We start from the raw sequence: 57118 nt of genomic DNA, 5'->3' as shown, positions 1-57118 counted from the left end.
GAGGCGGTCACTCCGCCCACCTGGATCCGCTCGACCCACTCGTCGAAGGGGTCGTTGAGGAGGGAGTCGACCTGCGCGCGCAGGCGGGCGAGCTCCTCGTCCGGGGACTCGGGCTCGGCGGGACGGGGCTCGACGGGGGCACCGGACGTGCGCGCGGGCGCCGTCGGGACGGTGCTGGGAGCGGCGTCGCCGACGGCCGACTCGAGGCTCGGGTCGGGAGCGGGAGGAGCGTCCTCGCCGGTGCCGCCGAGGACGGGGGCGGGGTCCCCAGCGCTCTGCGGAGCCGGGTCCAGGGGGACGTCGGATGGCTGCGTGGGCATGGCGAACACCTCGTTCGTGTCGTTCAGTCGGCGAGCGGGAGCAAGACTACCCGCCATGCGCCGCGCACCGGCACGCCAGCCAGGGGCTCCGGGGTGGGCCGCACGTATAATGATGCGGTCCGTCGCCCGGCGGAGGCCGAGAGCTTGGAGTTCCATGCCCAGCAAAGCTGTGGATCGCGCGCGCGCGATCGCCGACGAGCCGTTCCAGATCGCCGGCACCACGTCGGCCGTCGGCGGCGGCTCGGGCGGCTTCGTCGCCTCCCTCGCCGAGATCCTGCGGCACCGCGAGCTGCTCCGCCTGCTCGTCGGGCGTGAGCTGAAGTCGCGCTATAAGGACAGCAGCCTGGGATTCGTCTGGAGCCTCGTCCGGCCGCTGATCATGCTCCTCATCTACTACGTGGCGATCGGCCAGATCCTCGGGGCCTCGCGCGGCGTCCCGAACTTCGCGATCTTCGTCTTCTCGGGGCTCACCCTCTGGGGCCTGTTCAGCGAGATCGTGACCGCGGGCACCACGTCGATCCTCGGCAACGGCGGACTGATCAAGAAGGTGTACCTGCCGCGGGAGATCTTCCCGGTGGCCGCCATCGGCTCGGCCCTGTTCAACTTCGGGGTGCAGTTCGTCGTCCTGATCGCGGGAGCCGTCCTCACGGGCTCGCTGATCTTCGGCGTCCAGCTCCTCTACATCGTGCCCGCGCTGGCGATCGTGCTCGTGTACGGCCTCGCGCTGGCACTGGCTCTGTCGGCCCTCAACGTCTACCTGCGCGACGTCCAGTTCCTGGTCGAGGTGGGGCTGCAGATCTTCTTCTGGCTCTCCCCCATCGTCTACGCGTGGAACTTCGTCGTCGCCGCCTCCACGGGTGCCGGCCACGGCTGGGCCGAGCAGCTCTACCTGATCAACCCGATCTCGAACGCGATCCTGGCCTTCCAGCGTGCGATCTGGGGCGACGGCTCGCGCGTCAGCATCATCGACGGCACCGAGATCGCCCCCCAGGTGTGGCCGCCGGACATGGAGCTGCGCCTTCTCATCGTCCTCGTCGTCGGGCTGGTGTTCGTGTGGATCGGCCACCGGATCTTCCGCCGCCTCGAGGGCAACTTCGCCCAGGAGATCTGATCGTGACCCTCACCAGCAAGCAGGAGTCCGTGCCCGCCTCCTCCGGCACCCCGACCGTCGTCCGGGTGCGCAACGCCTCCAAGCGCTTCGTCATCCGTAAGGACAAGTCGTTCAAGGAGCGGATCGTGAACTTCGGCCGCGGGCGCAAGCACCGCGACGAGTTCTGGGCGCTCCGCGACGTCGACCTCGAGATCCCCCTGGGCTCGACCGTCGGCCTCATCGGCGCGAACGGCTCGGGCAAGAGCACGCTCCTCAAGCTCATCGGCGGCATCGTGCAGCCGACGACCGGCACCGTGGAGCGCCGCGGACGCCTCGCCGCGCTCCTCGAGCTCGGAGCGGGCTTCCACCCCGACCTCACCGGGCGCGAGAACGTCTACCTCAACGGCGCGATCCTCGGACTCTCGCGCAGCGAGCTGGACAGCAAGTTCGACTCGATCGTCGACTTCTCCGAGATCGCCGAGTTCATCGACACCCAGGTCAAGTTCTACTCGTCGGGCATGTACGTGCGGCTCGCCTTCGCGATCGCGATCCACACCGATCCCGACCTGCTGCTGGTCGACGAGGTCCTCGCCGTCGGCGACGAGCCGTTCCAGCGCAAGTGCATGGACCGCATCCGCGCCTTCCAGCGCGCGGGCAAGACCATCGTCCTGGTCACCCACTCGCTCGAGCAGGTCGGCGAGCTCTGCGACCGCACCATCGTCCTCGAGAAGGGCACCGTGGTCTTCGACGGCGAGACCTCCGAGGGGCTCCAGGTCCTCCGCGAGAGCTTCGAGGACCGTCGGGCCGCCCGCCAGGAGCGCGAGGCCGAGGCCGCCGAGGCCGCGGACGAGCCCGCCCCCCAGCTGATCGAGATCCTGGGCTGCCGCCTGCGCGGCGGGTCCATCGAGCACGGCGGCACGGTCGTCCGCAGCGGTGAGACCCTCGAGTTCGACGTCACGGTGCGCACCAGCCGCCCGGTCGACGACTGGAACATCGGGATGGGCATCGACACTCCCCTCGGCCAGCGGGTCTTCGGGACCAACACCGAGCGCATCGGCACGCCGCTGAGCGCGGTCGACGGAGAGATGACGGTCACGTTCACCCTCCCCGACCTGCACCTCGGCGCCGGCAACTACGCCGTGCACGCCTCCTCGGCCACCTTCTCGCAGGGCGAGACCATGCGGATCCCGGTCGCCGCGACCTTCACGGTCGAGCGGGCCTCCGTGCACGACGGCGTCGTCGACATCGACTCCACCGTCCGCCTCAGCAGGCCGTGACCGCGCGGCGCCGCCGCCTCCTGGTCGACGCGACCGCCCTCGCGGCGCCGCGCCTGACCGGAGTCGGCCGCGTCCTGCTCGGCCTGCTGCACGCCCTGGACACCGACGCGACCGCCGCGGAGGTCGAGGTGCTCCTCGTCGTGCCGGCGAGCGAAGCGGGCTCGCTCGAGCGCTTCGGCTTCCGGACCCTGCGCGTCCGGCCGGTGCCGCTGCCCCGGCCGCTGTGGAGCGCTCTGACCCGGCTGCCCGCGCCGGGGATCGACCTCCTGCTCGGCCGCGGCGCCTACTTCTTCCCGAACTTCCGGAGCTGGCCGCTCGCCCGCTCCCGCTCGCTCACCTTCGTGCACGACGTCTGCTTCGCCGTGATGCCCGAGCTCGTTCCGCGCGAGCGCCGGGAGCTGCTGTCGCGGTCGGTGCCCCGGTGGATCCGGCGCAGCGATCTGGTCCTGACCGGCACCCCGTCCTCCGCGGCGGAGGTCGAGAGCGCTCTGGGCGTCGCTCCCGCGCGCGTCCGCGTGCTGCCGACCACGATCGACGCCGACCTCTTCCACGCCCGCGGCGAGGAGGAGGTGGCGCGGGTCCGGGCGGAGCACGGCCTCGGGTCCTATCTGCTCTTCGTCGGATCGATCGAGCGCCGCAAGAACCTCGTCACCCTGGTGGACGCCTACCGGCAGGCCGAGCGGCCGGAGGGTCACACCCTGCTCCTGGTCGGCGGGGACGGCTGGGACAACGGGGACGTCCACTCCGCTGTCGCGCGCGCGGTCGCGGCCGGAGCCGACGTGCGCTTCGCCTCCTCCTACGTCGCCGACGAGGATCTGCCGGCCCTGCTCACGGGCGCCGACGCCGTCGCGATGCCCTCCTGGCACGAGGGCTTCGGCCTCCCCGCCCTCGAGGCCGTCGCCTGCGGCACCCCGGTGCTGGCGGCCGACATCCCCGGCCTCCGCGACGCGCTCGCCGGACGGGAGTCCACCGCCGTCTTCATCGACCCGGCGGACCGCACCGGGTGGACGACCGCGATCGGAGCGGCGCTGCGCAGCCCTCGGCGACTCGCACCGGAGCCGATCCCGGGGTGGGACCGCACCGCGCGGCGCCTGCTCGAGCTGGCCTTCGACGACCGCTGATCAGCGCTGGGTCGTGAACAGCAGCCAGCGCCCCGAGCCGGACGCGACCTCGGGCTCGACGTCCCCGGTCGCCGCCTCGACGTAGGCCCGCCAGCCGTCGGGGTCGTCGGTGTAGCCGGCGGTGTCCACGTAGACGGCGCAGGCGCCGCTGCCCGCCACAGCGCTGGCGAATGCGGCCGGGTCGTCGACGTCGCCCCAGACGTCCCAGCCGTAGGTGCCCTCCACCGCCCCGTAGCTCCAGCGCAGGCGTCCCTCCTCCGTCGCGAGGTACGGCAGCGCCTCGTCGTAGTCGGAGAGCGCTCCGATCCGCCCGCTGTCGGGGAAGCTCTTCAGGGGGAGCTCCACCACTCCGCAGCCGTCGTCCAGCTGCGCGTCGGCCTCCGACACGAACGAGCGCATCTCGGAGTCCTCGGTCGGCGCGATCGGGACCGCGGCCGATACCCCGGCCAGCTGATCGACCACCGCGATCGCAGCGAGCAGCGCCGCCACGAGGATCCGGATGCCGCCACGGGCCGTGATCCGGTCGAGCAGGAGCGCGAGCACGCCGAGGACGAGGACCGCGATGACGATCGACATCCGCGCCCATGCCCGGATCGTCGGCCCCGCCACCAGCGAGACCACGACGCCCAGGCCCGTCACCGTGTAGAAGAGGAGCGCGGCCAGCGTCGCCACGGCGAGGACGCGCACGCGGGCGTCCGAGAAGAAGCGGCCGACCGCGGTCGCACGCAGCGCCCGCCCGCCGCCGAGCGCGGTGATCGGAAGCGCCACGAGCGTGATCAGGAGCGCGACGCTGGCGAGGATCGAGAACCCGGGCGGCTCCGTCGTCGGCGCCACGCCGGACTGGCCCGCGTAGGTGTTCAGCAGGCCGTACCCCTGCGGCAGCCCGGTCCCCGACCAGGGCAGGCCCAGCAGCACGAGCTTGCCGGCGTAGGCCTCCGACTCCCCCACGGTCCGCGACGTGAAGTACGGGCTGTAGCGCTCCCCGAAGTCGAGCGAGAGCAGCAGCAGCGAGAGCCCGACGAACACGCCGAGCGCGACGAACGGCACCGACGAGACCGCGAGCACGCGCAGCCGCTCGCGGGAGAGCAGCCCGGCGGCCGTGCTCACCGCCCAGGTCGCTCCGAGGACCAGGACCGCGAAGACGTAGTAGTAGCCGCCCGTGCTCGCCACCAGGAGCCCGAGCACGACTCCCGGGACGACGGAGCGCAGCACCCGGCTCCTCCGCGTCGCGCCCCGCTCGGCGAAGGCGCGGAGAGGATCGGTGCGCGGTCCGGCGACCATCAGCACCATCACGCCCACGAGCGGGATCGCCCAGTAGTTGGCGAGGAACGCGTGGCCGAAGCCGATCCGGAGGAAGTGGTAGGGCAGCAGCGACAGCAGGACCGCGGAGAACGCCGCGACCCAGGGCCGCGTGCGCAGGGCGCGGAAGAACACGTAGCCGGTCAGGGCGACCGTCGCGAACGTGCCCAGGTAGAAGACGTTCAGGAGCGTCGTCCCGTCGCGCACCAGGAGGGCCAGGACCGAGACGGCGAGGGCGGAGGCGACGTCGAACTGCGCGCTGAAGAACGCGTTGAAGCCGTCGGGGAAGCCGAGCGCCGCGTTGCCGTCGAACGGGAACGCCTGCGTGGCGCTGGTGAAGAGCGTGTAGTGCAGGATCTGGTCGTCCCCGCCCACGGTCCAGCGGGCCGTCAGGTCCTGCGGCCCGATCCCGAGCGCGAGCACGGCGGCGACGACCGAGACGAGGGCGGCGCCGAGGGCCCACCCGAGCTCGACGAGCGTCCGGCGCCGCCGGCTCGCCGTCCGCGGGCCGCGCGTGTCAGTAGCCGCGCTCACGGCGCTGCTCCTCCACGCTGCTCTGGACGATCCTGTTCAGCTCGGTCTCGCCGTCGGTGCCCGCGTAGTCGTAGATGTCGAACCCCCCGCAGGCGACGATATCGGAGGGATCGCCGAGCGTCCCGCGCGCGAGCCCCGCCCAGTCGGGCGAGCGGTCGGCCAGGACGAAGCTGTACTGCCGGTCGCGGTAGTCGCTCAGGTTGTTCATCCAGAGCTGCACCGTGAAGTCGAAGTTGACCTGCTGGACGTGCAGCGAGGCCGGCCCGTAGAGGTCCAGGGGCCGCGTCGACCAGAACGAGCCGACGCCCGCGAGCTCGCGGCCGTCGATCCAGCGCTCCAGGCAGCCGGCGTCCGGGTCCGATCGCGCGCCGGCCGCCGCCGAGGCGACCGCCGCCGTGGCCGGCACGGCGGCGACGACGAGGCCTGCGGCGGCCAGCGGGGCCACGACGCGGACGACCGGCGTCAGTCGTGTGCCCGCGTTCCGCCGGTGCGCCGCCGCGGCGCCGATCAGCGCGATCACGACCACGGTCGCGGTCACCGGGATCGGCATCAGGTAGCGGCTGACCGAGCTGCCGGTGAAGACCTGCACCACCAGGAGCACCGCCGTCTGCGCCGGCAGGAACGCGCACACCGCGAAGCGCGCACGGGCCGCCTCGTCGAGGGCGGCCCCCCGCGCAACGCGGGCGGCACCGGCCACGACGACGGCCAGGGCGGCCAGCAGCAGCAGACCCAGCAGCGCCACCTCGAGCTTGCCGATCAGCGGCGCCTTCAGCACGAGGAACTGCACGATGAGGTCGTCCAGGGCCGTCCCGGCGAGCGGCAGCCGGAGGTACCCGCCGGCGTCGGTCCCGATCAGGAAGCCGAGCGGGATCCGCAGTGCGGCTCCGAGCGCCGCGGCCCCGAGGACCGTGCCCGCGACGACCAGCACCGCTCGGGGAGCAGCCAGAGCGAGCATCAGCAGCACGACGAGGACCACCAGCAGGGGGCCGACGAACTGCACCAGGAGGAGCGGATCGGAGAGGGTCGTCGCGCTGACGGCCGCTCCGACCAGGAGCAGCGGCCGCGCGGCCGGACGGCGCTCGCGCAGCGCGCCCAGGGCGACGGCGAGCCCGGCGAGGCCCGTGAGCACCGCGCCGTAGTAGTAGGTCGTCAGGAGGAAGGTCGTCGCCAGGGCCCCCTCGTTGTTCAGCGCGCGGCCCTCCGTCAGGCAGAGCGCCAGCAGCACGGCGATGCCGGCGAGCGCGGCGGCGGGCCGCAGCCGGCGGTGCCGGGCCGCGACGAGTCGGCGCGCGAGCATCCGGAGCACTCCGTAGAGGAGGACGACGTTGAGCACGGCGTTGACCGCGAGCGCCGCCGCGGGATCGCCGCCGGTCAGCAGCCACGCGGCCCCGAAGACGGGGAGCTCGGGGAAGAGGAAGAGCTGGCTCGTCATCACCCAGGCCGCGGGGCGGCCCTCGGCGAAGGACTGCAGGATCAGCGGCAGCGCCAGCGAGTCGCCGTCGCGGAAGAGCAGCGGCCGCCACGGCGTGCCGACCAGGAAGCCGAGCACGAGCAGGGTCCCGCTGATGACGACGGCGAGGGCGGCGAGCTCGAGGAGGGCCCTCCGGGTCCGAGGGGATCCCGTCGGACCCGCTGTCACCGGTGCTTCCCGCCGAACCGGATGGCCAGGACGAGCAGGAGGTTCTTCAGGAGGGTGTCGCTCGGGATCTTGGAGTTGCCGACCGTGCGGTCGAGGAAGACGATCGGGATCTCCTTCACTCCGCGGGCCCGGCGCAGCGCCCGGTACTTGAGCACGATCTGGAAGCCGTAGCCGGCTGCGCGGATCGTCTCGAGGTGGAGGGTGCGCAGGAGGTCCGCGCTGAAGAGGTTGAAGCCGCCGGTCCAGTCGGTGATCTTCGAGCCGAGGAAGAGGCGCGTGTAGAGGTTGCCGCCGCCGCTCAGCAGCTTGCGGTCGAGCGTCCAGTCGGGAGTGCCCCCGCCGGCGATGTAGCGGGAGGCGACCACGAAGTCGGCGCCGCCGCGCACCTCCCGCAGGAAGGCGTCGATGTAGTCCGGGTCGTGGGAGAGGTCGGCGTCCATCTGCAGCAGGTAGTCGTAGCGGCGCTCGGCCGCGAGGAGGTGCTGGAAGGCCCAGATGTACGCCGCGCCGAGCCCCTCCTTCTTCTCGCGCGAGAGCACGAGGACCTCGAAGGTGTCGGATCCGAGCTCGGCCGCGAGCTCGCGCGCGCGGTCGGCGGTGCCGTCGGGGGAGCTGTCGTCGATGACGGCGACGGTCACGTGGAAGTCGGGGTTGCGGGACGCCGCGAGCGCGACCCGCGGCAGCGCCGTCGCGATGTTCGCGACTTCGTTGTAGGTGGGGACGACGACGGCGAGGGTGCGCATGAGGCGGGGGGATCCGTTCTTCCGGTGCACCGGCTGACCGGTGAGAGCCCTGCGAGTATAACGAGGCGGTGCTCGCGAGCCTCCGAGCGCGCCCCGCGGCCCGCCGCCGCACCGTCCGCGCACTCTCTCAGGAACATGGCACCGGCCGTTCGACCGCCCGGCGGGGGTCCGCGGTTACGATGGTCGACAGTGCACGGCGGTTCACCCCTTGTTCGCCTGCCCCGATGGACGCCCGTCGGAGCCCGACGGTCGGGCATCGACGCCAGAGGGGGACGGGAAAGAGCACCGCAGATGAAGAGACTCCTCGAATCGCAGAAGGTCCGATTCCTCATCGCGGGATGCACCAACACGGCGATCGACTTCCTCATCCTCAACACGCTCGTGCTCCTGCTCGGTCTGCCGACCCTCCTCGCCAACGTCTTCTCCGTCCTGGTCGGCATCACGATCTCGTACGCGCTGAACCACTTCTTCGTCTTCCGCCACCCGGGCAGGGTCTCGGTCGCCACGTTCGCGAAGTTCTTCCTCGTCACCGGGTTCAGCTCGCTGGTCCTGCAGTCGGCGATCATCTACGGCTTCGAGGTCTTCTTCGACACCCGCTTCGGCAACTCGATGCTCTTCCTCCCCAGCTCCGGGGAGAACGCCTTCCTCGCGATCAACATCGCGAAGGCCGTCGCCGTCCTCGTGGGACTGGTGTGGAACTTCTGCATGTACAAGTTCGTCGTCTTCCGCCGTCCGGCGCACGACGCGCTGCCCGCGATCGAGACGGTCTCCCCCGCCGCCGTGGCCGTCAGCACCGAGCCCGTCGACATCGTCCGCTGAGGGCCCCCGGCTCCCGGGCACCGCTCGAGCCGCGTGCTAGCCTCGTCGAGTTCTTCCGACGGGGCACTCCTCCCGTCGACGCCGCACCACCCGGAGGCTCTCATCGCCCGCTCGACGTTGCCCATCGCGGTCGTCGTCGTCACCCACTTCTCGGGTGAGGTCCTCCGCGCGTGCCTCGAGTCGGTGCCGGAGGCGACGGAGCACGACGTGCGCATCGTGGTGGTCGACAACCTGACCACGGACGACTCCGTCCGCAGCGTCGTCGAGCGACTGCCGCAGGTCGAGTTCCACGAGACCGGGCAGAACCTCGGCTACGGCCGGGCCGTCAACTACGCGGTCGACCGCCTCGGGCCCGAGGTCGAGTGGATCCTGGTGACCAACCCGGACACGGTCTTCCTCCCCGGCTCGATCGACGCCCTCTACGCCGCCGCGACGGCGGACGACCGGATCGGCTCGATCGGTCCCCGCATCCTCGACTCCGACGGCACGATCTACCCCTCCGCCCGCGCTCTGCCCTCGCTCGGCACGGGCGTCGGGCACGCCGTCTTCGCCCACGTCTGGCCCGGCAACCCGTGGTCGGCGACCTACCGGCGCTCGCGCGCGGTCGAGACCCTGCGCCACGGCCGGATGGAGGCGGGCTGGCTCTCCGGCGCCTGCGTGATGGTGCGCCGCACGGCCTTCGAGGAGATCGGCGGCTTCGACGACCGCTACTTCATGTACTTCGAGGACGTCCAGCTGGGCGACTCGCTCGGGCAGCGCGGGTGGACCAACGTCTACCTCGCCGACGCGGTCGTCTCGCACCTCGGCGGGCACTCCACCCGCCTGGCCTCGGCGCGGATGCTCGCGGTCCACCACCGCAGCGCCTACCTCTACCTCGCGCAGAAGTACGGGGCCTGGTACCAGGCGCCGATCCGCGCGGCGGTGCGCGCCGGGCTGGGCGCCCGGGTCGCGCTGATGCGCCTGCGCTCGAAGAGCTGATCCGCCCCCGCCGGGCGGGAGCCGGGCCGCCCGTCCACCGGATCGGCGGTCAGGACGCGGAGTCGAGCTCCGCGTAGAAGGCCCGCGCTTCGTCCCAGGTCGGCAGCAGGCCCTGCGCCTCGGCCTCGGCCAGTGTCGGTGCATCGGTGTCCTTCGGCGAGAGGAGCAGCTCGCCGGCCTCCTCCGGGAAGCGCAGGCCGATCTGCTCGTCGAGCGGGTCGATCCCCTTCTCCCGCACCGGATCGAAGGTGGCGTTCACGAGGTACGAGACCACGGCGCCCTCGGTCAGCGCCACGAAGGCGTGCGCGATGCCCTCGGCGATGTAGACGGAGCGGCGGTCGACGTCGTCCAGCAGGATCGACTCCCAGCGCCCGAAGGTCGGCGACCCGACGCGCACGTCGATCACGTAGTCGAGGACCGCGCCCGAGAAGCACGAGACGTACTTGGCCTGCGACGGCGGGATCTGCGCGAAGTGGATGCCGCGGACGGTGCCGCGGCGCGAGACGGACGTGTTGCCCTGCCGGAGCGAGAGCGGGTGCCCGACCTTCTCGGCCAGGCGGTCGAAGCGGTAGAACTCGTAGAAGACCCCGCGATCGTCGGGGAACTGGCGCGGAGTCACTTCGTAGACGTCGGGGATGTCGAGCTCTCGGATCTGCACGGTGGCCAGTGTAACGACGGCGTCTCACGGGCCCGCGACGCCTCCGCGCCACGCGGTGCCGGGCCGGTGCGCCGACCGTCGACCGGCGGAGGGCTCGGGCATGATGAGGAGGTGACCTTCCTCATCACGGGCGCCTCCGGCATGCTCGGCACCGACCTGCGCGCGGCTCTCGGCTCCCGCCCCAGCACCGCCCTCGGCCGCTCCGACCTCGACGTGACCGACCTCGACGCCGTGCGCGCCGCCGTCGCGGGCCACGACGCCGTGGTGAACTGCGCCGCGTACACCCGCGTCGACGACGCCGAGACCGACGAGGAGGAGGCGCACCGCGTCAACGCCGTCGGAGCGCACAACCTCGCCCTCGCCACCGCCGAGACGGGAGCCGCACTCGTCCAGGTCTCCACCGACTACGTCTTCGACGGCTCCGCGACGACCCCCTACTCCGAGGACCACCCCCGGAACCCGATCTCGGCCTACGGCCGCACGAAGGCCGAGGGCGAGCGCCTGGTGCTCGAGGCCAACCCGGAGCGCGGCTACGTCGTCCGCACGGCCTGGCTCTACGGCGAGCACGGCGGCAACTTCGCGAAGACGATGGTGCGACTGGCGGGCGCGCACGAGACGCTGACCGTGGTCGACGATCAGCACGGCCAGCCCACCTGGACCGCCGACCTCGCCGCGCGCCTGATCGAGCTGGTCGACGCGGGCGCCCCGGCCGGCGTCTACCACGGCACCGGATCGGGCGAGACGACCTGGCTCGGCTTCGCCCGTGCCGTCTTCGCCAAGGCGGGACTGGATCCCGAGCGCCTGCGCCCGACAGACAGCGGCTCGTTCGTCCGCCCCGCTCCGCGTCCCGCCTACTCGGTCCTCGGCCACGACGGCTGGAGCCGCGCGGGCCTGCCGCCACTGCGCTCCTGGCAGGACGCCCTCGCCGCCGCGCCCCTCGAGGCGGTGACCCCGTGACCACCACCCTCCGCGTCGTCGTCGACCAGATGCTCGCCCGCGTCCCCGGCGGCATCGGCCGCTACACCGAGGAGCTCACCCGCGAGCTGATCGCGACGGCTCCGCGCGACTGCGAGGTGGAGGCGGTCGTCTCCGCCCACCCGCCCGAGAAGGAGGAGGAGCTGCGCCTGCGCCTGCCCGGCCTCGCGCGCATCCACCGGCTGCCGCTCGGGCGCCGCGAGCTCTCCCGCGCCTGGCAGTACGGGATCGCCATCCCGGCCGGCGGCGGCATGATGCACGCCCCGAGCCTCTTCGCCCCGCTGCGCAGCCACGACGGGAGCGAGGGCGAGCAGATCGCCGTCACGATCCACGACACGGTGCCCTGGACGCACCCCGAGACCCTCACCCCGCACGGCGCGAAGTGGCACCGGGCGATGGCCAAGCGGGCCCGGAAGCACGCGGACGCCGTCGTCGTCCCCACCCACGCCGTCGCGCACCAGCTCTCCCAGCTGATGGACTTCGGCGACCGGCTGCGGGTGATCGGCGGAGCCGTCGGCTCCGGCCTGGTCGTCCCGGAGGACGCCGACGAGCGCGCCGCAGCGGTGGGGCTCCCCCCGGAGTACGTGCTGAGCGTCGGCACGCTGGAGCCGCGGAAGGGCCTGGTCTCGCTGATCGCGGCCTTCGGAGGAGTGTCCGCGCCGGCGATCCCGCTGCTCCTGGTCGGCCCGACCGGGTGGGGCGACCTCGACGTGGCCTCCGTCGCCGACGAGCAGGGCCTCGACGAGACGCGCGTGCGCGCGCTGGGTGTCCTCAGCGACGCCGATCTCGCCGTCGTCCTCTCCCGAGCCACGCTCTTCGTCTACCCGAGCATCGCCGAGGGCTTCGGCCTGCCGGTGCTCGAGGCGATGCACTTCGGGGTGCCGGTGGTGCACTCCGACGACCCCGCGCTGATGGAGGTCGCCGCGGACGCCGGCGTCGCCGTCGAGCGCGGCGACGCGAAGGACTACCCCGACCGCCTCGCCCTGGCCATGAGCAGCGTGCTCGCCGACACCGGGCTGCGCGAGCGGATGTCCGTGGCCGGCCGCGACCGCTCCCGCGCCTTCAGCTGGCGCGACTCCGCCGAGCGCGTCTGGGCGCTGCACGCCGACCTCTGAGGCGTGCGGCACCCGGCCGGCTACTGCGCGGAGTCGCCCGACAGTCCGGCGCTCACCAGCGAGTGCACGACGTCGTAGTCCGGGTCCTCCGGGTCGACCGCCGGCGGGACCAGCTCGATCGGATCCACCGGCTGCGACTTCGTCTTGAGCCCCAGCTGCACGAAGTAGCCGAGCATCCCCTGCGGGACGTCCGTCTTGATGACCTGGGAACCGGCGGACGCGACGTCCTGGAACTTGGCGAGCACGTTGCCCGGCTCGAACTGGGCGAGCAGCGCCTCCTGCACCTGCCGCTGGCGCGCCATCCGGTCGTAGTCGCTCGTGGTGTAGCGCGAGCGGGCGTAGGCGAGGGCCTGCTCGCCGTTGAAGTGCCAGTGCCCGGGATCGATCCACTGGTTGACGCCCTGCATCACGCCGTCGGAGTCGGGCAGCCCGCCCAGCGGCAGCGGCTCGTCGGCCACGTAGTCGATGTCGATGCCGCCGAGCGCGTCGATCAGCTGGGCGAAGCCCTCCATGTCGATCAGCGCGTAGTACTGGATCCTCAGATCGAGGATGCCCTCGACCGCGTCGCGCATCGCCTCGATGCCCGGCTCGCTGCCGTGGTCGACGGCGTCGGGGTAGAGCTCCGGGTGCTTCAGCTCGACCTCGGTGTAGACCGAGTTGAGCTTGCAGACGTCGACGGCGCAGTTGTCGGTGTCGTAGCCGTCGGGGTAGAGCTCGTGCATCGGGCTGGTCTCGGGGAACGGGAAGTCGACGAACTCGCGCGAGACCCCGATGATCGAGGCCTTGCCGCTCGACGCGTCGATGCTGACCACCGAGATGCTGTCGGGGCGCAGACCGTCTCGGTCCTCCCCCGCGTCGCCGCCGAGGAGCATCACGTTGTAGCGGCCGTCGATCGGCTGCTCGATCGCTCCGCCGCCGAAGATCGACGACAGCGTCCCACGGGTGACGCCGAGCAGGTAGGTGCCGTAGGCGGTGGTGCCGACCGAGACCGCCATCAGCGCGATCGTCGCGAAGGCGAGCACGCCGCGCATCCGCGGGCGCACGCGGACGACGCGGATCAGGCGGAGGGTGTCGAGCGTCAGCACGGCCCAGACCACTCCGTAGACGACGAGCGCCGCCTGGAGCGCGAGCATCGAGAGGTCGAAGGTCGCGAGCGTGTAGAGGCCGGTCGGGAAGACGAAGTAGAGGAGCACCGCGACCAGGAGGGCGACCCAGAGCCCGAGGGTGAAGCCGAGCCCGAGGCGCCCGAGCCGCCGGTTCCCCGCCAGGACCTGAGCGGACCCGGGCACCAGGAGGTTGACGATCAGCAGCCACCACGCCCGCCGCGTCATGAAGGCGCGGGAGGCGACGTCCGGGTGCCGCAGCGGCAGAGCGACGGCCGTCACAGGCCCGCCACCAGGGCGTCGTTCTTCGCGGCGACCTGCACCTCGAGGTCGGCGGCGAAGGCGTCGAGCGCTGCGGAGAGGGCGTCGTCCGCCGTCGCGAGGATCTTCACCGCGAGCAGTCCGGCGTTCCGCGCTCCGCCGATGGAGACGGTGGCGACGGGGACGCCCGCCGGCATCTGCACGATCGAGAGGAGGGAGTCGAGCCCGTCCAGGCGGGCGAGCGGGACCGGCACTCCGACGACGGGGAGCGAGGTCACCGCGGCGAGCATGCCGGGGAGGTGGGCGGCTCCGCCCGCTCCGGCGATGACGACCTTCAGGCCGCGGTCGCGGGCCTCGCGGCCGTACGCGATCATCGCCTCCGGGGTGCGGTGCGCGGAGACGACGCGGACCTCGTGCGCCACGCCGAACTCGGCGAGGACGGTGGACGCCGCCTGCATGACGGACCAGTCCGAATCCGAGCCCATCACGACGCCGACGAGCGGCGCGGGCCCGTTCACGAGCGTGTCCGCGCTCACGAGAGGGCTCCGGCAGGGGTCGGGGAGGTCGGCTGGCTCGTCACGGCGACCATCGTACGGGTCAGTCCGTGAGAACGGCCGCCGCCGCGCGAGCCTCGTAGACCACGAGGTCGAGGTCGTCGCCGGTGGCGTTCACGTGCCCGACCTTGCGGCCCGGTCGCGGCTCCTTGCCGTAGTTGTGCACCTTCACGCCCGGGTGATCGGCGAGCACCCGCGGGTAGCGGTCCGTCAGCGACTCCCCCACCGGGCCGCCGAGCACGTTGACCATCACCGTCCACGGGTCGCGGCACCCCGTCGCGCCGAGCGGCAGGTCGAGGACCGCGCGCAGGTGCTGCTCGAACTGCGAGGTGGTCGATCCGTCCATCGTCCAGTGGCCGCTGTTGTGCGGGCGCATGGCCAGCTCGTTGACCAGGATGCGGTCGTCCGTCGTCTCGAACAGCTCGACGGCCAGGACGCCGGTGACCCCGAGGCTGTCGGCGATCGTCTGCGCGATCTCGGCCGCGGCGGCTGCGAGCCGACCGGCTGACGCGGGGGCCGGAGCGATCACCTCGGCGCAGACGCCGTCGCGCTGCACCGACTCCACCACGGGCCAGAGGATGCTCTCGCCGGAGGGGCGCCGGGCGACGAGCTGCGCGAGCTCGCGGCGGAAGCCGACCAGCTCCTCGACCAGGAGCGAGCCGCCCCGGCCGTCCTCGGCGAGGGCGGTGAACCAGTCGTCCGCCTCGTGGGCGCCGCGCACCACGCGCACGCCCTTGCCGTCGTATCCGCCGCGCGCGGTCTTCACCACGGCGCTGCCGCCGTGCTCGGCCAGGAACTCCCCGAGCTCCTCGGCGGAGGAGACCTCGGCCCACTCGGGCACGGGCACGCCGAGCTCGGTCAGGCGGCGCCGCATCATCAGCTTGTCCTGCGCGAACAGCAGGGCGTCGGGGCCGGGGTGCACGGCGACGCCGCGGGCGACGAGCTCGCGGAGGATCGGCTGGGGAACGTGCTCGTGGTCGAACGTGACCACGTCCACGGTCTCGGCGAAGGCGAGCACGGTCGCCTCGTCTCGGTAGTCGCCGACCCGTGTCGCGGCGAGCGCCGCCGGGGCGCCCTCGCTCTCGGCGAGCACGGCGATCTCGATGCCGAGCTCCACCGCCGCGGGGATCATCATCCGAGCGAGCTGGCCGCCCCCGATCACGCCGACGCGCATGGCGCTCCTCCGTCTCCGCCCGCTGGCGCGGGGCGGCTCCATGCTACCGAGGCCCCGGCGGGCTCACGCGGGCGGCGGCCACTCCGGCTCGAGGACCGGAGCAGCGCCGATCGCCTCCCGCAGCAGGTCGGCCGTGAGCTCGGGATCCGGCAGATCGCGCAGCACGAACACCTCCGCGCCCGCCTGCAGGATCCGGACGTCGCCGCAGCGGGCGAGACGCTGGCCGAGGGAGCGCTCGACCGCGACGTCCATCCTCCGGTCGAAGACCACCTCGGCCCGCCGGACCGACGCCACGCCCCGGCGCGCGCTGAGGCCGGAGGCGGTGACGCGGTAGCGCACGCTCGCCCAGCCGGCGATCCCGGGAGCGCAGAGGAGCAGCACCAGCAGGGCGGTGCCGAGCCCGATGATCCAGCGCTGCAGGGCGAGCTCGAACTGCGCGGCGAAGTAGAAGCCCGTCCAGGTGAGCAGGAGGAGGCCGACGACCGGTGCGACCGCCCGGCGGGCGCGCGGGGTCAGCCGCGCCAGCTCGCGGTCGGCGGGGTCGGTCCGGGCCATCAGGAGCGCAGATGCGTGACGTCGCCGGCCGGGAACGAGCGCAGCGCGCCGCCCTGCTCGAGCAGGAGCGAGCCGTCCGGAGCGAGGTCGGAGGCGGTCCCCTCCTCCTGCGTGCCGTCGGGCAGCTCGAGCCGGACGCGCGTGCCGAGGGTGCCGCAGGAGGCGCGGACGGCGGCCGCCGCTCCGGAGGCCTCGGCGTCGCCCTGGGCGAGCAGCGGAGCGAGCAGGGCCTGGAACCCGGTGAGGAACGCGGCGAGCACCTCGTCGGCGCTCGTCGTCCGCGCCCCGGCGAGGGCGAGCGAGGTCGCGGTCGGGACCGGCAGCTCCGCCTCCGTCAGCAGCAGGTTCACGCCGGTGCCGACGACGACCCGCCCGTCCGGCAGGCGCTCGGCGAGGATCCCGGCGACCTTCCGGCCGTCGATCAGGACGTCGTTGGGCCACTTGACGGCGACGTCCCCGTCGACGAGGGGTGCGAGGGCGCGGGCGAGAGCCGCCCCGGCCACGAGCGGCAGCCAGCCGGAGGCCTCGGCGCCGAGGGCGGAGGCGTCGACCAGGGTGGAGGCCGCGAGCGTCCGGCCCGCGGGCGCCTGCCAGACGCGCCCCAGCCGACCGCGCCCGGCGCGCTGGTCGCCGGTGGCGACGACGGAGAGGTGCGGCCACGCGGCGGGGTCCGCGACCGCCCGCTCGCGGAGCTCGTCGTTCGTCGACCCCGCCGATTCGAGCGCGAGGACGCGGGGGGAGACGGCGGAGGAGAGCGGGAGCTGCATCCCGCCACGGTAGCGGCGGCTCCCGCGAGGCCGCTCCGAGCGCTGCTCGCGACGGCCCGCCCTTGTCCGGATCCTCCCGTCCGGAGCGGCCCTCCCTGTGCGAGTGCGACAAGAGGAGGCGTTCGCCCCGCCGGTAGGGTGAGCGGGTGACCGCGAACACCGAACGTCCCGCGCCCGATCTGTACACGACCGCGGGGAAGATCGCGGACCTCAGGAACCGCTACCACGAGGCCGTCACGGCCAGTGGCGAGGCGGCGATCGAGAAGCAGCACGCCAAGGGCAAGATGACCGCGCGCGAGCGGATCGACACCCTCCTCGACCCGGGCTCGTTCGTCGAGCTGGACGAGTTCGTCCGCCACCGCACCCACGCCTTCGGCATGGAGAAGAAGCGCCCTTACGGCGACGCCGTCGTCACCGGGACCGGCACCATCCACGGCCGCCAGGTCGCCGTGTACTCGCAGGACTTCACGATCTTCGGCGGCTCGCTCGGCGAGGTGGCCGGCGAGAAGATCATCAAGGTGATGGACCTCGCCCTGAAGACCGGCGTTCCGATCATCGGCATCCTCGACTCGGGCGGAGCGCGCATCCAGGAGGGCGTGGTCGCTCTCGGCAAGTACGGCGAGATCTTCCGCCGCAACACCGCGGCGAGCGGCGTGATCCCCCAGATCTCGATCATCTGCGGCCCGGCCGCAGGAGGCGCGGTCTACTCCCCCGCGCTGACCGACTTCGTGATCATGGTCGACAAGACCAGCCAGATGTTCGTCACCGGGCCCGACGTCATCAAGACCGTCACCGGCGAGGACGTCGGCATGGAGGAGCTCGGCGGCGCGCTGACCCACAACAAGATCTCGGGCGTCTCGCACTACCTCGCGAGCGACGAGAACGACGCGCTGGACTACGCGCGGACGCTCCTCTCCTTCCTCCCCGACAACAACCTGTCGCCGGTCCCCGTCTTCGAGACCGAGGTCGACCTCGAGACGACCGACGCGGACCGCTTCCTCGACACGGTCATCCCCGACAGCCCGAACCAGCCGTACGACATGCGCGCCGTCATCGAGCACATCGTCGACGAGGGCGACTTCCTCGAGGTGCAGCCGCTGTTCGCGCCGAACATCGTGATCGGCTTCGGCCGTGTCGAGGGCCGCTCCGTCGGCATCATCGCGAACCAGCCGAGCGCCATGGCGGGCACGCTGAACATCGAGGCGGGCGAGAAGGCGTCCCGCTTCGTCCGCTTCTGCGACGCGTTCTCGCTGCCGATCCTGACCCTGGTCGACGTCCCGGGCTACCTGCCCGGCACCGACCAGGAGTGGACCGGCGTCATCCGCCGTGGCGCGAAGCTGCTCTACGCCTACGCCGAGGCGACCGTGCCGCTGGTCACGGTCATCCTGCGCAAGGCCTACGGCGGCGCCTACATCGTGATGGGGTCCAAGCAGCTGGGCGCCGACATCAACCTCGCGTGGCCGACCGCCGAGATCGCCGTCATGGGCGGCCAGGGCGCGGTCAACATCCTCTACCGCAACGAGATCCGCAAGGCGGAGGAGGCCGGCGAGGACGTCGCGGCCGTCCGGACGCGCCTGGCGAACGAGTACACCTACAACGTCGCGAGCCCGTTCCTCGCGGCCGAGCGCGGCGAGCTCGACGGCGTGATCGAGCCCTCGGCGACCCGCGTCTCCGTCATCAAGGCGCTGCGGGCGCTGCGCACCAAGCGGGCCAACCTGCCCGCGAAGAAGCACGGCAACATCCCGCTCTGACCCGGCTCGCTCGGACGCCGCGGCAGGAGACGGGAGACCGTCCGGCCGCGGCGTTCCGCTGTGTCCGCCTCCTCATGGGGTTGAGGGGCGGAACGATCAGTCGGAGGAGCCGGGGCCGGTCCGTCGGGCAGCGGACTCCGCGGGAGTGTCGGCCTGCACGGCAGGAGCGTCCGGCTCCGCTGCCGGAGCATCCGGCTTCCCCGCCGCGGAACCGGGCCTCGCCGCCCGGGCATCCGCCTTCGCCGCAGGAGCACCCGCCTTCGCAGCCGGAGCACCCGCCTCGGCTGTCGGAGCAGTCGGCTTCGCCGCGGGCGTCTCGGACGGCTTCTCCTCCGGCTTCGCTCCGACCACCCGGGCGAAGGCCAGCGCCTGCGAAGCGGAGAGGTCGGGCAGGTAGGCGCGGCCGAGTGCGGCTCCGATCCGGGGCAGCTGCAGGGCGTCGGGGTAGGTCATCCAGAGGCCCGCGTAGCGCGGGTGGAACTTCGCCTTGAAGCGGAACAGCGACGTGAATCCGTAGGCGGGCTCGAGCGTCCGCGAGAGGAACTCCAGCAGGCGCGAGAGGACCGTCGGCTCCGGAGGCTCCTCCCCCTCCTCGACCGGTGCGGTGGCGAGCGGGGCGCCCGAGAGCGAGAGGAACTCGGCGCCCTCCTCCTTGACGCGCAGCGCCGCGGAGGCGATGAGGAACTCCATGATGCCGGGCATCGCGTCGTCGGAGCGGCGCATGAAGTCGAGGGTCCAGCCGACCACGCGGCCCTCCCTGTGCACGGGCAGCCAGCTCGTCACACCCTGCAGCACGCCGTCCGGCCCGACCGCGAGCAGGAGCGCGACGTCGGGATCGCGGACCTCGTCGATCCCGCCGAGGGTGAAGCCCATCTCGGGCAGCGCCTTCTCGGCGACCCAGCGCTCCGACAGGTCGACGATCTGGTTGGCCATGCCGAGGGAGAGCTCGGGCCAGCTGGTCCACCGCGCCTCGATGCCCAGCTTGATGCCGCGGGTGAGCGGGTAGCGCACCTTCTGCCACCGCTTGCCCGTGAGCTCGAAGGAGGAGAGCTCGATGATCGTCTCCTCGCCGACGGAGAGGCGCGACCAGCCGAGCCGGTCGAAGACGGGGAGCAGCTCGTCGTGGATGCTGTAGAACACGGGCGTCCAACTGCGCTCGTCGCAGAACCGCACGAACTCGGCCACGACGTCCTCGCGTCGCTCGGGAGCGCAGGCCGGGTCGGAGAGGGTGACCGCCACGCCGCCGATCACCCGGTAGGCGACTCCGCCGGTCCCGTCGGCCGAGATCCAGTGCGCATTGCCCTCCCAGGTCCCCTGGTGGCCGAGGCTGCCGGCGCCGTGCAGGGAGAGGAGCGCGCGGTACCGCGCCTCGTCGCCGCGGTTCCGCTGCACGTCGGCGGCTCGGAGCAGGGCGACCACGGCCACGACGACCACGAGCCAGAACACCGGGCCGACCCACTCGAAGACGATCCGCGCGACGGGCTCCCGCGGCACGGCGAGCAGTCCGGCGCCGCCGAGGAAGCTCACCGGGACGAAGCGCAGCAGCCCGTCCAGGAGGAGCCTCCCGACGCCCAGGAGCGGCTCGAAGCTCGTGCGCACACCGGCCGAGAGCGCGAGGTAGCCGCCGAGGGACACGACGAAGGCGATCGCGACGACCCGCGTCCAGAGCCTCGCGGCGGCACGGGGAGCCCGGATGCGGAAGTGCCTCCTCCCGATCACGAGCATCGCCACGACGGCCAGCGGCACCAGCACCGTCGTCGCCACCCAGAGCAGGTACTCCGCGTAGTACAGGAACTCGGGGTGCCGGGCCGCGCGCTGGAGGGAGAACACCTCCAGGATCGCGATCGCGATGTTCACCCCGACCGCCAGCAGCAGGCCCAGGCGGCGCCCGGAGCGCAGGCCGTAGGCGGCGACGAGCAGGAGGAGGAGCGGGACGAACGTGAGCAGGATCGGCCCGGGGGCGACCAGGCTCAGCTTCACGTGGTGGGCGCAGTGCCGGAGGGCGCGGCTGCACGGGTCCTCGAGGTCCGTCGTCCCCGTGAAGGCGCTCTGCAGCAGTCGGCCGAGGAACGAGAACGGACCGTAGCCCGAGTCCGAGAGGACGGCGACGAGCGGACCGATCGCGGTGACGACGACGACCGCCGCCAGAAGCCCCCGGGACTCGCGGTGCGAGCTCGGCGCCGGACGCTGCGGACGCAGCCCCGACACTCCTCGCGCGAGCACCGCGCCGAGCACGAGACCCGCACCGCCGGCGAGGAGCCGGTACGCGTCGGCGGAGTCGCCCGCGTAGAGCACGAACATCAGCACGACGGCGAAGACGGTCACCCGGAGCCGGCGGCGCCACAGAGCCCCCATGAAGGCGGTCGACGCGATGAGGGCGCCGACCGCGCCGATGAGCGGGTCGAAGGTGTGGTCGCCGACGGTGTCGCCCGCCCACCACTCGCCGGCGAGAGCGCCGATCGACTGCACGGCCGACCCGACGACGATCCCGACGGCCCCGGTCACGAGGAAGGCGAGGAGGGTGCGGGCCGAGCCGAGGCGGCGCTCCGCGGCGAGGAGCATCGGGAGCACCAGCACGACGTCCAGGAGCAGCTGCAGCGGGTCCGCCGCGATCAGGAGGGCGGTCACCGCCGTCCAGGGACGGCCGTCGAGGGTCGTCGTCGCACCCGCCGCCCACCAGGCCGTCGTCTCGGCTCCTGCGGGGGCGACGAGCGTCCCTGTGACCGCACTCGCAGCCAGGAGGACCAGGACGACCGAGACGGCCGCGGGCGACCTCCGGACCAGCAGACGCAGGGGGCGCAGCGCCGCGGCACCGCTCCTCGGGAACCACGTCGGCATGCGGGGACGCTCCTGTTCGCAACGGACGGACGACGCTCCGGCGGCATCCGGCGTCAGCATAGCCATGCCCCGCCGACCGGCGCCGTGAACGGCATGCGATAGCGTCACGGGATGACCGCCTCCGAGTCCTCACCCGCCGTCGTCATCTCCACCCCCGGCCTCGACGCCGCCGAGATCGCCGCCGTCACGGCCGTCGTCACCGCACTGACCTCGCGCACCGAGCCCGAGCCGGAGACCCCGCAGGAGCTCAGCGGAGGCTGGAACGACCGCACCGCCGCGGTCCGCAGGCCGCTCCGGCCGGCACCCGGAGCATGGCGCTCCTTCTCCGGCTGAGCGCACTCGCAGACGCAGGCCGTCGGCGGACGGGCGATCCGCGGCGTGGAACGTGAAATTTGTCCCCCGATTAGTCCCCTAAAGTGCTGACTATGCGCCTCCTGGCGGAGCGAGCACACTAGTGGACGTACGGTACTCCTCCTTCGGAAGGGGCACCGCCAATCACTCGCCGACCAGGGTAAGCAGGCGGGTGTGTTGGGGGCGAGTGAGGGTAATATTCGGGTTGTTACCCTCACTCGGGGTTTGACGGCGGGCCGGGCCCCCTCTTCGGAGGAGTGGACGGCCCGCCGCACTCCGTAAACGGGGTCTGCTGACGATGGGCTCCGGTCATGACGGGCTCCGCTCATGACCGGCTCTGGGCCTGACCGGCTCCGCTCACGATCGTGCCGCGCCGACGACCGGTCCGCGCCGAGACCCGAGCCGTGCCGAGACCTGAGCCGTGCTGAGAGTCGACTGCGTCCCGACCGCGGCGCCGTTCCGACATCCGCACGCCCTCCGCACCGGGTCGCCGTCGGTGGCCGCGCATGCCGACGGCCGCGCCGCGCTCTCTCCGCCGCTCAGACGTCCCGTCCGCCGACGCCGTCGCGCCGGATCTCGACCCAGGCGTCGACCTCGTCCCCCGTGTCATCGGAGCCGAGAGCGCCCGCGCTGCCGTCGCCCGCCGTCCGCAGGCCCACGACCGTGACCGCCGAGGCCGAGTCGGCCGACGCGGTGCGCACCACCACGCGGTCGACCTCCTCGCGGATCCCGCTCAGAGCCCGGGCGAGCTCCCCCAGCACTCGACGGCTCTCTTCCTCGGAGGTGCGGTCGAGGCCGCCGTCGTCGAGCACCGACACGGTCACGCCTCGCCGGCGCGCGTCGAGCACGAGACGCCGCACCTCGTCGTCCAGCAGCCGCCGGCCGCGGATCTCGTCGCGCACGGCCGCCTCGAGCAGGCGGCATTCTCGACGCTCCTCGTCGGTGAGGCCCGGTCCCGGCTCCGCGATGCGCAGCAGCATGTCGGAGGCGAGGGCGCGGGTCTGCTCCAGCCGGACCTCGCGCTCCGTGAGGTGCGCCTCCTCCGCCGCCCGCCACGACGCGGCCGCGCGCTCGGCCGCCTCGAGCACGCGCGCCTCCGATCCCGCGCGCCCGAGCTCGACGATGAGCAGCTGCGCGATCGCGACCCAGGCGATCCCCCCGACGACGCCGAGAGTGGCCAGAGCGGCCGGGCCGGCCCAGAACACGGTGTGCACGATCAGGAAGCCGACGCCGACCCAGGCGCAGGCCGCGCGCCGGCGGGCGCACACGATCGTCATCAGAGTGCCGACCGCGGCGATGTACCAGGTGGAGTAGCCGTTGGAGGCTCCGGGATCGAGCGAGGGCGCGACGAGCAGCGGCAGCGCGACGGCGACAGCGGTCATCCCGACCGCGACGGGCGGGGCGAGCCGGGTCGTCGCTCCGGGCCAGAGGGCGACGACGGTCGCCGCGACGTACAGCGCGACCGCGACGAGGTCGGCCGGCGTGGCCGGGGAGATGCGGAAGGAGAAGAAGGCGAGCACCACGTGGTAGAGCGAGAAGCCGGCGCCGAGCACCTGGAGCAGGGGGCGTGGATAGGCGATCATCGCGCTGCTCCCCCGTCCGCCCGCCAGGAGAGGACGACACGGGTGCCCTCGCCCGGAGTCGAGTCGACCCGCGCCGATCCCCGAGCGTTGTGCACCCGCTCGAGGATGGAGAGCCGGATGCCCAGCCGCTCGCGGGGGACGTCGGCGAGCCGGAAGCCGCGGCCGTCGTCCTCCACCACGACCTCCACCGCGCCGTCGCCCATCAGCCCGTGCACGGCGCGGTGGACGCTGCCGCTCGGACCCGCGTGCTGGACGCTGTTGGCGAGCGCCTGCCAGACCGCGCCGAGCAGCGCCTCGGCCACTGGACGCGGCAGCGTCGTCGCGCGGGGGTCCACTCCGTCGGCCGTCGCGACCGCGATCTCGGTCCCGAAGGTCGACGCCGCGTGACCGAGCTGACGCTGCAGGAGCTCGAGCGGGACCAGCCCCTCGGGCGGCTCCGGCTCGTGGTCGGGCAGCAGCACGGCGAGGGTGCGCTGCGCCATCGAGGAGACCAGCGCGCGCTCGGCCGGCGTCTCGGCGGAGGCGGCGGAGAGCAGCGTCGCGAGCACGTTGTCGTGCACCAGGGCGTCGACCTCGACCCGCTCCATCTCGCCGGCGTGCTGGCGCATCGCCGCCTCGTACTGCTCCATGGCCGTGGTCTGCGCGCGGTCGATCTGGTCGGCCGACTGCCGGAGCACGGTGATCAGCACCAGCATCACGAAGCCGACGATGCCCACGTAGGCGGCGTCGAGGATCGCGCGGGTCGGCTCCGCCCCGCCGCCGGAGGGGAGGACGCGCAGCAGGCCGAACAGCACGGTCGTCACCGACACGTACGCGATCGCGATCCGGAGCGGAGCCGCGATCGTGCAGAAGGCGGTCCCGATGGTCAGCAGATACCAGATCCACGGGGTCTCGCGGTCCGCGCCTCCACTGGCGACGGCGGCCGGCCAGGTCAGGAGCGCGACGAGGACGCCGACCGCGACCAGGACCGCCGTGATCCGCGTGCCCCGCCGCAGCACGGCGGTGACCACGGCGGCGGTGAGCGATCCGAAGACCAGCACCAGCACCGGCCAGGCCACCTCGGGGCGCAGCAGGGGCAGCTGGGCGAGGATCGGCGGAACGGTCTGCACGCCGAAGCCGAAGCCGAAGAACGACACGACCGTGCTGATGATCCTGTCGATCCGCTCGCGCCCGGCGTTGCGGCGGGCGATCGGCGCCTCAGCGCCCGCCATCGCCGTCGTCCGGGTCGATGCCCGGGAGGATGCCGTCCTCCACCGCGCGCCGCAGCAGATCGACCTTCGTCGGGGCGGGACGGCCGATCTCGACGTACTTGTCGCGGATCCGGTCGAGGTACTCCTTCGCCGTCGACACGGAGATCTGCAGCCGCTCGGCCACCAGCTTCAGCGGCAGCCCCGAGGCGTACAGATGCAGGACGTCGCGCTCGCGACGGCCGAGCACGGCCCGGGCGAAGTCGTCGTCGGCGTCGATCGCCGAGGCCCACTCCAGATTGTTGAGGACCTCGCCGCGGGCGACGGTGCGGATGGCGGCGACGACCGTCGACATGGGCGAGGACTTCGGGATGACGCCGGCGGCCCCCGCGGCGAGCGCCTCCCGCACGGCCACGACGCGGTCGGCGATGCTGTGGACGAGGACTGCGGAGCCGCGCACCTGCCCCCACTTGACGTTGCTGGTGATGCTCGAGCCGTCGTTCAGGGACAGGTCGAGGACGAGCACCTCGATCTCGGCGCCGCCGATCGTGCTCTCGAGGGCCTGGACGGTCTCGGCGGCGGCGACCACCTGCATCCCCGCGCTCTCGACGGCGGCGGCCACGCCCAGGCGCACCGACTCGTGGTCGTCCACGATCGCCACGCGCACGCGCGGGGCCTCGGCTGCGGCGACGTCGGCGTGGGGCTCCATCCCGCCCATGGTACGCAGGCGCGAGCCCGCGGTCAGTCCTCTCGCCGGACCAGTCGCGCAACGGCCTCCACGTGGGAGGTGTGCGGGAAGAGGTCGAAGCCCTCGAGGCGCTCCAGCTCGTAGCCGGCCCCGGTCAGAGCGCCCACGTCGCGGGCGAGTGCGACCGGGTCGCAGGCGACGTAGACGAGCTGCGCCGGCCGCAGGTCCGCCAGAGCGTCGGTGACCGCTCGGCCGGCACCCGAGCGGGGCGGGTCGAGGACCACGGTCGCGGCGCGCCACCGCGCCCGCTCGCGCGCATCGGCCTGGGCGACGACGTCGCGGAGGTAGCGGTCGACGCGGGCGGTCACCGCGCGGGCGCCGACCTGGTCGGCCAGGTTCTCGAGCGCGTGCTCGGTGGCGCGGGAGTCGCTCTCGACGCTGGTCACGCGCACTCCGGCGCCGAGGCGGTCGGCCAGCGCAGCGGCGAGCAGGCCCACCCCGCCGTAGAGGTCGTGGTTGGCGGCCGACGGGTCCGCCGCATCCGCGTCGACGGCGGCCTGCACGGCCTCGAAGAGCGCGGCGGCAGCGCCGCGGTGCACCTGCCAGAAGCCGGTGCGGTCGACGCGGAAGGTGCGGTCGGCGACGAACTCGCTCACGACCGTGCGGTCGCGGCGGGCGCGCTTGTCGGAGGGCTCGTGCACGAGCACCGCGGCCCCCTCGGACCCGGCCGCGTCGACGAGGTCGACCACCGAGCCGGGAGCGAGGCGCTCGCCCAGCGGTGCGGCCAGGGAGGAGTCGGCCGTCGCGAGGGGCAGCGACTCCACGGTGACGACGTGGTGGCTGCGCGCCGCGTAGGGGCCGACCCGTCCGTCGTCGTCGACGTGGAGGCGGTTGCGCGTGCGCCAGCCGAGGCCGCCGGACGCGTCGTCCCCGCCGATCGGCGAGACCTCCACCTCGACCTCGCGACGGGCGAAGCGGGAGAAGGAGTCGACGAGCACGAGGCGCTTCAGCTCGCGCTGGTAGGCGAGGTCGGCGTGGCCGAGCTCGGCGCCGCCGACGCGCTCCTCCGGGCGGCGGTCGAGAGCGGCCTCGGGCCAGACGTGCTTCACCCGGTGCTCGGACGCGTCGAGCACCTCGAGCGCCTCGGCGCGCCAGAAGCTGTCGTGCCGGACCTCGCTGATCCGCGCCCGCACGCGCTCGCCGGGGAGGACGTCCGGGACGAAGACGACGCGGCCCTCGTGCCGGGCGACGAACACGCCGCCGTGGGCGACATTGCTAATGTCGAGCTCGATCTCGGTCCCGAGTGCGTCGTCGGCCCCGTCGGGGCGGGCGGATGCTCGGGGCGGGGTCTGTGCCATCCGTCGAGCATCCCACAGCGTGGGCCCGGCCGCAGGGAGCCCTCGTGCGCCTCTACCTCGCCTCCACCTCCCCTGCGCGCCTCGCGCTGCTGCGGGCCTCCGGGATCGAGCCCGTCGTCGTCCCCTCCGACGTGGACGAGCCCGCGGCCGTCGCCCGGGCCGAGCAGGAGCAGGGCGCGGCGCTCGACGCGGACGCCACCGTCTCGCTGCTGTCCCGCGCCAAGGCGCACGCCGTCCTGCGCCCGGAGATCGACGGTCTGGTGCTCGGCGGCGACTCCGCGTTCGTCCTCGACGGCGTCGTCCACGGCAAGCCGCACGAGCCGGAGCGGGCCCGGGAGCGCTGGCGCGCCCAGCGCGGACGCACCGGCCGCCTCCACTCCGGCCACTGGCTCGTCGACCACCGCGGCGGGAGGATCGTCGCCGAGGCCGGAGCGGTCACCTCCGCCGCCGTCACCTTCGCCGACGACATCGACGACGCCGAGATCGACGCCTACGTCGCCACCGGCGAGCCCCTCGAGGTGGCCGGGGCCTTCACCATCGACGGCCGCGGCGCCGGCTTCATCACCGCGATCGAGGGCGACCCCTCGACGGTGATCGGCATGTCGGTGCCGACCCTCCGCGCTCTGGTGCGGAGCCTCGGCGTCGACTGGACCGCGCTCTGGAACCGCTGAGGCCCGTCCCGCCCTTGTGAGGAACCGACGAAGGCCCTCCGCTTCTTTGTGGTGAGCCGCGCCGGACCGGGTGGAGCCGCCCCCTAGGGTTGGGGACCATGCCGAAGATTACGAAGGTGCTCGTCGCCAACCGGGGCGAGATCGCCGTCCGAGTCATCCGCGCCGCCCGCGACAGCGGGATCGCCTCCGTGGCCGTCTACGCCGACCAGGACCGCGACGCCGTGCACAGCCGCCTCGCCGACGAGGCCTACGCCCTCGGCGGGACGACCAGCGCCGAGACCTACCTCGTCATCGACAAGCTGCTCTCGGTGGCGCGCCGCTCCGGTGCCGACGCCGTGCACCCCGGCTACGGGTTCCTCGCCGAGAACGCCGACTTCGCCCGCGCCGTCATCGACGCCGGCCTGATCTGGATCGGCCCCGGCCCCGAGGCCATCGAGCGCCTCGGCGACAAGGTCTCGGCCCGCCACGTCGCCGAGAAGGTCGGCGCCCCGCTCGCCCCGGGAACCCTGAACCCCGTCTCCGGCGCCGCCGAGGTGCTCGAGTTCGTGGACCAGTACGGCCTCCCCGTCGCGATCAAGGCGGCCTTCGGCGGCGGCGGTCGCGGCCTCAAGGTCGCCCGCGAGCGCGACGAGGTCGAGGAGCTGTTCGCCTCCGCCACGCGCGAGGCCGTCGCCGCCTTCGGCCGCGGCGAGTGCTTCGTCGAGAAGTACCTCGATCAGCCGCGCCACGTCGAGACCCAGTGCCTGGCCGACGCGCACGGCACCGTCGTCGTCGTCTCCACCCGCGACTGCTCCCTCCAGCGCCGCCACCAGAAGCTCGTCGAGGAGGCGCCCGCGCCGTTCCTGACCGAGGCGCAGAACACCGAGCTCTACCGCGCCTCGAAGGCGATCCTGCAGGAGGTCGGCTACCTCGGCGCCGGGACCTGCGAGTTCCTGATCGGCAAGGACGGCACGGTGTCCTTCCTCGAGGTGAACACCCGCCTCCAGGTCGAGCACCCCGTGTCGGAGGAGATCACCGGCATCGACCTCGTCCGCGAGCAGTTCCGCCTCGCCGAGGGCGGCGTGCTCGACTACGACGACCCGGCGCCCCGCGGCCACTCCTTCGAGTTCCGCATCAACGGCGAGGACGCGGGCCGCGGCTTCCTCCCCGCCCCGGGCCCGGTGCACGTCTTCAAGGCCCCCGGCGGACCGGGCGTCCGCGTCGACTCCGGCGTCGTCGCCGGCGACGTGATCTCCGGCTCCTTCGACTCGCTCCTCGCGAAGCTGATCGTCACCGGCGACAGCCGCGAGCAGGCGCTGGAGCGCTCGCGGCGCGCCCTCGCCGAGTTCGAGGTCACCGGCCTGCCGACCGTCCTCCCCTTCCACCGCGCGATCGTCGAGGACCCGGCCTTCGCCCCCGAGGGCGGAGCGCCCTTCACGATCTACACCCGCTGGATCGAGACCGAGTTCGAGAACACGATCCCGGCCTGGAGCGGCGAGCCCGGAGCGACCGACGAGCCGGCGGACCGCCGGAACGTGGTCGTCGAGGTCGACGGGCGCCGCGTCGAGGTCACGCTCCCCGCCGACCTGGCCGGCTCGGGACCCGCCCGCGGGGCCGCTGCGGCCTCCCCGAAGCGCCGCGGCTCCTCCTCCGTCAGCACCGTCACGGGCGACTCCGTCGCCTCGCCCATGCAGGCGACCATCGTCAAGGTCGCCGTCGCCGAGGGCGACACGGTCGTCACCGGCGACCTGGTCGTCGTCCTCGAGGCGATGAAGATGGAGCAGCCGCTCACCGCCCACAAGGACGGCGTCGTGAAGGGCCTCGACGCGGCGGCCGGCGCGACCGTCCCCGCCGGTCACGTCCTCCTCCAGATCGTCTGAGCGCGCGGCGGCACCGAGGGAACCGCGGGCCGTCGAGGGAACCCGCTGGCCGCGGTTCCCTCGACGGTCCGGGGTTCCCTCGGTCGGGGGGCGGGCGTCAGGTGACGATGTGCATGGCGCGCGCGGCGTCCGAGATCGAGCCGGTGAGGCTCGGGTAGACGGTGAAGGCCCGCGCGACCTGGTCGACGGTCAGGCGGTGCTCCACAGCGAGGGCGAGCGGGAAGATCAGCTCGCTCGCCTTCGGAGCGACGATGACGCCTCCGATGACGGTGCCGGAGCCCGTGCGCGCGAACAGCTTCACGAAGCCGTCGCGGATGCCCATCATCTTCGCCCGCGGGTTCGCGGCGAGCGGGAGCTTGTAGATCTCGCCCTGCGCGATCCCCTCCTCGATCTCGCGCTGGCTCCAGCCGACGGTCGCGATCTCGGGCTGGGTGAAGATGTTGGCCGCGACATTGCGCACCTCGGTCGGGTTCACGGCGTCCCCCATGGCGTGGAACACGCCGGTGCGGCCCTGCATGGCGGCGACGGAGGCGAGCGGGAGGAACGTGGTGCAGTCCCCGGCCGCGTAGATCGAGGGGACGCTGGTGCGGGCGACGCGGTTGACGCGGATGTGCCCCGACTCCGTCAGCTGCACTCCCGCGTCCTCGAGGCCGATGCCCGCCGTGTTCGGCACGGAGCCGACGGCCATGAGGCAGTGCGAGCCCTCGACGACGCGTCCGTCCGAGAGCACGGCCTGCACGCCCTTCTCGGTCCGCTCGACGCGGTCGGCGCGCGACTTCGAGAGCACGACCATGCCGTTGCGCTTGAAGACGTTCTCGATCACGGCGGCCGCGTCGGCGTCCTCGCCGGGCAGCACCTGGTCGCGGGAGGAGATGAGGGTCACGCGGGCGCCGAGCGCGCGGTAGGCGGAGGCGAACTCCGCGCCGGTCACGCCGGAGCCGACCACGATCAGGTGCTCGGGGACGGACTTGAGGTTGTAGAGCTGGGTCCAGCTGAGGATGCGCTCGCCGTCGGGCGCAGCGGTCGGCAGCACGCGCGGGCTGGCGCCCACCGAGACCACGATCGTGTCCGCCTCGATGCGGTCGAAGTCCATGCCCTCGCCGCCGGCGGCCGTCGAGACGATCAGGGCGTTCGACCCGTCCAGGCGCCCGTCCCCCTGGACGATCCGCACGCCGTGGTGCACCAGGTTCGCGCGCATGTCCTCGGACTGCTGGCGCGCGAGGCCGAGCAGGCGCTTGTTCACCGTCGCCAGGTTGACCGCCACGTCCGGGCGTACCGGCTTGTTCTGCTCCGAGCGGGTGAAGAACTGCACGCCCAGGTCGGCGGCCTCGCCGATGGCGTTGGTGGCCTCCGCCGTCGCGATGAGCGACTTCGACGGGACGACGTCGGTGATGACGGCCGAGCCGCCCACTCCGACCCGCTCGACCAGGGTGACCTCGGCGCCGAGCTGCGCTCCCGCGATGGCGGCTTCGTAGCCGCCCGGCCCCCCTCCGAGTACAGCGATCCTCTGCGCGCGCTCGAACTCGTAAGCCATGCTTCCCATTGTCCTCTCTCACTGAGTGTTCGCCCAATCGCGGGGTGTCGGATCGGCTGCGGGAGCCGTCCTCCGCGGCCGCGCAGCCCGTCGGTAGGGTGGGAGGATGTCCGACCAGACCCTGCACCCGCTCGACGCCCCCGACGCCGATCCCTTCGAGATCGCGGCCCGCGCGGCCGCTCAGATCGCGGAGGCGACCGGGGTCGAGAAGCACGACATCGCCCTCACTCTCGGCAGCGGCTGGGGCAGGGCCGCCGACGCGATCGGCGAGACGACCGCGACCGTGGAGGCCACCGAGATCCTCGGCTTCTCCAAGCCGGCCGTGCACGGGCACGGCGGCACCCTGCGCTCCGTGCTGCTCCCCACCGGCAAGCGCGCGCTGATCATCGGAGCCCGCACCCACTACTACGAGGGCTACGGCGTGCGCCGCGTCGCGCACAGCGTCCGGACCGCCGCCGCGACGGGCGCGACGGTGATGATCCTCACCAACGGAGCGGGCGGCATCAAGGAGCACTGGACCCCCGGCACCCCCGTGCTGATCAGCGACCACATCAACCTCACGGCCGACTCGCCGCTGGAGGGCGCGACCTTCGTCGACCTCACCGACCTCTACTCCTCGCGCCTGCGCGACCTCGCGCGGCAGACCCGTCCTGAGCTGGACGAGGGAGTGTACGTGCAGTTCCGCGGCCCGCACTACGAGAGCCCGGCCGAGGTGCAGATGGCGAGGATCATCGGCGGCCACATCGTCGGCATGTCGACCGCGCTCGAGGCCATCGCCGCGCGCGAGGCGGGCATGGAGGTGCTGGGCATGTCGCTCATCACCAACCTCGCCGCCGGCATCCAGAAGACCCCCCTCAGCCATGAGGAGGTGCTCCAGGCCGGCCGCGACGCCGAGGACGACCTCGCCCGCCTGCTCGCCGGCATCACGGGGACTCTGTGAGCGCCGACGTCCGGGAGCTCGCCGAGGACTGGCTCGCCCAGGACCCCGACCCGGAGACGCGCGAGGAGCTGGTCGGCCTGCTGACCGCCTCCGACTCGGGCGACGCCTCCGCCCGCGCCGAGCTCGAGGACCGCTTCGGCGCCCGCCTGGCCTTCGGCACCGCGGGTCTGCGCGGCGCCATCGCGGCGGGATCCAATCGGATGAACCGCGTGCTGGTCTCGCAGGCCGCCGTCGGCCTCGCCGACTTCCTGCTGGAGCAGGGCGTCCAGCGGCCCGTGGTCGTGATCGGCTACGACGGCCGGAAGAACTCGCGCGTCTTCGCCGAGGACTCCGCCGCGCTGATGGCGGGCGCCGGCGTGGACGCCGTGCTGCTCCCCCGACTCCTGCCCACCCCCGTGCTGGCCTTCGCCGTGCGCCACCTCGGCGCCGACGCCGGCGTGATGGTCACGGCGAGCCACAACCCGCCGCAGGACAACGGCTACAAGGTCTACCTCGGCGGCGCCGACGAGGGCTCGCAGATCGTGCCGCCGGTCGACTCCGAGATCGCCGAGCGGATCCTCGCGGTCGCGCGGGACCGGCGCGTCCCGGAGCTGCCGCGCGGCGAGTACCGGCTCGCGGACGAGTCCGTGGTGGCCGCCTACATCGAGGCGACGGCCGCCGTCGGCCGCCAGTCCGCTCCGCTGCGCGTCGTCTACACGGCGATGCACGGGGTCGGCTGGGAGACGGCGCACCGGGTGCTCTCCGCGGCAGGGTTCGACGAGCCGGCCGTGGTGGTCGAGCAGATCGAGCCCGACTCGGCGTTCCCCACGGTCGCGTTCCCGAACCCGGAGGAGGCGGGCGCCCTCGACCTCGCATTCGCGACCGCGCGCTCCGGTCGCGCGCAGCTGATCGTGGCGAACGACCCGGACGCCGACCGCTTCGCCGCCGCCGTGCCCGACGCCTCCGCCCCGGAGGGCTTCCGGCGCCTCACCGGCAACGAGGTCGGCGCGCTGCTCGGCTGGCGCGCCGCTGAGCAGGCCCGCCGCGAGGGCCGCGTCGGAGGAGCGCTCGCCTGCTCGATCGTGTCCTCCCCCGCCCTCGGCGCCGTGGCCGCCGAGTACGGCCTCGACTTCGCCGAGACCCTCACGGGCTTCAAGTGGATCTCGCGGGTCCCCGACCTCGTCTTCGGCTACGAGGAGGCGCTCGGCTACCTGGTGAACCCCGGGACGGTCCGCGACAAGGACGGCGTCTCCGCCGCGGTCGCCTTCCTCTCCCTCGCGAGCGCGCTCGCCGCCGAGGAGCGCACGATCGACGACGAGCTGGAGTCGTTCGCGGAACGGTTCGGGCTCTTCGGATCGGAGCAGATCTCGCTCCGCGTCACCGACCTCTCCGAGATCGGCCGGATCATGGCCGGACTCCGCGCGACGCCTCCCACCGCGATCGGCGGGCTCGCCGTCGAGCGGAGCGAGGACCTGCTCGCCGAGGGCGGCGCGCTGCCCCCGACCGACGCGCTCCGCTTCTCCCTCGACGGAGCCCGCCTCATCGCCCGCCCGAGCGGCACGGAGCCGAAGGTCAAGCTCTACCTCGACGCCTGGTCGCACGACGCCGTCGCCGACGCCCGCCGGTCGGCCGTCTCGTCCCGCCTCGCCGCCCTGCGCACCGGCGCCGCGGAGCTCCTCGCGTAGGTCCCCCTCCGGTCAGCGGGGCGCGCGGACACCGATCCGCTCGCCCCGCTTCCAGAGCCACTCCACCGGGCCGAGCTCGAACCGGCGCAGCCACTGGTGCGCCGCGAGCACGACGGCCGCCGCGATGAGCAGGAACGCTCCCACGGTCACCGGGACGCGCCACTGCGCGGCCGTCACCGCCAGCCCGAGTCCCCAGCCGTAGAAGAGAGAGCCGCCGAGCAGGTTCTGCAGGAGGTAGGCGCTCAGGGCGACCCGGCCGACCTCCCGTGCCCGACGTGCCGCCCAGCCCTCGGCGCCCCGGCGGAGGCAGACCTCGGCGAGAGCCGCGAGCAGGCCGAGACCGACCAGGGGCGCGACGAGGTAGCGCTCGGCGAGCAGACCGGCGGCGCTCCCCCAAACGCCCAGCGCGAGGTCGACGGGGACGGCGAGGGCGCCGAGGACCAGCAGACGGCGGCGGAGCGGCGCGCCCTCGGTGGCGAGGACCCCCGCCCGGTGGAGGCGCGCGCCGAGGAGGAACATCGCGAGGCTGAGGAGCCCGATGAGCACCGGCTCCGCACGGAAGACGCCCGCGTTCTGCAGCCGGAAGAGGGCGAGGCCGAGGAACGACGCGTCCGCGTAGGGGCTCCGGCCGGTCGGCCCCTGTCCGGCACCGTCCGCGCTCGCCGCCACGAGCGCCACGAGCGCCGAGATCAGGACGACGTGCAGAGCGCCGCAGACGAGGATCACGCGGCGCTGCGTCGTCGGCCGGGTGAGCAGCAGCCAGGCGACGACCGCTCCGGTGACGGCGTACCCCATGAGGACGTCGAACTCCGCGATCAGCACGTAGTTGACCGCGCCGTCCAGGAGGAGGAGCGTCGCGCGCCAGAGGTAGCGGCCCGGCCAGCGCGTCCTTCGCCGGACCGCGGAGGCGTGCTGGATCGCGAGGCCCATCCCGAAGGCGAGGGAGAGGAGGGCGAGGAACTTGCCCTGCGCCAGCGCCATCAGCAGGAGCTGCGCGGTCCCGGCGGAGTCGGAGGTCTCCGGCGTCACCGGGGCGGAGAGCAGTCCGAGCATCCCCCAGGGGTGGGAGAAGATCCAGATGTTCGTGCCGAGGGTCCCGATGATCGCGACACCGCGGACGACGTCCAGGGTCGCGGTGCGGCGGCCGGCTCCGGCAGGGGTTGGCAATACGGTCGTATTGGTCATGTCCGAGAGCGTAGCCTGCTCGAGCAGTCGAACGAGAGGGACACCATGCCGGATCGGCGCGAGAGCAGGAGCGACATCCTCTCGGCGGTCGTCGCCGTCCTCTCGACCCGAGGGGCGGAGCACCTCAGCATCCGCACCGTCGCGGCCGAGGCCGGGGTCTCGGTGGGGGCCGTCCAGCACCACTTCCCGACGAAGCAGGCACTGCTGTCCGGGGCGATGGCCCGGGTCGAGGAGCGCTTCCGCGAGCGGATGCGGAGCCGCCTGGACGCCGAGCCGTCGGCCGAGGTGCGGCTGCGCGTCTTCTGCGACGAGATCGCCTGCGTCGCGGACGAGGACGTCCCCGACGCGATCGTGTGGACCGCCTTCGCGTCCCGCGCCGGTACCGATCCCGAGATCCGCGCGATCCACACCGCCGGCTGGTCGCGCACGCCGCCTCGTCGTCGCCGCCCTCGAGCAGCTCGCCGCCCGCTGACCTCCCGCGAGGTCCGAGCAGCCGTCCGCCCTGGAGCCGGGTCTCGCTGCCCCGCTCCGCGGCCACTCGACCAGCAGGAGGAGGGAGCGCCCTCTCACCGCAAGGTGGAGGGCGCGTCCGAGGATCGCGTGCCAGCGATTCGAGGCAGCCCGACGGAACCCGCTCTGCGGAACGCACCCCGTCGGGAGGCCGACCGCGCTGAGCCGCGCAGGGAGCGGCTCAGAGACGAGCTCAGCCGAGCGCCCGCTCGATCTTCTCCGTGATCTCGTTCTGATCGAGGTAGTTGTCGATGACGACGACCTCGGCGAAGGTGCGGCCGATGCGGTCGACGAGCTCGCCGGAGGTGAGGATGACCTGCGCGTCGGCGGCGAGCGCGTCGACGGAGGCCAGGTCGGAGGCGATCACGTCGGCCTCGAGGTCGAGGGTCTCGAGGGCGCGCTCGGCGCCGAGCTTGAGGATGGCGGAGGTGCCGATTCCGGCGCCGCAGAGGGTGATGATCTTCATGCGCTTCTTCCGTGGTGCGGGTGGTGCGGGGTGCTGTCGGTGAGGACGGCGTTGATGCTGCGGACGGTGCGGGCGGCGGCGAGGGCGCCCACCGCGTCCGGGCGGCTGAGCACGTCGGCGAGCCCGGAGACGAAGCCGACGTGTCCGTGCGCCTGGGTGGCGGCGATCCCGATGACGACCGAGACCGGGTCGTTGGTGCTGTGCCCGAAGGCGACGGGCTCGGCCAGCGTGACGACGGAGAGGCCGTCGGCCAGGACGTCGTTGCCGGGCCGGGCGTGCGCGAGGGCGAGCCCGGGTGCGATGACGATGTACGGCCCGAGCACGTCGACCTGCTCGACCATGCGCCGGGAGTAGGCGGCGTCGACCGCGCCCGTCCGCTCGAGCGCGCGGCCCGCCTCGAGGACGGCCTCCCGCCACGATCCGGCGGAGTGGCGGAGGGCCACCGCCTCCTCGGGGAGTGCGTCGAGCGGCACCGTCAGGCCGCCTCGAAGCCGGCGCTGATCGTCTCGACGAGCTCGCGGCGCTCGTCGAGCGGCAGGAAGGCGGCGTGGGCCGCGTTCAGCTGGAAGGCCTCGAAGTCGTCGAGGTCGTACCCGAACGCGTCGGACAGGAGGGCGAGCTCACGGCTGAGGGTCGTCGCGCTCATCAGGCGGTTGTCGGTGTTCACCGTGACGCGGAAGCCCAGCTGGTAGAGCAGGTCGAAGGGGTGGTCGGCGAGCTCGGCGCCCCACGCCGCGACGGCGCCGGTCTGCAGGTTGGAGGAGGGGCTGAGCTCGAGGGCGATCTCGCGGTCCTTCACCCACTCCGAGAGCTCGCCGAGGGTCACGTAGCTCGCGTCGTCGTCCTGACGCTCGATGCGGATGTCCTCCGCGATCCGGACGCCGTGGCCCAGGCGCAGGGCGCGTCCGTCGAGCAGGGCCGAGCGGATGCTGTCGAGGCCGTCCGCCTCCCCCGCGTGGACCGTGGTCGGGAAGTGCGCCGCCGCCAGCAGCTCGAAGGCGGCACGGTGCCGCGAGGCGGGGAAGCCCGCCTCGGCTCCGGCGATGTCGAAGCCGATCGCACCGCGCTCGCGGTGGCGCAGCGCCAGCTCGGCGACCTCGAGCGAGCGGTCGGCGTGCCGCATCGCGATGATCAGCTGGCCGACGCGGAGGCGGTGGCCCTGCGCCGCCGCCTCCTGCACGCCCTGCTGGAGCCCCTCCTGGACCGCCTCGACGGCCGCGTCGAGGGAGAGCCCGGCGCGCTGGTGCTGCTCCGGCGCCCAGCGCACCTCGCCGTGCACCACTCCGTCGGCGGCGAGGTCGAGCACGAACTCGCGGGCCACGCGCTCGAGCGCCGGCGCGGTCTGCATCACGGCGACCGTCGTCTCGAAGGTGGCGATGTAGTCGGTGAGGGAGCCGGAGTCGGCCGTGGCGCGGAACCACTCGGCGAGCGCGTCCGGCTCCTCGGCCGGAAGCGGCACGCCCGTCTCGCGGGCGATCTCGAGGACCGTCCCGGGCCGCAGTCCTCCGTCGAGGTGGTCGTGCAGCGACACCTTGGGGAGCTCGTCGATGAGGACGCCCTCGCCCGGCAGGAGGTACTCCTCGGTCTGATCGGTCACGGTGCTCCTCGCAGGTCGGCGGTGGTTCGCCGACCACCCTAGAGGGTCGGCGGGAGCGGCTCGCCGGGCGGCGCGGAGCTAGGAGACGCGCTCCGCCACGAGGGGGCCGCCGTCGAGCACCTCGTCGCCGTCGTCGCCGATCCGGTACGCGTCGTCGAGCGCCTCCAGCGCCCGGGCGAAGCGCTCGGGCTCGTCGGCCGAGAGGGTGAGCAGGGGCCGGCCCGCACGGACGCGGTCGCCCGGCTTCGCGTGCAGGTCGATCCCCGCCGCGTGCTGCACCGCGTCGGACTGGCGGGCGCGTCCGGCGCCCAGGCGCCAGGCGGCGATGCCGAAGGGCAGCGCCTGCTGCTCCACCAGCACGCCGTCGCGCTCGGCGAGCACGACGTGGGTCTCGCGGGCCTCGGGGAGGGCGGCGTCCGGGTCCCCTCCCTGCGCGCGGATGACCGCGCGCCAGGTGTCCATGGCGGCGCCGCCGTCGAGGGCGCGCTCGACGTCCGCGTCCGGCCGCCCGGCGAGGGCCAGCATCTCGCGGGCCAGAGCCAGCGTCAGCTCCCGGACGTCGGAGGGGCCGCCGCCGGCGAGCACCTCGACCGACTCCCGCACCTCGTTCGCGTTGCCGACGGTCAGCCCGAGCGGCACGTTCATGTTGGTCAGCAGCGCGGTGGTCCGCACCCCCGCGTCGTTGCCGAGGTCGACCATGGCCCGGGCGAGCTCCCGCGAGCGCTCGATGTCGACCATGAACGCCCCGGAGCCGAACTTCACGTCGAGCACCAGGGCGTCTGTGCCCTCGGCGATCTTCTTCGACATGATCGAGGACGCGATCAGCGGGATCGCCTCGACGGTCCCGGTGATGTCGCGGAGCGCGTAGAGCTTCTTGTCGGCGGGGGCCAGGCCCGAGCCCGCGGCGCAGATCACGCCGCCGACCGTCCGCAGCTGCTCCAGCATCTCCTCGTTGCCGAGGTCGGCCCGCCAGCCCGGGATCGACTCCAGCTTGTCGAGCGTTCCGCCCGTGTGGCCGAGCCCGCGTCCGGAGAGCTGGGGCACCGCCACGCCGAAGGAGGCGACCAGCGGCATCAGCGGCAGCGTGATCTTGTCGCCGACCCCGCCGGTGGAGTGCTTGTCGACCGTGCGCTTGCCGAGTCCGTCGAACCGCATGCGCTCGCCGCTGGCGATCATCGCCAGGGTGAGGTCGCGGATCTCGTCGCGCTCCATCCCGTTCAGCAGGACCGCCATCGCGAAGGCCGCCATCTGCTCGTCGGCGACGTAGCCGCGGGTGTAGGCGTCGATCAGCCAGTCGATCTGCGCGGTCGAGAGCGTGCCGCGGTCGCGCTTGGTGCGGATGATGTCGACGGCGTCGAAGTCCTCGACGGGGGTGGTGCGGGTCATGCGGAGTCCTCGGTTCGGGGATGGGAGCGGGTGACGGCGGCGCTAGGAGGCGGCGTAGGCCTCGAGGGTGCGCGGGCCGAACGCATCGGGGATGACCTCGTCGATCGTCTTCACGCCCGACAGGGTCTGGAGGAGCATGCCCTCGGCCGAGTGCTCGAAGAGCAGCTGGCGGCAGCGCCCGCAGGGCATCAGGACGCCGCCCTTCCCGTCGACGCAGGTGAAGGCCACGAGCCGGCCGCCGCCCGTCATGTGCAGGGAGGACACCAGCGCGCACTCGGCGCAGAGCGTGAGCCCGTAGGAGGCGTTCTCGACGTTGCAGCCCGCGATCGTCCGGCCGTCGTCCACGAGCGCGGCGACCCCGACGGGGAACTTCGAGTACGGGACGTAAGCGTGGCTCATGGCCTCCAGCGCGGCCTCGCGCAGCGCCTCCCAGTCGATGTCGGTCACGACGGCTCCTCTCAGGACTTCAGGTACGGCTTGCCGGCGGCGGCCGGCCCGCGGGACTGGCCGACGAGACCGGCCACCGCGAAGATCGTCACGACGTACGGCAGCATCAGCATGAACTCGCTCGGCACGGGCGAGCCGATGACGCCGAGAACGTTCTGCAGGTTGGTCGCGAAGCCGAACAGCAGCGACGCCAGGGTCGCCTTGATCGGGTCCCAGCGGCCGAAGATGACAGCGGCCAGGGCGATGAAGCCCGCGCCCGCGGTCATCTCCTTGCCGAACGCTCCGACCGCGTCGAGCGTGTAGTACGCGCCGCCGACTCCGGCGATCGCCCCGGCGAGGGAGACGTTCCAGAAGCGCGTGCGGGCGACGTCGATGCCGACGGTGTCCGCGGCCTGCGGGTGCTCGCCCACGGCGCGCAGGCGGAGGCCCCACTTGGTCTTGAACAGGCCCCACCACACGGCGAAGATCGCGAAGTACATCAGGTAGACGATCACCGTCTGGTTGAACAGGACGGCACCCACGATCGGCACCTGGCTGAGCACCGGGATCGGGAGGCGGTCGAACTTCACCGGCGAGTTGAACGTCGACGCGTCGGCGGAGAGGACCTGGGAGTAGAGGAAGCTCGTCAGGCCGGTCACCAGCACGTTCAGCACGACTCCGACGATCACCTGGTCGACCAGGTACTTGATCGCGAAGGCGGCCAGCACGAACGACACCAGGACGCTCGCGACCATCGCCGCGAGCAGGCCGAGCACCGGCTGGCGGGTGAGGGAGCCGACCATCGCCGCGGTGAAGGCGCCGGCGAGCAGCTGCCCCTCGATCGCGACGTTGACGACTCCGACCCGCTCCGAGATGACGCCGCCGAGGGAGCCGAAGATCAGCGGAGTGGCGAGCCCGACGGTCCCGAGCAGCAGTCCCGAGACGGGCAGCGCGGCACCGGCCGACGCCCAGACGAGGAACCCGATCAGGAAGACCAGGGCGAAGACCGCCGAGAGCCAGAGCGGGATGCGCCGGCCGGCGCGGGTGAGTGCGGCCGACGCGACGGCCAGGGCCACCAGGACGATCGCCACGACCACTCCCGTCCCCCGCGTCGGGAACGGGATGTCCGGCAGGGCGAAGAAGTCGGTGCCCGCGGCGAGGCGGAACGAGCTCGTCCCGTCGCGGCCGAGGGCCACGAAGAGGACGACGGCGAGCAGCGCGAAGACGCCGAACGCGGTCGGCGCCTTCCAGCTGCGGATCACGACGCGGTCCGGTGCGGTGGCGACGGCGGTGCTCATGCGGACACCTCCGAGGTGCGGCGGGTGCGGCGCTTCGGGGCGGCCCCGGGCGTCGGGAGGCGGAAGATCGCGCGCACCAGCGGCGGCGCGGCGATGAAGAGGACGATCAGCGACTGGACGACGAGGACCACGTCGATCGGCACGCCCTCGGCGGCCTGCATCGAGTAGCCGCCCGCCTTGAAGGCGCCGAAGAGGATGCCGGCGAAGAACACGCCCCAGGGGCGGGAGCGGCCCAGCAGCGCGACCGTGATCGCGTCGAAGCCGATGCCCGCGTCGATCCCGGAGGTGAAGCCGGTCGTGACCGTCCCCATCACCTGGGCGCTGCCGGCGAGGCCGAGCAGGCCGCCGGAGAGCAGCATCGCGTACACGTAGCTGTTCTTCACGTCGATGCCCGCCACACGCGCCGCGTGCGGGTTCTCCCCCACCGCGCGGAACTTGAAGCCGATCGTCGAGCGGTTCAGGAGCCACCAGACGAACACGGTCGCGAGGACCGCGAAGACGAAGCCGAGGGTGAGCGAGTAGCCGGGGCCGAGGAGCGCCGGGAAGACCGCGGTCTCCTTCATCCCGGGCGACTTCGGGTTGTTCGAGCCGGGAGCCTGCAGCGCGCCGGGCGTTCGCAGGAGGTAGGAGATCAGGTAGAACGCGACGTAGTTGAGCATGATCGTGAGGATCACCTCGTGCGCGCCGGTGCGGGCCTTGAGCAGTCCCACGAGTCCGCCCCAGAGCGCGCCGCCGAGGATGCCGGCGGCGAGCGCGACGATCAGGTGCACGCCCCACGGGAGGTCGAAGGAGAAGCCGACCCAGCCCGCGCAGGCCGCGGCGATCAGCATCTGGCCGCGGCCGCCGATGTTGAACAGGCCGACGCGGAAGGCCAGCGCCACTCCCAGGCCGCCGGCGATCAGCGGGGTCGCGAAGGCCAGGGTGTCGGTCAGCGGCTTGATGCCGTTGGCGAAGCCCTCGCGGCGGAAGTTGTAGACCGAGCCCTGGAAGAGCGAGGAGTAGGCACCGGAGACGGACTGCCAGATCGCCTGCAGGGTGTCGAGCGGCCGGGCGAAGAAGTAGCCCGACGCCGCCTGGACGTCCTTGTCGGTCGCGGCGATCAGCACGCCGCCCGCGATGAGGGAGAGCAGCACGGCGAGCACCGACATCAGCGCGGTGCCGGAGAGGATCTCGCGCAGGACGCGGGAGGCGCCGCTCTCGAGCGGGCCGGGGCGCACCTCCTGATCCGGCTTCTGGCCGGGCTCGAGCCCGGCCGCCTTCTCGGTCTCCGCGTCGGGATCGACCGCGGGCAGTTGCGCGTCGCTCACGCCGCCGCTCCCTTCTCGGCGGGCGTCTGCCCGGCCATCATGAGCCCCAGGACCTCGCGGGGCGTATCGGCGGGGACGATGCCGATGATCCCGCCCTTGTACATGACCGCGATGCGGTCGGCGAGCGCCGCGACCTCGTCGAGCTCGGTCGACACCACGATCACGGGGACTCCGGTGTCGCGCGTCTCGACGATGCGCTTGTGGACGAACTCGATGGAGCCGACGTCGATGCCGCGGGTGGGCTGCGCCGCGATGAACAGCCGCAGCTCCCGGCTGAGCTCGCGCGCGAGCACCACCTTCTGCTGGTTGCCTCCGGAGAGGCGGCCGACGTGGGTGCCGATCCCCTGGGCGCGCACGTCGAACTCGCGCACCCGCTCCTCGGCGAAGCGCTCGAGCTCCTTGAGCCGCAGGCCCAGGCCCTTCACGAACGGACCGCGGTCGCTGCGGTCGAGCATGAGGTTCTCGGCGATCGTGAACTCGGCGACCAGACCGTCCTCGGTGCGGTCCTCGGGGACGAAGCCGACCCCGGATTCGAGGACGCGGCGCACGGAGAGCCCGTCGAGGCGGCGCCCGTCCAGGGTCACCGAGCCCTCGACCCGGTCCTGCAGGCCCATGATCGCCTCGGTGAGCTCGGTCTGGCCGTTGCCCTGCACGCCGGCGATCGCGAGGATCTCGCCGCGGCGGACCTCGAAGGAGACGTCGTCGACGACGGCCTGGCCGTTGGCGTCGCGCACGGTGAGGTTCGAGACGACGAGGGCCTCGTCGCCCGGCACAGCCTGCTCCTTCTGCACCGTCAGCTCGACGGCGCGGCCGACCATCAGGGAGGCGAGCTCGGCGTTGCTCGCCGTCGGAGACGCCTCCCCCACGACTCTGCCGAGGCGGATGACCGTGATGCGGTCTCCGACCTCGCGCACCTCGCGGAGCTTGTGCGTGATGAAGACGATGGCGGTCCCGGCCGCGCGCAGCTGGCGCATGATCGCGATCAGCTCGTCGGTCTCCTGCGGGGTCAGCACCGCGGTCGGCTCGTCGAACACGAGCACCCGGGCGTCGCGCGAGAGCGCCTTGATGATCTCGACCCGCTGCTGCACGCCGACGGGGAGGTCCTCGACCAGGGCGTCGGGATCCACGTCGAAGCCGAAGCGGTCCGAGATCTCGCGCACCCGGGCGCGCGCGGCGGCGAGGTCCAGGCGTCCGCCGGCCTTCGTCTCCTCGTGGCCCAGCATGACGTTCTCGGCGACGGTGAACACGGGGACGAGCATGAAGTGCTGGTGGACCATCCCGATGCCGGCCTTCATGGCGTCGCCCGGACCGGAGAAGTGCTGGACCGCGTCGTCCAGCAGGATCTCCCCCTCCTCGGCCTGGTACAGGCCGTAGAGCACGTTCATGAGCGTCGACTTGCCCGCGCCGTTCTCGCCGAGGAGGCAGTGGATCTCGCCGGGTTCGACGGTGAGATCGATGTGGTCGTTGGCCACGAGCGCGCCGAAGCGCTTCGTGATGCCACGCAGTTCGAGCTTCATGGGACCAATCTAACTTTCGGTTCGCGCCACGATGCGCCGCCGAATGGGATCGATGGACGGAGCGGAGCCGATCCGCCCGCCGGACCGACGAAGAGGCCGGCGGGCCCGAGGTGTGCTCGGGCCCGCCGGCCTCTTCGAGGAAGCGACTAGGACGCCGCGGGAGCGGACGGGGAGGTGACGGTGATGGAGCCGTCGATGATGCCCGCCTTGATGGTGTCGAGCTCGCCCTGCAGGTCGCCCGAGACCTTCGACTCGAAGTCGTGGAACGGCGCGATGCCGACTCCGTCGTTCTCGAGGGTGCCCACGAAGGGGGTGGGGTCGAAGTCGTCGGCTCCGGCGGAGCTGGTGACGTCGGTCGTGCCGGCCTCGATGCCCTTGAGGATCGAGGTCAGGTACAGGTCGGCGCCGTCGGGGTAGGTCTCGTAGAGGTCCGCGTCCACGCCGACCATCGCGATGTCCTTGCCGGAGTCGCGGATCGCCTCGATCGCCGACTGGAAGATCGGACCGCCGACGGGGAGGATGACGTCCGCGTTCTGGTCGATCAGCGACTGCGCGGCCGACTTGGCCTCGACGCCCGCCGCGAAGCCTCCGGTGAAGGAGCCGGTCTGCGCGTCGACGTCCCAGCCGACGACCTTGACGTCCTTCCCCTTCTGCTCGTTGTAGTACTTCACGCCGTCGGCGTAGCCGTCCATGAAGATCGTGACGGTCGGGAACTGCTGGCCGCCGTAGGTGCCGACGACGCCGGTCGTGGAGTACGAGGCGGCCGCGTAGCCGGCGAGGAACGCCGCCTGCGAGGTGTCGAATGTGATCGGCTTGACGTTCGGCAGGTCGATCGTCGCGTCGTCGATGATCGCGAAGTCGATGTCGGTGTTCGCCTCGGCCGCGGCCGACGTGGCCTCGGCCAGCGCGAAGCCGACGGTGATGATCAGGTTGCAGCCCTGGTCGACGAGGCTGGTCAGGTTCGGGGCGTAGTCCGTCTCGGACTCCGAGGTGACGGTCTTCGGCGTGACCCCGAGGTCCTCCGAGGCCTTCACGAGGCCGTTGTAGCCGAGCTCGTTGAACGACTTGTCGTCGAACCCGCCCGCGTCGGACACCATGCAGGGCAGGAAGTCGCCACCGGCGGCGGCGCTGGAGCCGCTCTCCTCGGGGGCGGAGGCGCAACCGGCGAGAAGCGCGGTGACGCCGAGGGCGGCGAGACCGCCGAACGCGGCCTTACGCGAGGTGATAGTCAAGATGTCGTCCTCCAGGAATGCGGCCCCGCGCGACGAGCGCAGCAGAGCGTCGATCCCCACACGTTACCCAATGTGACAAGCCGCTCAGCCGCCCGCACGGTGGTGGTCAGGAAGAGTTACACAGTGTTGATCTTCCTGTGATGCGCGGAGCGCATCACAGGGCGCGGTCGGCTCCGCGACGGGGTGCGATCCGCAGAGCGGGTCGCGTCGGGCTGGCCGGAATCGCTGGCACGCGATTCCGGCTCGCGGCCCTCTCCCGGCTGTCGGCGGTCGAGGGCGTTCGGGCGGGCTCCGCGCTGCGCGCGGTCGGGACGGGACGGGTGTCGTGTCACCCGGTGATAGTCGAGCAGCCGCGGAGCGGCGCATCGAGACCCCCCTCACTGGTCGAGTAGCCGCGCAGCGGCGTATCGACACCCCCGAGACGTACTCCCGCCCTCCCTGCTGGTCGAGTAGCCGCGCAGCAGCGTATCGAGACCCCCGACGTACCCCCTCCTCGCAGGTCCAGCAGCCGTGCAGCGGCGTATCGGGACGCGCGCGCGGCGCCGGCGGACGCGCGAACGGCGAAGCGCGGCGCCTCCGAGGGAGGGCCGCGCTTCGACAGAGGGGGACGGAGGGCTAGAGGACGTCGGTGCGGCCGGAGAGGCGCAGGGCGTCGACGACGCCCTTGACCTTCTGGGCGTTCTCGGTCGTGGTGACCAGGAGCGCGTCGGGGGTGTCCACGACGACGATGTCCTTCACTCCGATGAGGGCGATGGTGCGGTTGCCGCCGCTCACGACGATGCCCGTCGCGGAGTCGGCCAGCACGCGGGCGTCCTCGCCGAGGATGGCGAGGTCCGAGCGGAGACCGCTCGAGTGCAGCTTCGCGATGGACGCGAAGTCGCCCACGTCGTCCCACGAGAAGTGGCCCGGCACGACGGCCAGCTTGCCCGCGGCCGCAGCCGGCTCGGCGACGGAGTAGTCGATCGCGATCTTCTCCAGGCCCGGCCAGATGCGGTCGACGACCGCACCGCGCTCCGGGGTGTCCCAGGCGGCGGCGAGCTCGAGCAGCCCGGCGAGCAGCTTCGGCTTGGCGCGGCCGAGCTCCTCGAGGAGGCGGTCGGCGCGGGCGATGAACATGCCCGCGTTCCAGAGGTACTGACCGCTGGAGAGGTAGGCGCGCGCCGTGTCGGCGTCGGGCTTCTCGACGAAGGAGTCGACGGCGAGCGTGTGCGTCGCCCCGTCGATCCCGAGGTGCTTCCCCGTGCGGATGTAGCCGAAGCCCACGGCCGGCTCGGTCGGCGTGATGCCGATGGTCGCGATGTAGCCCGCGTCCGCCGCGACGACGGCCTCGGCGACCGCGTCGTGGAAGAGCTGCTGGCCGCTGATGACGTGGTCGGCGGCGAACGAGCCGATGATCACGCCCGGCTGGCGGCGCTCGAGGATGGCGGCGGCCAGGCCGATCGCGGCGGAGGAGTCGCGCGGCTCGCTCTCGAGGACGACGTTGAGGTCCTCGAGGCTCTCGAGCTGCTCCTCGACGGCGGCCCGGTGCGCGCGGCCGGTGACGACCATGATCCGGTCGGCGCCCGAGATGGGCGCGAGGCGGTCCCAGGTGTCGCGGAGCAGGGTCTGTCCCGATCCCGTCAGATCGTGCAGGAACTTCGGGGCGTCGGCCCGGGAGAGCGGCCACAGCCTCGAGCCGATCCCGCCGGCGGGGATCACGCTGTAGAAGCGGTCGAGCGGGGCGCGGCCATCGGTCTCAGGTGATGTCATGTCCGCAGGATACAAGGGAGCCCGAGCGCGACCGTCCGTTCACCCGGGCGCGCGCCGCCGTTCATCCCGCCGCCGTAGCGTCCGGGGCGTGAGAGTCGCGGTCGTCACCGAGAGCTTCCTGCCGTCGTTGAACGGCGTGACCACGAGCGTCCTGCGGGTGCTCGACGAGTTCGCGGAGCGCGGGATCGAGGCGCTCGTCGTCTGCCCGGCCGCGGGGGCGCCGGGCCACTACGCGGGCCACCGCGTTGTGGAGCACCCGGCGATCGCCTACCGCGACTTCCCGGTCGGGATCCCCACGCTCGCCCTCACCCGGGAGCTGGCCGACTTCGAACCCGACGTCGTGCACGTCGCCTCGCCCTTCCTCCTCGGCGCCCGCGCCATCGCCTCGGCAGGCCGGCTCGGCGTGCCGAGTGTCGCGATCTACCAGACGGACGTCGCGCGGTTCGCGGCCCGCTACGGCATCCGCGGCGCCCGCGCCCTCGCGTGGCGGGTGATCCGCCAGATCCACGCCGGGGCGGACCTGACCCTCGCCCCCTCCACCAGCGCCCTCGACGACCTCGCCGCCGCCGGCATCGAGCGCACCGCGCTGTGGGGCCGCGGCGTGCAGAGCGAGCGATTCCACCCGCGCCGCCGCTCCTCCCCCTACGCGCAGGCGGTCCGGGCCGGACTCGGCGCCGAGGACGCGCTCGTCGGCTACATCGGGCGCCTCTCCCCCGAGAAGAGGGTGGAGCGGATGGCGGCACTCGCCTCCGTCCCGCACGCCGAGCTCGTGGTGGGCGGCTACGGCCCCTCCTCCGCCCGGGTCGCCGCCGCCCTGGGCCCGGCGGCGCGGATGCTCGGCCGGCTCGACGGCGACCGGCTGCCGGCGGTCTTCGCCGCGCTCGACGTCTTCGTGCACACGGGCACGGAGGAGACGTTCGGCCAGACCGTCCAGGAGGCGCAGGCGTCCGGCACCGCGGTGGTCGCGCCCCACGCGGGCGGACCCACCGACCTCGTCGAGCACGGCGTGGACGGCCTGCTCTACGCGCCCGAGAGCGACTCCGACCTGCGCCGGCAGGTGGAGCGCCTGGTCCGCGATCCCGCACTGCGCGCCCGGCTCGGCGAGGCGGGCCGCCGCCGCGTGCTCCACCGCACCTGGAGCGCGCTCACCGACGAGCTCCTCGCGCACTACGCGACCGCGGGGGCGCCCGCCCTCGCCTTGCCCCGCAGCTGAGGCCCGCAGCTAAGGCTCGCCTAAGCCGCGCCCGCCTGCGCACCCGCTTAGAATCGGAGGGCGAGTTTCTCGTCGCTCCCCGCCCCGTCCCCGTCCACGCGACGTGGGAACAGGTCAGGCCGTCGGAGCACAACCAGGGAGGGTTGTTCGTGTCAGTTCAAGCTGCTCAAACCCTCGCACCCCGGAAGCAGGGGAAGATCCGGCGTCCGGCCGGCACCCTCTACCGCGGTCGCGAAGGCATGTGGTCGTGGGTGCTCCACCGGATCACCGGTGTCGCCATCTTCTTCTTCCTCCTCGTCCACGTCCTCGACTCCGCTCTCATCGCCGTGAGCCCCGAGGCGTACAACGCGGTCATCGGGACGTACAAGAACCCGATCATGGGACTCGGCGAGACCGGGCTCGTGGGCGCCATCGCGTTCCACGCGCTGAACGGCCTGCGGATCATCCTGGTCGACTTCTGGAGCTGGGCGACCCGCAACCAGCGCGTCCTCTTCTGGGTCGTCATGGGCCTCTGGGTCGTGCTGATGCTCGGCTTCGCGCCGCGCCACCTGATCAACGTCTTCAGCGAGGGGGGTGCGCAGTGAGCACCGTCGCCGCACCGCGGACCCCGCACACCCCGACCCGCTCCTCCGGTACCAACTGGGAGAAGTGGGGCTGGATCTACATGCGTGCCTCCGGCGTCGTGCTGATCGTCCTGATCTTCGGGCACCTCATCTACAACCTGCTGCTGGGCGACGGCATCAAGGCCATCGACTTCGGCTTCGTCGGCGGCAAGCTGGCGAACCCGTTCTGGCAGTGGTGGGACGTCCTCATGCTGTGGCTCGCGCTGATCCACGGCGGCAACGGCATGCGGACGCTGGTCAACGACTACGCGACCTCGCCCCTGCTGGCCAAGGCCTTCAAGGGCGGCATCCTCGTCGCCGTCGTCGCGCTGATCGCGCTCGGCACCTGGGTCGTCTTCGCGTTCGACCCGTGCCCCGCCGGCACCGCCGCGGACCTGCTGCCCTCCTTCTGCGCAGCGTGACCACGGCGCCGCGGATCGGAGAGGGGCCCACGCCCTTCCCGGTCCGCGCAACCGCGTCCCGGCACCTCCCCCTCCCAACCCCGTACGACGGAGCACCCACCCCGTGAGCACACCAGGCCACTCCCACACCGGCGCCGACCAGAGCGCCTTCGCGCAGACCGTCGGACCCGACGGCGTCCACTACCACCAGTTCGACGTCGTCATCGTCGGCGCCGGCGGTGCCGGGATGCGCGCGGCCATCGAGGCCGGCCCCAAGGCGAAGACGGCCGTGATCTCGAAGCTGTACCCGACCCGCTCCCACACCGGAGCGGCGCAGGGCGGCATGGCCGCCGCCCTCGCGAACGTCGAGGAGGACAGCTGGGAGTGGCACACCTTCGACACCGTCAAGGGCGGCGACTACCTCGTCGATCAGGACGCTGCCGAGATCCTCGCGAAGGAGGCCATCGACGCGGTCATCGACCTCGAGAACATGGGCCTGCCCTTCAACCGCACCGAGGAGGGCAAGATCGACCAGCGCCGCTTCGGCGGTCACACCCGCGACCACGGCAAGGCGCCCGTCCGCCGGGCCTGCTACGCGGCCGACCGCACCGGCCACATGATCCTGCAGACGCTGTTCCAGAACTGCGTCCGGCTCGGCATCAACTTCTACAACGAGTTCTACGTCCTCGACCTGGTGATGACCGAGGTCGACGGAGTGGCCAAGCCCTCCGGCGTCGTCGCCTACGAGCTGGCCACGGGCGAGCTGCACGTCTTCCAGGCGAAGGCGATCATCTTCGCGACCGGCGGCTTCGGCAAGATCTACAAGACCACCTCCAACGCGCACACCCTCACCGGCGACGGCGTCGGCATCATCTGGCGCAAGGGCCTCCCCCTGGAGGACATGGAGTTCTTCCAGTTCCACCCGACCGGCCTCGCCGGCCTCGGCATCCTCCTCACCGAGGGAGCGCGAGGAGAGGGTGCGATCCTCCGCAACGCCTCGGGCGAGCGCTTCATGGAGCGCTACGCCCCCACCATCAAGGACCTGGCGCCGCGCGACATCGTCGCCCGCTGCATGGTCCAGGAGGTGGCGGAGGGGCGCGGCGCCGGCCCGCACAAGGACTACGTGCTGCTGGACTGCACCCACCTGGGCGCCGAGGTGCTCGAGACCAAGCTCCCCGACATCACGGAGTTCGCCCGCACTTACCTGGGCGTCGACCCGGTCGTCGAGCCGGTCCCGGTCATGCCGACCGCGCACTACGCGATGGGCGGCATCCCGACCAACGTCAAGGCCGAGGTGCTTTCGGACAACACGACCGTCGTCCCCGGCCTCTACGCCGCCGGCGAGTGCGCGTGCGTCTCGGTGCACGGCTCCAACCGCCTCGGCACCAACTCCCTGCTCGACATCAACGTCTTCGGCAAGCGCAGCGGCAACAACGCCGCCGACTACGCCAAGACGGTCGACTTCACCCCCCTGCCCGCCGACCCGGCCGGCGCGATCCGCGACATGCTCGCCTCGCTCCGCTCCGCGACCGGCACCGAGCGGATCGCCTCGATCCGCAAGGAGTTGCAGGACGAGATGGACAAGAACGCCCAGGTGTTCCGCACCGACGAGTCCCTCGAGTCCGTCACCGGGACCATCCAGCGCCTGCGCGACCGGTTCCGCAACATCTCGGTGCAGGACAAGGGCAAGCGCTTCAACACCGACCTCCTCGAGGCCGTCGAGCTGGGCTTCCTGCTCGACCTCGCCGAGGTCGTCGTCTACTCGGCGCGCAACCGCAAGGAGAGCCGCGGCGGCCACATGCGCGACGACTTCCCCAAGCGCGACGACGAGAACTACATGCAGCACACGATGGCGTACCTCTCCGGTGACGCCCACTCCTCCGACGCCGGTGACCACATCCGGCTCGACTGGAAGCCCGTCGTGATCACCCGGTACCAGCCGATGGAGAGGAAGTACTAGCCGTGTCGACCGCTACCCTCGAGCAGCCGCCCGCCGCCCCTGCGGCCCCGGAGGCGTTCACCGTCACGTTCATCATCCGCCGCTTCGACCCCGAGGTGGACGCGGAGCCGCGCTGGCAGGACTTCGACGTCGAGATGTACTCGACCGACCGCGTCCTCGACGCCCTGCACCGCATCAAGTGGGACCAGGACGGGTCGCTGACCTTCCGCCGCTCGTGCGCGCACGGCATCTGCGGATCCGACGCGATGCGGATCAACGGCCGCAACCGTCTGGCCTGCAAGACGCTGATCAAGGATCTCGACATCTCGCAGCCGATCTACATCGAGGCGATCAAGGGCCTGCCCCTCGAGAAGGACCTCGTCGTGGACATGGAGCCGTTCTTCGCCTCCTACCGCGAGGTGCAGCCGTTCCTGGTCGCCAACACCCCGGCGCCCAAGGGCAAGGAGCGCGTGCAGTCGGTCGCCGACCGCGCCCGCTTCGACGACACCACGAAGTGCATCCTCTGCGCCGCGTGCACCTCGTCCTGCCCCGTGTTCTGGACCGACGGGCAGTACTTCGGCCCCGCGGCGATCGTGAACGCCCACCGCTTCATCTTCGACTCGCGCGACGACGCCGGTGGAGCGCGCCTGGACATCCTCAACGACAAGGAGGGCGTGTGGCGCTGCCGCACGACCTTCAACTGCACGGAGGCGTGCCCGCGCGGCATCCAGATCACGCAGGCGATCGCCGAGGTGAAGCAGGCCGTCATCCGCGGCCGCGCCTGACCTGCACGCCGGAAGCCGCCGTGCACGCTCGATCCTCGGATCCGGCGTGCACGGCGGCTTCTGCCGTGCACGGGCCGCTCCCCCACAGGAGGCGGATCGGGACGGGGCTCCCCAGGTCGACGGTTGCGGCGGGCGAGCAGCGGAGTCAGGCGGAACACTCGATCCGTGCTCACCGGCGTCCTCCACCTCTCCCGTCTGCGCGCGCTCGGCGTCGATCCCCGCGCGGCGGTGCGCAACGGCACGCTGACACGACTGCGGCCGGGCTGGTTCGCCGCCGCGGACGCCCGCGCTGACCAGCAGCAGGCCGTCCTCCACGCGGGGTTCGTCTCGTGCGTGTCCTTCTTCGACGCCCGCGGCGCGTACCGGCCCGAGGACGATCGCCTGCACCTGGGCGTCCACAGCTCGAACAGGGCGCGCACCACGGACCCGGGCGTGGTGGTGCACTGGAGCCGTCGCATCCCGATGCCGACCGGACCGGCCGTCGTGGCCTCGACCGAGAGGGCGCTCGAGCACCTCCTCCTCTGTCAGCCGTCCGACGAGTCCGTCGCCGTCGTCGACTCCGCTCTCCACCGCGGGATCATCGGTCCGGGACTGCTCGCCGGCACGATGGCGCTCCTCCCCGCCCGGCTGCACCCGCTCCTGTCCGCCTTCGACGGCCGCGCCGAATCCGGCATCGAGTCGCTCACGCGCTTCCGGCTGCTCGCGTGCGGCGTCGGCTGCCGGCCCCAGGCGGAGATACCCGGGGTCGGACGCGTCGATCTGCTGATCGACGACTGGCTGGTGATCGAACTCGACGGGCGCCGCTGGCACACCGCGGCCGAGGCGTTCACCCGCGACCGGCGCCGCGACGCCGCCGCCGTGCTCAGCGGGTACACGGTGCTGCGCTTCAGCTACGCCGACGTCGTCCACGACTGGGCCCGGACCTCGACAGTGATCCTGGGGACCATGGCGCGAGGCCGGACTCGCTGAGGTGCGCGCTCGAGGTCACGGTGCACGTGCGTTCTCGCGATCGCGCGTGCACCGGGACGTCCGACGTGCACGGGCGCTTTACGCTGGAGGAATGACCGAGGCGGCCGACACTCCCCGCGGGATCCCGGGCCTGTTCGAGCGGATCATGCGGACGCGGCCGGTGCGGGTGATGCTCCACTACTCCGAGACCGGCGGGCCCCTCTTCGCCTCCGGACTCGCCTTCCAGGCCCTGTTCGCGGTCTTCGCGGCGCTGTTCGTCTTCTTCGCCGTCTTCGGCTTCTGGGTGCGCGACGACTCGGTCCTGCGCGACTCCCTCCTCGACCTGGTGACCCGTTCGGTGCCCGGTCTGATCGGCGGGAAGAACGCCCTCGTGTCGGTCGACGACCTGCTCGACTCCTCGATCCTCGGCTGGACGGGCGCGATCGCAGCGGCCGGCCTGCTCTGGACGGCGCTCAACTTCCTGGGAAGCCTGCGCCAGGCGGTGCGACTGCTCTTCTCGCTCCCCGGACCGACGACCCTCTTCGTCCTGCTCAAGCTCAAGGACGCGGGGCTCGCCCTGATCTTCGGAGCGGTGCTGCTGGTCTCGGCGGGTCTCTCCGTGTTCTCGACCTCGCTGGTGGATGTGGCGTTCGACTTCCTCGGGATCGGCAGCGAGTCGATGCTCGGCCGCCTCGCCGGCAGCGTGGTGGGCCTGCTGATCATGCTCGCCCTCGACACGGGCACGCTCGCCGGGTCCTTCCGCGTCCTCTCGGGCATCTCGATCCCGTGGAAGAACCTCTGGGCGGGCTCGCTGCTCGGCGGGATCGCCCTCGGAGCGCTCAAGGTCCTCGGGACGCAGCTGCTGGGCGGCGCCTCCCGCAACCCGCTGCTCGCCTCGTTCGCGGTCCTCATCGGCCTTCTGATCTGGTTCAACCTCGTCTGCCAGGTGATCCTGATCGCGGCGTCGTGGATCTCCGTCGGGATGAGCGATGCCGGGATCTCGGCGCGCAAGCTCACCCCGGAGGAGCGCGAGAAGGAGCGGGAGGAGCAGCTGCGCACCGCCCGCCGCACTCTCGCCGAGGCCGAGCGCGAGCGCCTGCGGGCCGCATTGCCGGAGGCGTCCCTCCTGAAACGGCGGCGCCTGGAGCGCCAGCTCGCGCAGCTCGAGGAGGAGCTCGAGCAGCTCGCCGCCTGATCCGGCGGACCGCTTCCCGGGAAGCCCTGCGTCTCCGCGCCCGAATCGGCCTGCCGAGTCTGTCCGTTTCTGTTGACTTCCCACACGAACGGGTCTAAAAAGAGGTAAACGCAGATCCGAGGTCGGCAACGACACCGCGGATCCGGCGCACCACCCACGGCGAGACGACGGAGTCCACATGTACGCACCGGAGCGGCACCAGGCGATCCTGGACCGCGCCCGCACCGACGGGCGCGTCGAGGTCCGCGACCTCGCCCTCTCCCTCGCCGTGACGCCGGAGACGATCCGCCGCGATCTCACCAGTCTCGAGAAGCGCGGCCTGCTGCGCCGAGCGCACGGCGGCGCCATCCCCGTCGAGCGCCTGGGCATCGAGCCCGAGGTCGCCGCCCGCGAGGGACACCTCGCCGGCGAGAAGGACCGCATCGCCACCGCCGCTCTCGCCGAGGTGCCCGACGGCGGCTCGATCGCCATCGACGCCGGCACCACCACGGTGCGGCTGGCGGAGCTGCTCCCCCTGGACCGCCGGCTGACGGTCGTCACCCACTCCCTCCCCGTCGCGATGGCGCTCGTCGGCCGGCCCAACATCGACCTCCACCTCATCGGCGGGCACCTGCGCGGAGTGACGCAGGCCGCCGTCGGCCCGTGGGCCGCCCAGGCCCTCTCCTCGGTCTCGGTGGACGTCGCCTTCATCGGCACGAACGGACTCAGTCTCGAGCGCGGGCTCACTACTCCCGATCTCGACGAGGCCGTCGTCAAGTCCGCGATCATCGCCTCCGCGCGCCGGGTCGTGGTCCTCGCCGACCACTCCAAGTTCGGCCGGCAGGACTTCGGGCACGTCGCTCCGCTGTCCACGGTCGACACCGTCATCACCGACGCCGGTGTCGACGACGAGCTCGCCGACGACATCGAGTCGGCCGGCCCGGAGGTCGTCCGCGCATGATCGTCACCGTCACCGCCAACCCGAGCATCGACGTCACCCTCTCCACGAGCGGCTTCGCCGTCGGCGAGGTCAACCGCGCCCACGACGTGCGACGCGACCCGGCCGGCAAGGGCGTCAACGTCGCCCGTGCCCTCGCCCGCAACGGCGTCGAGGCGACCGCGGTCTACCCGGCGGACGCCTCCACCGGCCTCGACCTGTCCACGATGCTCCGGGCCGCCGGAGTCCGCTCGGCCAGTGCGGCGATCGCCCACCCGATCCGCACCAACATCACCGTGGTCGACGACCGGACCGGCCGCACCACCAAGATCAACGAGCCCGGCCCCGCCGTCACGGAGGAGGAGGCTCGCGCCCTCTCCGAGCTGATCGGCGAGCACGTCTCGGCCTCGCCCCGCTGGCTCGTCGCCTGCGGCAGCGTCCCCCCGGGACTGGGAGCGGACTTCTACCCCGCCCTCGGCCGCCTCGCCCTGCACTTCGGCGTCCCCCTCGCCGTCGACACGTCGGGAGCCCCCCTGACCGCGATCATCGCGGCCGGCACCGCCACCCTCGTGAAGCCCAACCTCGAGGAGCTCGAGGAGCTCCTCGGCCGCTCCCTGACGACGGTCGGAGACGTCGTCGCCGGAGCCCGTGAACTCCTGCAGCTGCCCGAGGCGCGAGCGCTCGTCAGCCTCGGAGAGCACGGCGCCCTCCTCGTCACGGCGCACGCGTCGTGGTGGGCGGGCGCTCCCGCCGTCGTGCCCCTCAGCACCGTCGGCGCCGGCGACAGCACGCTCGCCGGCTACCTCTCGGCCGTCGACGCCACGGAGGCGGAGCGCCTCGCGACAGCAGTCGCGTGGGGTACCGCCGCCGTCCAGCTCCCGGGCAGCGAAGCCCCGGGTCCCGACTCCCTCCACCTCGACGACGTCTCCGTCGTCGAGGACCCCGACCCCACCCTCCCGATTGGAGAACTGAGCGCATGACTGCTCTCACCGAGGCGTCGACGGTCATCGTCGACCTCACCGCCGCCACGAAGGACGAGGCCACCGCGCAGCTCGCGAAGACGCTCGCCGACGCCGGCCGCGTCACCGACCTCGACGGCTTCCTCGCCGACGTCCGCGACCGCGAGTCGCAGATGGCCACCGGCATGCCCGGCGGCATCGGGATCCCCCACGCCCGCTCCTCCCACGTCGTCTCGCCCAGCGTGGCGGTCGGCATCGCGAAGCAGGGCGTCGACTTCGGCGCCCCCGACGGGCCGGCCGACCTGATCTTCCTGATCGCGGCCCCGGACGGCGCCGACCAGGCGCACCTCAAGATCCTCGCCCAGCTCGCCCGCAAGCTGATCCACGAGTCCTTCACGGGTTCCCTCCGCGCTGCCGCCAGCGGCCAGGAGGTCGCGGACATCATCGCCCGAGAGGTCGTCGTCTCATGAGGATCGTCGCCGTCACCAGCTGCATCGCCGGCATCGCGCACACCTACATGGCGGCCGAGGCTCTCGAGCAGGCCGCGAAGAAGAAGGGGTACGCGATCCAGGTCGAGACCCAGGGCGCCGCGGGCTCCGACCCCATGTCCGACCAGACGATCGCCGAGGCCGACGTCGTGATCCTCGCCGCCGACCTCGAGGTCCGCGGCAAGGAGCGCTTCGCCGGGAAGCCCACCCTCGAGGTGGGCACGTCGGAGGCGCTCGCGAAGGCGGCCGAGGTCATCGACCGCGCCGTCGCGACGGTGCAGGACGCGCCCGCCGCGAGCCCCGCCTCCGGACCGCGCTTCGTCGCCGTGACCAGCTGCATCGCGGGCATCGCCCACACCTACATGGCGGCGGAGGCGCTCGAGCAGGCCGCGAAGAAGCGCGGCTACCCGATCCACGTCGAGACCCAGGGCGCGGCCGGCTCGGACGAGATGACCGCGGCCGACATCGCCGCCGCGGACGTCGTCATCCTCGCCGCCGACCTCGAGGTCCGCGGCAAGGACCGGTTCGCCGGCAAGCCGATCCTCCAGGTGGGCGTCGCCGAGGCCCTGTCGAAGCCGGACGAGGTCCTCGACCGCGCTCTGGCCCTGCGCGGAACCGGCACCGCCGCCGCCTCCGCCCGCACGGCCCCGGCAGCGGCCCCCGCGGCGCCGAAGAAGGTCGGCGTCGGCACGCGCATCCGCCAGAACCTGATGACCGGCGTCTCGTACATGATCCCGTTCGTCGCGGCGGGCGGTCTGCTGATCGCCCTGTCGTTCCTGTTCGGCGGCTACCGGATCGTCGACTTCACGGCACAGCAGATCATCGACAACGGGTTCAACGTCGCGAACCTCACCGACTGGGCCGGAGTGATGTTCCTGATCGGGAGCGCGACGTTCGCGTTCCTGGTGCCGGTGCTCTCGGGCTTCATCGCCTTCGGCATCGCCGACCGCCCCGGCATCGCGCCGGGCTTCCTCGGCGGCGCGGTCGCGGTCACCGTGGGTGCGGGCTTCCTGGGCGGTCTCGCCTCGGGGTTCATCGCCGGCTACGCGGCCCTGTACATCTCGCGGATCAAGCTCCCCGCGGCGTTCAAGTCGCTGATGCCCGTCGTGATCATCCCCCTGATCGCCACCTTCATCACCGGCTTCCTGATGTTCGTGGTGCTCGGTGCTCCGCTCCGCGCGCTCAGCGAGGGCCTCTCGGCCTGGCTCTCGGGCCTGACCGGCGGCAACCTGATCATCCTGGGCATCATCCTGGGGCTGATGATGGCGTTCGACATGGGCGGCCCGGTCAACAAGGTGGCCTACGCCTTCGCGACCACCGGTCTCGCCTCCGTCCCCGCCGACGGCGACCCGAACTCGGTGCAGTTCAAGGTGATGGCGATCGTGATGGCGGCGGGCATGACTCCGCCGCTGGGCCTGGCCCTGGCGACGTCGCTCCGCAAGCGCCTGTTCACCGACGCGGAGCGTCAGAACGGCAAGGCGGCCTACCTGCTGGGCGCGTCGTTCATCTCGGAGGGAGCGATCCCGTTCGCCGCGGTCGACCCGCTCCGCGTCATCCCGTCCGCCATGGTCGGCTCGGCTGTCACGGGGGCGC

The 57118-nt window shown here is 72.5% G+C and carries 52 protein-coding genes (1 of these 52 cut by a window edge); 25 read left to right on the top strand and 27 right to left on the bottom strand.

The window, feature by feature from the left end; all coding sequences use genetic code 11:
* Positions 1-320 carry the 5' portion of a hypothetical protein gene (locus C5D44_RS08510; RefSeq protein ID WP_104281392.1) on the bottom strand. 151 nt of this gene lie to the left of the window's left edge, so only the first 320 of its 471 coding nucleotides appear in the window; the start codon lies at positions 318-320; its stop codon lies beyond the left edge, outside the window.
* Between the two features lie 154 nt (positions 321-474).
* Between C5D44_RS08510 and C5D44_RS08505 the strand changes: the two genes are divergently transcribed.
* From C5D44_RS08505 to C5D44_RS08495, 3 genes are read left to right on the top strand one after another with little or no spacing between them, the layout of a single operon-like run.
* Positions 475-1431, top strand: a complete 957-nt coding sequence (locus tag C5D44_RS08505) for an ABC transporter permease (RefSeq protein WP_104275322.1) — start codon at positions 475-477, stop codon at positions 1429-1431.
* A gap of 2 nt (positions 1432-1433) precedes the next feature.
* The gene (locus tag C5D44_RS08500) at positions 1434-2687 is read left to right on the top strand and encodes an ABC transporter ATP-binding protein (RefSeq protein WP_244229465.1); all 1254 of its coding nucleotides are present in this window, start codon (positions 1434-1436) and stop codon (positions 2685-2687) included.
* Complete coding sequence (locus C5D44_RS08495) at positions 2684-3808, top strand: glycosyltransferase family 1 protein (protein WP_104275323.1); 1125 nt, start codon at positions 2684-2686, stop codon at positions 3806-3808. The genes C5D44_RS08500 and C5D44_RS08495 overlap by 4 nt, the downstream gene beginning before the upstream one ends.
* Here C5D44_RS08495 and C5D44_RS08490 read toward each other — a convergent pair whose 3' ends face one another.
* Genes C5D44_RS08490 through C5D44_RS08480 form a run of 3 tightly spaced genes read right to left on the bottom strand, consistent with a single transcriptional unit; the run spans position 3809 to position 8023 of the window.
* Complete coding sequence (locus tag C5D44_RS08490) at positions 3809-5641, bottom strand: hypothetical protein (RefSeq protein ID WP_104281391.1); 1833 nt, start codon at positions 5639-5641, stop codon at positions 3809-3811. It lies immediately after the preceding gene.
* On the bottom strand, positions 5625-7280 hold the full coding sequence (locus tag C5D44_RS08485; protein WP_104281390.1) for a hypothetical protein: 1656 nt from the start codon (positions 7278-7280) through the stop codon (positions 5625-5627). The genes C5D44_RS08490 and C5D44_RS08485 overlap by 17 nt, the downstream gene beginning before the upstream one ends.
* On the bottom strand, positions 7277-8023 hold the full coding sequence (locus C5D44_RS08480; RefSeq protein WP_104275326.1) for a polyprenol monophosphomannose synthase: 747 nt from the start codon (positions 8021-8023) through the stop codon (positions 7277-7279). The genes C5D44_RS08485 and C5D44_RS08480 overlap by 4 nt, the downstream gene beginning before the upstream one ends.
* A gap of 291 nt (positions 8024-8314) precedes the next feature.
* Here C5D44_RS08480 and C5D44_RS08475 point away from each other — a divergent pair, with 291 nt between their 5' ends.
* Together C5D44_RS08475 and C5D44_RS08470 are read left to right on the top strand one after the other, a co-directional pair.
* Positions 8315-8842 carry a GtrA family protein gene (locus C5D44_RS08475; protein WP_104281389.1) on the top strand — a complete coding sequence of 176 codons (528 nt, stop codon included), beginning with the start codon at positions 8315-8317 and terminating at the stop codon, positions 8840-8842.
* Between the two features lie 117 nt (positions 8843-8959).
* Positions 8960-9820 (top strand): glycosyltransferase family 2 protein, encoded by an 861-nt coding sequence (locus tag C5D44_RS08470; protein ID WP_244229466.1) that lies wholly within the window; start codon positions 8960-8962, stop codon positions 9818-9820.
* 49 nt (positions 9821-9869) lie between these two features.
* Here C5D44_RS08470 and C5D44_RS08465 read toward each other — a convergent pair whose 3' ends face one another.
* Positions 9870-10478 carry a dTDP-4-dehydrorhamnose 3,5-epimerase family protein gene (locus tag C5D44_RS08465; RefSeq protein WP_104275328.1) on the bottom strand — a complete coding sequence of 203 codons (609 nt, stop codon included), beginning with the start codon at positions 10476-10478 and terminating at the stop codon, positions 9870-9872.
* 111 nt (positions 10479-10589) lie between these two features.
* On the opposite strand from C5D44_RS08465, the gene rfbD reads away from it, so the two are divergent.
* Entirely contained in the window at positions 10590-11435 is an 846-nt protein-coding gene (rfbD, locus tag C5D44_RS08460; protein WP_104281388.1) for a dTDP-4-dehydrorhamnose reductase, read from the top strand.
* Positions 11432-12568 (top strand): glycosyltransferase family 1 protein, encoded by a 1137-nt coding sequence (locus tag C5D44_RS08455; RefSeq protein ID WP_258067921.1) that lies wholly within the window; start codon positions 11432-11434, stop codon positions 12566-12568. Before rfbD ends, C5D44_RS08455 begins: the two co-directional genes overlap by 4 nt.
* A 20-nt stretch (positions 12569-12588) precedes the next feature.
* On the opposite strand, the gene C5D44_RS08450 is transcribed toward C5D44_RS08455, so the two are convergent.
* The 5 genes from C5D44_RS08450 to C5D44_RS08430 all read right to left on the bottom strand — a co-directional run bounded on the left by C5D44_RS08450 (position 12589) and on the right by C5D44_RS08430 (position 16982).
* A complete protein-coding gene (locus tag C5D44_RS08450) occupies positions 12589-13953 on the bottom strand; it encodes an LCP family protein (protein ID WP_258065037.1) in 1365 nt (454 codons plus the stop codon).
* Positions 13950-14417, bottom strand: coding sequence for a 5-(carboxyamino)imidazole ribonucleotide mutase (gene purE / locus C5D44_RS08445; protein ID WP_104281415.1), 468 nt, complete (start codon positions 14415-14417; stop codon positions 13950-13952). Before purE ends, C5D44_RS08450 begins: the two co-directional genes overlap by 4 nt.
* A gap of 112 nt (positions 14418-14529) precedes the next feature.
* Entirely contained in the window at positions 14530-15660 is a 1131-nt protein-coding gene (locus C5D44_RS08440) for a 5-(carboxyamino)imidazole ribonucleotide synthase (protein ID WP_104281387.1), read from the bottom strand.
* 63 nt (positions 15661-15723) lie between these two features.
* Positions 15724-16215, bottom strand: a complete 492-nt coding sequence (locus tag C5D44_RS08435) for a PH domain-containing protein (RefSeq protein ID WP_104275331.1) — start codon at positions 16213-16215, stop codon at positions 15724-15726.
* Positions 16215-16982 (bottom strand): biotin--[acetyl-CoA-carboxylase] ligase, encoded by a 768-nt coding sequence (locus C5D44_RS08430; RefSeq protein WP_104275332.1) that lies wholly within the window; start codon positions 16980-16982, stop codon positions 16215-16217. The genes C5D44_RS08435 and C5D44_RS08430 overlap by 1 nt, the downstream gene beginning before the upstream one ends.
* 146 nt (positions 16983-17128) lie before the next feature.
* Between C5D44_RS08430 and C5D44_RS08425 the strand changes: the two genes are divergently transcribed.
* Positions 17129-18733, top strand: a complete 1605-nt coding sequence (locus C5D44_RS08425; RefSeq protein ID WP_104223164.1) for an acyl-CoA carboxylase subunit beta — start codon at positions 17129-17131, stop codon at positions 18731-18733.
* 96 nt (positions 18734-18829) lie between these two features.
* On the opposite strand, the gene C5D44_RS08420 is transcribed toward C5D44_RS08425, so the two are convergent.
* Positions 18830-21571, bottom strand: a complete 2742-nt coding sequence (locus tag C5D44_RS08420) for a bifunctional lysylphosphatidylglycerol flippase/synthetase MprF (RefSeq protein ID WP_181118472.1) — start codon at positions 21569-21571, stop codon at positions 18830-18832.
* A gap of 111 nt (positions 21572-21682) precedes the next feature.
* Here C5D44_RS08420 and C5D44_RS08415 point away from each other — a divergent pair, with 111 nt between their 5' ends.
* Positions 21683-21904, top strand: a complete 222-nt coding sequence (locus C5D44_RS08415; protein WP_104275334.1) for an acyl-CoA carboxylase subunit epsilon — start codon at positions 21683-21685, stop codon at positions 21902-21904.
* 557 nt (positions 21905-22461) lie between these two features.
* Here C5D44_RS08415 and C5D44_RS08410 read toward each other — a convergent pair.
* The 4 genes from C5D44_RS08410 to C5D44_RS08395 are packed head-to-tail and all read right to left on the bottom strand — an operon-like array spanning position 22462 to position 26738.
* Positions 22462-23505 carry a hypothetical protein gene (locus C5D44_RS08410; RefSeq protein ID WP_104275335.1) on the bottom strand — a complete coding sequence of 348 codons (1044 nt, stop codon included), beginning with the start codon at positions 23503-23505 and terminating at the stop codon, positions 22462-22464.
* Positions 23502-24716, bottom strand: coding sequence for a sensor histidine kinase (locus C5D44_RS08405; RefSeq protein ID WP_104281385.1), 1215 nt, complete (start codon positions 24714-24716; stop codon positions 23502-23504). The genes C5D44_RS08410 and C5D44_RS08405 overlap by 4 nt, the downstream gene beginning before the upstream one ends.
* Entirely contained in the window at positions 24703-25410 is a 708-nt protein-coding gene (locus tag C5D44_RS08400; RefSeq protein WP_104275337.1) for a response regulator transcription factor, read from the bottom strand. Before C5D44_RS08400 ends, C5D44_RS08405 begins: the two co-directional genes overlap by 14 nt.
* 23 nt (positions 25411-25433) lie before the next feature.
* A complete protein-coding gene (locus C5D44_RS08395) occupies positions 25434-26738 on the bottom strand; it encodes a class I SAM-dependent RNA methyltransferase (RefSeq protein ID WP_146086159.1) in 1305 nt (434 codons plus the stop codon).
* A gap of 44 nt (positions 26739-26782) precedes the next feature.
* On the opposite strand from C5D44_RS08395, the gene C5D44_RS08390 reads away from it, so the two are divergent.
* Positions 26783-27409 (top strand): nucleoside triphosphate pyrophosphatase, encoded by a 627-nt coding sequence (locus tag C5D44_RS08390; protein ID WP_181118471.1) that lies wholly within the window; start codon positions 26783-26785, stop codon positions 27407-27409.
* 98 nt (positions 27410-27507) lie between these two features.
* Positions 27508-29268: a biotin carboxylase N-terminal domain-containing protein gene (locus C5D44_RS08385; protein WP_104275338.1), complete on the top strand. Its 1761-nt coding sequence runs from the start codon at positions 27508-27510 to the stop codon at positions 29266-29268.
* Positions 29269-29365: 97 nt separating this feature from the next.
* Here C5D44_RS08385 and C5D44_RS08380 read toward each other — a convergent pair whose 3' ends face one another.
* The gene (locus C5D44_RS08380; RefSeq protein ID WP_104223171.1) at positions 29366-30802 is read right to left on the bottom strand and encodes an NAD(P)H-quinone dehydrogenase; all 1437 of its coding nucleotides are present in this window, start codon (positions 30800-30802) and stop codon (positions 29366-29368) included.
* Positions 30803-30908: 106 nt separating this feature from the next.
* Between C5D44_RS08380 and C5D44_RS08375 the strand changes: the two genes are divergently transcribed.
* Both C5D44_RS08375 and C5D44_RS08370 read left to right on the top strand, forming a co-directional pair.
* Entirely contained in the window at positions 30909-31742 is an 834-nt protein-coding gene (locus C5D44_RS08375) for a purine-nucleoside phosphorylase (protein WP_104281383.1), read from the top strand.
* Complete coding sequence (locus C5D44_RS08370; RefSeq protein WP_104275340.1) at positions 31739-33406, top strand: phospho-sugar mutase; 1668 nt, start codon at positions 31739-31741, stop codon at positions 33404-33406. The genes C5D44_RS08375 and C5D44_RS08370 overlap by 4 nt, the downstream gene beginning before the upstream one ends.
* A gap of 12 nt (positions 33407-33418) precedes the next feature.
* On the opposite strand, the gene C5D44_RS08365 is transcribed toward C5D44_RS08370, so the two are convergent.
* A complete protein-coding gene (locus C5D44_RS08365) occupies positions 33419-34591 on the bottom strand; it encodes a DUF418 domain-containing protein (protein ID WP_104281382.1) in 1173 nt (390 codons plus the stop codon).
* 45 nt (positions 34592-34636) lie between these two features.
* Between C5D44_RS08365 and C5D44_RS08360 the strand changes: the two genes are divergently transcribed.
* Positions 34637-35326, top strand: coding sequence for a TetR/AcrR family transcriptional regulator (locus tag C5D44_RS08360; protein ID WP_104281381.1), 690 nt, complete (start codon positions 34637-34639; stop codon positions 35324-35326).
* Here the strand turns inward: C5D44_RS08360 and C5D44_RS08355 are convergent.
* The 10 genes from C5D44_RS08355 to C5D44_RS08310 all read right to left on the bottom strand — a co-directional run bounded on the left by C5D44_RS08355 (position 35295) and on the right by C5D44_RS08310 (position 46079).
* Entirely contained in the window at positions 35295-35567 is a 273-nt protein-coding gene (locus tag C5D44_RS08355) for a PTS sugar transporter subunit IIB (protein ID WP_104275343.1), read from the bottom strand. The two genes, C5D44_RS08360 and C5D44_RS08355, sit on opposite strands and share 32 nt — an antisense overlap.
* Positions 35564-36040, bottom strand: coding sequence for a PTS sugar transporter subunit IIA (locus C5D44_RS08350; RefSeq protein ID WP_104255398.1), 477 nt, complete (start codon positions 36038-36040; stop codon positions 35564-35566). The genes C5D44_RS08355 and C5D44_RS08350 overlap by 4 nt, the downstream gene beginning before the upstream one ends.
* A gap of 2 nt (positions 36041-36042) precedes the next feature.
* On the bottom strand, positions 36043-37164 hold the full coding sequence (locus tag C5D44_RS08345; protein ID WP_104275345.1) for an adenosine deaminase: 1122 nt from the start codon (positions 37162-37164) through the stop codon (positions 36043-36045).
* Between the two features lie 78 nt (positions 37165-37242).
* Positions 37243-38550 (bottom strand): thymidine phosphorylase, encoded by a 1308-nt coding sequence (locus tag C5D44_RS08340; RefSeq protein WP_104281380.1) that lies wholly within the window; start codon positions 38548-38550, stop codon positions 37243-37245.
* A gap of 42 nt (positions 38551-38592) precedes the next feature.
* Complete coding sequence (locus tag C5D44_RS08335; RefSeq protein ID WP_104281379.1) at positions 38593-38997, bottom strand: cytidine deaminase; 405 nt, start codon at positions 38995-38997, stop codon at positions 38593-38595.
* Positions 38998-39008: 11 nt separating this feature from the next.
* Positions 39009-40274 (bottom strand): ABC transporter permease, encoded by a 1266-nt coding sequence (locus C5D44_RS08330; protein WP_104281378.1) that lies wholly within the window; start codon positions 40272-40274, stop codon positions 39009-39011.
* Positions 40271-41581, bottom strand: coding sequence for an ABC transporter permease (locus tag C5D44_RS08325; RefSeq protein WP_219812831.1), 1311 nt, complete (start codon positions 41579-41581; stop codon positions 40271-40273). The genes C5D44_RS08330 and C5D44_RS08325 overlap by 4 nt, the downstream gene beginning before the upstream one ends.
* Positions 41578-43098, bottom strand: a complete 1521-nt coding sequence (locus C5D44_RS08320) for an ABC transporter ATP-binding protein (RefSeq protein WP_104275349.1) — start codon at positions 43096-43098, stop codon at positions 41578-41580. The genes C5D44_RS08325 and C5D44_RS08320 overlap by 4 nt, the downstream gene beginning before the upstream one ends.
* A 146-nt stretch (positions 43099-43244) precedes the next feature.
* Positions 43245-44330 carry a BMP family protein gene (locus tag C5D44_RS08315; RefSeq protein ID WP_104275350.1) on the bottom strand — a complete coding sequence of 362 codons (1086 nt, stop codon included), beginning with the start codon at positions 44328-44330 and terminating at the stop codon, positions 43245-43247.
* A 615-nt stretch (positions 44331-44945) separates the two neighbouring features.
* Complete coding sequence (locus tag C5D44_RS08310) at positions 44946-46079, bottom strand: mannose-1-phosphate guanylyltransferase (protein ID WP_104223184.1); 1134 nt, start codon at positions 46077-46079, stop codon at positions 44946-44948.
* 88 nt (positions 46080-46167) lie between these two features.
* On the opposite strand from C5D44_RS08310, the gene C5D44_RS08305 reads away from it, so the two are divergent.
* The 11 genes from C5D44_RS08305 to C5D44_RS08255 all read left to right on the top strand — a co-directional run.
* On the top strand, positions 46168-47292 hold the full coding sequence (locus C5D44_RS08305; RefSeq protein WP_104281377.1) for a glycosyltransferase family 1 protein: 1125 nt from the start codon (positions 46168-46170) through the stop codon (positions 47290-47292).
* A gap of 149 nt (positions 47293-47441) precedes the next feature.
* A complete protein-coding gene (gene sdhC, locus C5D44_RS08300) occupies positions 47442-47876 on the top strand; it encodes a succinate dehydrogenase, cytochrome b556 subunit (RefSeq protein WP_258067919.1) in 435 nt (144 codons plus the stop codon).
* On the top strand, positions 47873-48316 hold the full coding sequence (locus C5D44_RS08295) for a succinate dehydrogenase hydrophobic membrane anchor subunit (RefSeq protein WP_104223187.1): 444 nt from the start codon (positions 47873-47875) through the stop codon (positions 48314-48316). The genes sdhC and C5D44_RS08295 overlap by 4 nt, the downstream gene beginning before the upstream one ends.
* A gap of 202 nt (positions 48317-48518) precedes the next feature.
* Complete coding sequence (sdhA, locus tag C5D44_RS08290; RefSeq protein ID WP_104281414.1) at positions 48519-50255, top strand: succinate dehydrogenase flavoprotein subunit; 1737 nt, start codon at positions 48519-48521, stop codon at positions 50253-50255.
* A gap of 2 nt (positions 50256-50257) precedes the next feature.
* Positions 50258-51019, top strand: a complete 762-nt coding sequence (locus tag C5D44_RS08285) for a succinate dehydrogenase iron-sulfur subunit (protein WP_068254543.1) — start codon at positions 50258-50260, stop codon at positions 51017-51019.
* A 165-nt stretch (positions 51020-51184) separates the two neighbouring features.
* Positions 51185-51988, top strand: coding sequence for an endonuclease domain-containing protein (locus tag C5D44_RS08280; protein ID WP_104275352.1), 804 nt, complete (start codon positions 51185-51187; stop codon positions 51986-51988).
* 91 nt (positions 51989-52079) lie between these two features.
* A complete protein-coding gene (locus C5D44_RS08275) occupies positions 52080-53162 on the top strand; it encodes a YhjD/YihY/BrkB family envelope integrity protein (protein WP_104281376.1) in 1083 nt (360 codons plus the stop codon).
* Between the two features lie 178 nt (positions 53163-53340).
* Positions 53341-54102: a DeoR/GlpR family DNA-binding transcription regulator gene (locus C5D44_RS08270; protein WP_104281375.1), complete on the top strand. Its 762-nt coding sequence runs from the start codon at positions 53341-53343 to the stop codon at positions 54100-54102.
* The gene (locus tag C5D44_RS08265; RefSeq protein WP_104281374.1) at positions 54099-55058 is read left to right on the top strand and encodes a 1-phosphofructokinase family hexose kinase; all 960 of its coding nucleotides are present in this window, start codon (positions 54099-54101) and stop codon (positions 55056-55058) included. The genes C5D44_RS08270 and C5D44_RS08265 overlap by 4 nt, the downstream gene beginning before the upstream one ends.
* Positions 55055-55507 carry a PTS sugar transporter subunit IIA gene (locus tag C5D44_RS08260; protein WP_097166616.1) on the top strand — a complete coding sequence of 151 codons (453 nt, stop codon included), beginning with the start codon at positions 55055-55057 and terminating at the stop codon, positions 55505-55507. Before C5D44_RS08265 ends, C5D44_RS08260 begins: the two co-directional genes overlap by 4 nt.
* The coding region (locus C5D44_RS08255) for a PTS fructose-like transporter subunit IIB (RefSeq protein ID WP_104281373.1) at positions 55504-57118 on the top strand (1615 nt) is incomplete at its 3' end. The genes C5D44_RS08260 and C5D44_RS08255, both read left to right, overlap by 4 nt.

The organism is Rathayibacter sp. AY1B5 (genome assembly GCF_002932795.1).
In the GTDB taxonomy this organism is placed as follows: Bacteria; Actinomycetota; Actinomycetes; order Actinomycetales; family Microbacteriaceae; genus Rathayibacter.
Note: the sequence above shows the minus strand (reverse complement) of the source record. Positions and strands in the feature narration are given on the sequence as shown.

Coding starts and splice junctions, on each gene's coding strand:
- C5D44_RS08440 (WP_104281387.1), bottom strand. CDS start 15,660: ATGCGCGTCGGCGTGATCGGGGGCGGCCAGCTCGCTCGGATGATGATC.
- C5D44_RS08480 (WP_104275326.1), bottom strand. CDS start 8,023: ATGCGCACCCTCGCCGTCGTCGTCCCCACCTACAACGAAGTCGCGAAC.
- C5D44_RS08435 (WP_104275331.1), bottom strand. CDS start 16,215: ATGGCCCGGACCGACCCCGCCGACCGCGAGCTGGCGCGGCTGACCCCG.
- C5D44_RS08410 (WP_104275335.1), bottom strand. CDS start 23,505: ATGATCGCCTATCCACGCCCCCTGCTCCAGGTGCTCGGCGCCGGCTTC.
- C5D44_RS08265 (WP_104281374.1), top strand. CDS start 54,099: ATGATCGTCACCGTCACCGCCAACCCGAGCATCGACGTCACCCTCTCC.
- C5D44_RS08320 (WP_104275349.1), bottom strand. CDS start 43,098: ATGAAGCTCGAACTGCGTGGCATCACGAAGCGCTTCGGCGCGCTCGTG.
- purE (WP_104281415.1), bottom strand. CDS start 14,417: ATGGGCTCGGATTCGGACTGGTCCGTCATGCAGGCGGCGTCCACCGTC.
- C5D44_RS08365 (WP_104281382.1), bottom strand. CDS start 34,591: ATGACCAATACGACCGTATTGCCAACCCCTGCCGGAGCCGGCCGCCGC.
- C5D44_RS08360 (WP_104281381.1), top strand. CDS start 34,637: ATGCCGGATCGGCGCGAGAGCAGGAGCGACATCCTCTCGGCGGTCGTC.
- C5D44_RS08430 (WP_104275332.1), bottom strand. CDS start 16,982: ATGCAGCTCCCGCTCTCCTCCGCCGTCTCCCCCCGCGTCCTCGCGCTC.
- C5D44_RS08415 (WP_104275334.1), top strand. CDS start 21,683: ATGACCGCCTCCGAGTCCTCACCCGCCGTCGTCATCTCCACCCCCGGC.
- C5D44_RS08340 (WP_104281380.1), bottom strand. CDS start 38,550: ATGACCCGCACCACCCCCGTCGAGGACTTCGACGCCGTCGACATCATC.
- C5D44_RS08375 (WP_104281383.1), top strand. CDS start 30,909: ATGTCCGACCAGACCCTGCACCCGCTCGACGCCCCCGACGCCGATCCC.
- C5D44_RS08395 (WP_146086159.1), bottom strand. CDS start 26,738: ATGGCACAGACCCCGCCCCGAGCATCCGCCCGCCCCGACGGGGCCGAC.
- C5D44_RS08330 (WP_104281378.1), bottom strand. CDS start 40,274: ATGAGCACCGCCGTCGCCACCGCACCGGACCGCGTCGTGATCCGCAGC.
- C5D44_RS08355 (WP_104275343.1), bottom strand. CDS start 35,567: ATGAAGATCATCACCCTCTGCGGCGCCGGAATCGGCACCTCCGCCATC.
- C5D44_RS08275 (WP_104281376.1), top strand. CDS start 52,080: ATGACCGAGGCGGCCGACACTCCCCGCGGGATCCCGGGCCTGTTCGAG.
- C5D44_RS08310 (WP_104223184.1), bottom strand. CDS start 46,079: ATGACATCACCTGAGACCGATGGCCGCGCCCCGCTCGACCGCTTCTAC.
- C5D44_RS08385 (WP_104275338.1), top strand. CDS start 27,508: ATGCCGAAGATTACGAAGGTGCTCGTCGCCAACCGGGGCGAGATCGCC.
- C5D44_RS08505 (WP_104275322.1), top strand. CDS start 475: ATGCCCAGCAAAGCTGTGGATCGCGCGCGCGCGATCGCCGACGAGCCG.
- C5D44_RS08400 (WP_104275337.1), bottom strand. CDS start 25,410: ATGGGCGGGATGGAGCCCCACGCCGACGTCGCCGCAGCCGAGGCCCCG.
- C5D44_RS08380 (WP_104223171.1), bottom strand. CDS start 30,802: ATGGCTTACGAGTTCGAGCGCGCGCAGAGGATCGCTGTACTCGGAGGG.
- C5D44_RS08420 (WP_181118472.1), bottom strand. CDS start 21,571: ATGCCGACGTGGTTCCCGAGGAGCGGTGCCGCGGCGCTGCGCCCCCTG.
- C5D44_RS08475 (WP_104281389.1), top strand. CDS start 8,315: ATGAAGAGACTCCTCGAATCGCAGAAGGTCCGATTCCTCATCGCGGGA.
- C5D44_RS08260 (WP_097166616.1), top strand. CDS start 55,055: ATGACTGCTCTCACCGAGGCGTCGACGGTCATCGTCGACCTCACCGCC.
- C5D44_RS08270 (WP_104281375.1), top strand. CDS start 53,341: ATGTACGCACCGGAGCGGCACCAGGCGATCCTGGACCGCGCCCGCACC.
- C5D44_RS08405 (WP_104281385.1), bottom strand. CDS start 24,716: ATGGCGGGCGCTGAGGCGCCGATCGCCCGCCGCAACGCCGGGCGCGAG.